This is a genomic window from Blautia sp. MSJ-36 (assembly GCF_018917985.1).
Taxonomy (GTDB): domain Bacteria; phylum Bacillota; class Clostridia; order Lachnospirales; family Lachnospiraceae; genus Blautia_A.
On sequence record NZ_JAHLPQ010000002.1, the window covers coordinates 115,344 to 173,014 of the forward strand.

52 protein-coding genes, 2 pseudogenes and 1 other annotated feature (2 of these 55 cut by a window edge) are annotated in these 57,671 nt (G+C 44.3%); of the genes and pseudogenes, 12 read left to right on the forward strand and 42 right to left on the reverse strand.

Annotation, left to right across the window (positions count from 1 at the left end; translation table 11 throughout):
• The 3 genes in view from KQI39_RS02700 to KQI39_RS02710 are tightly spaced (at most 14 nt apart) and all read right to left on the reverse strand, a layout consistent with a single transcriptional unit that may run on beyond the window.
• Positions 1-85, reverse strand: the 5' end (the start) of a protein-coding gene (locus KQI39_RS02700) for a class I SAM-dependent methyltransferase (protein WP_216416252.1). It extends 479 nt beyond the left edge of the window; the window shows 85 of its 564 coding nt (coding positions 1-85); it begins with the start codon at positions 83-85; its stop codon lies off the left edge, out of view.
• Positions 82-573 (reverse strand): GNAT family N-acetyltransferase, encoded by a 492-nt coding sequence (locus tag KQI39_RS02705; protein WP_216416254.1) that lies wholly within the window; start codon positions 571-573, stop codon positions 82-84. The genes KQI39_RS02700 and KQI39_RS02705 overlap by 4 nt, the downstream gene beginning before the upstream one ends.
• A gap of 14 nt (positions 574-587) precedes the next feature.
• Positions 588-1,226: a Crp/Fnr family transcriptional regulator gene (locus tag KQI39_RS02710; protein WP_216416255.1), complete on the reverse strand. Its 639-nt coding sequence runs from the start codon at positions 1,224-1,226 to the stop codon at positions 588-590.
• Between the two features lie 214 nt (positions 1,227-1,440).
• Between KQI39_RS02710 and KQI39_RS02715 the strand changes: the two genes are divergently transcribed.
• The gene (locus KQI39_RS02715; RefSeq protein ID WP_216416263.1) at positions 1,441-3,234 is read left to right on the forward strand and encodes a flavin reductase; all 1,794 of its coding nucleotides are present in this window, start codon (positions 1,441-1,443) and stop codon (positions 3,232-3,234) included.
• 119 nt (positions 3,235-3,353) lie between these two features.
• Here KQI39_RS02715 and KQI39_RS02720 read toward each other — a convergent pair whose 3' ends face one another.
• Positions 3,354-4,484, reverse strand: a complete 1,131-nt coding sequence (locus tag KQI39_RS02720) for a glycerate kinase family protein (RefSeq protein ID WP_216416265.1) — start codon at positions 4,482-4,484, stop codon at positions 3,354-3,356.
• A 242-nt stretch (positions 4,485-4,726) separates the two neighbouring features.
• Between KQI39_RS02720 and KQI39_RS02725 the strand changes: the two genes are divergently transcribed.
• Positions 4,727-5,854 carry a CdaR family transcriptional regulator gene (locus KQI39_RS02725; RefSeq protein WP_216416273.1) on the forward strand — a complete coding sequence of 376 codons (1,128 nt, stop codon included), beginning with the start codon at positions 4,727-4,729 and terminating at the stop codon, positions 5,852-5,854.
• Positions 5,855-5,866: 12 nt separating this feature from the next.
• Here the strand turns inward: KQI39_RS02725 and KQI39_RS02730 are convergent, their stop codons facing one another.
• Both KQI39_RS02730 and KQI39_RS02735 read right to left on the reverse strand, forming a co-directional pair.
• Positions 5,867-6,562, reverse strand: a complete 696-nt coding sequence (locus KQI39_RS02730; RefSeq protein ID WP_216416275.1) for a YjjG family noncanonical pyrimidine nucleotidase — start codon at positions 6,560-6,562, stop codon at positions 5,867-5,869.
• Positions 6,563-6,566: 4 nt separating this feature from the next.
• Entirely contained in the window at positions 6,567-6,839 is a 273-nt protein-coding gene (locus tag KQI39_RS02735; protein WP_148446101.1) for an acylphosphatase, read from the reverse strand.
• A gap of 249 nt (positions 6,840-7,088) precedes the next feature.
• On the opposite strand from KQI39_RS02735, the gene KQI39_RS02740 reads away from it, so the two are divergent.
• Positions 7,089-7,607, forward strand: coding sequence for a nitroreductase family protein (locus tag KQI39_RS02740; protein WP_195566192.1), 519 nt, complete (start codon positions 7,089-7,091; stop codon positions 7,605-7,607).
• 88 nt (positions 7,608-7,695) lie between these two features.
• Here the strand turns inward: KQI39_RS02740 and KQI39_RS02745 are convergent, their stop codons facing one another.
• The gene (locus tag KQI39_RS02745; protein WP_173762941.1) at positions 7,696-8,607 is read right to left on the reverse strand and encodes a LysR family transcriptional regulator; all 912 of its coding nucleotides are present in this window, start codon (positions 8,605-8,607) and stop codon (positions 7,696-7,698) included.
• Positions 8,608-8,670: 63 nt separating this feature from the next.
• Positions 8,671-9,621: a hypothetical protein gene (locus KQI39_RS02750; RefSeq protein ID WP_253293038.1), complete on the reverse strand. Its 951-nt coding sequence runs from the start codon at positions 9,619-9,621 to the stop codon at positions 8,671-8,673.
• A gap of 300 nt (positions 9,622-9,921) precedes the next feature.
• On the opposite strand from KQI39_RS02750, the gene KQI39_RS02755 reads away from it, so the two are divergent.
• The gene (locus KQI39_RS02755; protein WP_216416277.1) at positions 9,922-10,959 is read left to right on the forward strand and encodes a DnaJ C-terminal domain-containing protein; all 1,038 of its coding nucleotides are present in this window, start codon (positions 9,922-9,924) and stop codon (positions 10,957-10,959) included.
• A gap of 152 nt (positions 10,960-11,111) precedes the next feature.
• Here the strand turns inward: KQI39_RS02755 and KQI39_RS02760 are convergent, their stop codons facing one another.
• From KQI39_RS02760 to KQI39_RS02770, 3 genes are all read right to left on the reverse strand, one after another.
• Positions 11,112-12,203 (reverse strand): PTS transporter subunit IIC, encoded by a 1,092-nt coding sequence (locus tag KQI39_RS02760; RefSeq protein ID WP_173762943.1) that lies wholly within the window; start codon positions 12,201-12,203, stop codon positions 11,112-11,114.
• Between the two features lie 47 nt (positions 12,204-12,250).
• On the reverse strand, positions 12,251-13,375 hold the full coding sequence (locus tag KQI39_RS02765; RefSeq protein WP_173762944.1) for an aldo/keto reductase: 1,125 nt from the start codon (positions 13,373-13,375) through the stop codon (positions 12,251-12,253).
• A gap of 270 nt (positions 13,376-13,645) precedes the next feature.
• The gene (locus tag KQI39_RS02770; protein ID WP_173762945.1) at positions 13,646-14,281 is read right to left on the reverse strand and encodes a YczE/YyaS/YitT family protein; all 636 of its coding nucleotides are present in this window, start codon (positions 14,279-14,281) and stop codon (positions 13,646-13,648) included.
• Positions 14,282-14,359: 78 nt separating this feature from the next.
• Here KQI39_RS02770 and KQI39_RS02775 point away from each other — a divergent pair, with 78 nt between their 5' ends.
• Positions 14,360-15,205, forward strand: coding sequence for an AraC family transcriptional regulator (locus KQI39_RS02775; protein WP_148446113.1), 846 nt, complete (start codon positions 14,360-14,362; stop codon positions 15,203-15,205).
• 15 nt (positions 15,206-15,220) lie between these two features.
• Here KQI39_RS02775 and KQI39_RS02780 read toward each other — a convergent pair whose 3' ends face one another.
• Entirely contained in the window at positions 15,221-16,852 is a 1,632-nt protein-coding gene (locus KQI39_RS02780) for a glycoside hydrolase family 36 protein (RefSeq protein ID WP_216416279.1), read from the reverse strand.
• Positions 16,853-17,528: 676 nt separating this feature from the next.
• Between KQI39_RS02780 and KQI39_RS02785 the strand changes: the two genes are divergently transcribed.
• The gene (locus KQI39_RS02785) at positions 17,529-17,981 is read left to right on the forward strand and encodes an Hsp20/alpha crystallin family protein (protein ID WP_195566184.1); all 453 of its coding nucleotides are present in this window, start codon (positions 17,529-17,531) and stop codon (positions 17,979-17,981) included.
• A gap of 307 nt (positions 17,982-18,288) precedes the next feature.
• The gene (locus KQI39_RS02790) at positions 18,289-18,933 is read left to right on the forward strand and encodes a phosphoribosyltransferase (RefSeq protein WP_148446119.1); all 645 of its coding nucleotides are present in this window, start codon (positions 18,289-18,291) and stop codon (positions 18,931-18,933) included.
• A gap of 166 nt (positions 18,934-19,099) precedes the next feature.
• On the opposite strand, the gene KQI39_RS02795 is transcribed toward KQI39_RS02790, so the two are convergent.
• Positions 19,100-20,101: a hypothetical protein gene (locus KQI39_RS02795; protein ID WP_173762734.1), complete on the reverse strand. Its 1,002-nt coding sequence runs from the start codon at positions 20,099-20,101 to the stop codon at positions 19,100-19,102.
• A gap of 368 nt (positions 20,102-20,469) precedes the next feature.
• On the opposite strand from KQI39_RS02795, the gene KQI39_RS02800 reads away from it, so the two are divergent.
• Both KQI39_RS02800 and KQI39_RS02805 read left to right on the forward strand, forming a co-directional pair.
• Positions 20,470-21,675: a DUF4317 domain-containing protein gene (locus KQI39_RS02800; protein WP_216416281.1), complete on the forward strand. Its 1,206-nt coding sequence runs from the start codon at positions 20,470-20,472 to the stop codon at positions 21,673-21,675.
• A gap of 10 nt (positions 21,676-21,685) precedes the next feature.
• Positions 21,686-22,483 carry an HAD family hydrolase gene (locus KQI39_RS02805; protein ID WP_243278934.1) on the forward strand — a complete coding sequence of 266 codons (798 nt, stop codon included), beginning with the start codon at positions 21,686-21,688 and terminating at the stop codon, positions 22,481-22,483.
• A 75-nt stretch (positions 22,484-22,558) separates the two neighbouring features.
• Here the strand turns inward: KQI39_RS02805 and KQI39_RS02810 are convergent, their stop codons facing one another.
• The 10 genes from KQI39_RS02810 to KQI39_RS02855 form a co-directional block, all read right to left on the reverse strand.
• Entirely contained in the window at positions 22,559-23,740 is a 1,182-nt protein-coding gene (locus tag KQI39_RS02810; protein WP_216416283.1) for an FKBP-type peptidylprolyl isomerase, read from the reverse strand.
• A gap of 149 nt (positions 23,741-23,889) precedes the next feature.
• Positions 23,890-27,216: a transcription-repair coupling factor gene (gene mfd / locus KQI39_RS02815; RefSeq protein ID WP_118062310.1), complete on the reverse strand. Its 3,327-nt coding sequence runs from the start codon at positions 27,214-27,216 to the stop codon at positions 23,890-23,892.
• 7 nt (positions 27,217-27,223) lie between these two features.
• Positions 27,224-27,802 (reverse strand): aminoacyl-tRNA hydrolase, encoded by a 579-nt coding sequence (gene pth, locus KQI39_RS02820; RefSeq protein ID WP_021977127.1) that lies wholly within the window; start codon positions 27,800-27,802, stop codon positions 27,224-27,226.
• A 13-nt stretch (positions 27,803-27,815) separates the two neighbouring features.
• A complete protein-coding gene (locus KQI39_RS02825; protein ID WP_021977126.1) occupies positions 27,816-28,766 on the reverse strand; it encodes a TIGR03943 family putative permease subunit in 951 nt (316 codons plus the stop codon).
• Between the two features lie 94 nt (positions 28,767-28,860).
• Positions 28,861-30,018 carry a CobW family GTP-binding protein gene (locus KQI39_RS02830; RefSeq protein WP_216416284.1) on the reverse strand — a complete coding sequence of 386 codons (1,158 nt, stop codon included), beginning with the start codon at positions 30,016-30,018 and terminating at the stop codon, positions 28,861-28,863.
• Between the two features lie 211 nt (positions 30,019-30,229).
• A complete protein-coding gene (locus KQI39_RS02835; RefSeq protein ID WP_044962326.1) occupies positions 30,230-30,463 on the reverse strand; it encodes a hypothetical protein in 234 nt (77 codons plus the stop codon).
• A gap of 136 nt (positions 30,464-30,599) precedes the next feature.
• Positions 30,600-31,712, reverse strand: coding sequence for a DUF3878 family protein (locus KQI39_RS02840; protein ID WP_216416286.1), 1,113 nt, complete (start codon positions 31,710-31,712; stop codon positions 30,600-30,602).
• A complete protein-coding gene (locus KQI39_RS02845) occupies positions 31,696-32,628 on the reverse strand; it encodes a GTP-binding protein (RefSeq protein ID WP_216416288.1) in 933 nt (310 codons plus the stop codon). Before KQI39_RS02845 ends, KQI39_RS02840 begins: the two co-directional genes overlap by 17 nt.
• A 400-nt stretch (positions 32,629-33,028) precedes the next feature.
• Positions 33,029-34,819 carry a hypothetical protein gene (locus KQI39_RS02850; RefSeq protein WP_216416290.1) on the reverse strand — a complete coding sequence of 597 codons (1,791 nt, stop codon included), beginning with the start codon at positions 34,817-34,819 and terminating at the stop codon, positions 33,029-33,031.
• Positions 34,820-35,120: 301 nt separating this feature from the next.
• A complete protein-coding gene (locus KQI39_RS02855) occupies positions 35,121-35,687 on the reverse strand; it encodes a recombinase family protein (RefSeq protein WP_216416293.1) in 567 nt (188 codons plus the stop codon).
• Positions 35,688-36,112: 425 nt separating this feature from the next.
• Here KQI39_RS02855 and KQI39_RS02860 point away from each other — a divergent pair, with 425 nt between their 5' ends.
• Entirely contained in the window at positions 36,113-37,003 is an 891-nt protein-coding gene (locus tag KQI39_RS02860) for an IS701 family transposase (RefSeq protein ID WP_442860753.1), read from the forward strand.
• Positions 37,004-37,175: 172 nt separating this feature from the next.
• On the opposite strand, the gene KQI39_RS02865 is transcribed toward KQI39_RS02860, so the two are convergent.
• From KQI39_RS02865 to KQI39_RS02925, 13 genes and pseudogenes are all read right to left on the reverse strand, one after another.
• A complete protein-coding gene (locus tag KQI39_RS02865) occupies positions 37,176-40,508 on the reverse strand; it encodes a TRAP transporter large permease subunit (protein WP_216416295.1) in 3,333 nt (1,110 codons plus the stop codon).
• Entirely contained in the window at positions 40,509-41,012 is a 504-nt protein-coding gene (locus tag KQI39_RS02870) for a TRAP transporter small permease (RefSeq protein WP_118062304.1), read from the reverse strand.
• A gap of 77 nt (positions 41,013-41,089) precedes the next feature.
• Positions 41,090-41,336 (reverse strand) — a binding site (T-box leader).
• 86 nt (positions 41,337-41,422) lie between these two features.
• The gene (locus KQI39_RS02875; RefSeq protein WP_216416297.1) at positions 41,423-42,820 is read right to left on the reverse strand and encodes an alanine/glycine:cation symporter family protein; all 1,398 of its coding nucleotides are present in this window, start codon (positions 42,818-42,820) and stop codon (positions 41,423-41,425) included.
• Positions 42,821-43,022: 202 nt separating this feature from the next.
• Positions 43,023-44,045, reverse strand: coding sequence for an alpha/beta fold hydrolase (locus KQI39_RS02880; protein ID WP_216416299.1), 1,023 nt, complete (start codon positions 44,043-44,045; stop codon positions 43,023-43,025).
• Between the two features lie 271 nt (positions 44,046-44,316).
• Positions 44,317-44,853 carry a nitroreductase family protein gene (locus KQI39_RS02885; protein ID WP_021977439.1) on the reverse strand — a complete coding sequence of 179 codons (537 nt, stop codon included), beginning with the start codon at positions 44,851-44,853 and terminating at the stop codon, positions 44,317-44,319.
• 199 nt (positions 44,854-45,052) lie between these two features.
• On the reverse strand, positions 45,053-45,736 hold the full coding sequence (locus tag KQI39_RS02890; protein ID WP_330384916.1) for a pyridoxamine 5'-phosphate oxidase family protein: 684 nt from the start codon (positions 45,734-45,736) through the stop codon (positions 45,053-45,055).
• Between the two features lie 22 nt (positions 45,737-45,758).
• Positions 45,759-46,589, reverse strand: coding sequence for an energy-coupling factor transporter transmembrane component T family protein (locus KQI39_RS02895; protein WP_173762723.1), 831 nt, complete (start codon positions 46,587-46,589; stop codon positions 45,759-45,761).
• On the reverse strand, positions 46,579-48,303 hold the full coding sequence (locus tag KQI39_RS02900; protein ID WP_173762722.1) for an ABC transporter ATP-binding protein: 1,725 nt from the start codon (positions 48,301-48,303) through the stop codon (positions 46,579-46,581). The genes KQI39_RS02895 and KQI39_RS02900 overlap by 11 nt, the downstream gene beginning before the upstream one ends.
• Before the next feature lie 102 nt (positions 48,304-48,405).
• A complete protein-coding gene (locus KQI39_RS02905) occupies positions 48,406-48,957 on the reverse strand; it encodes an ECF-type riboflavin transporter substrate-binding protein (protein ID WP_173762721.1) in 552 nt (183 codons plus the stop codon).
• Positions 48,958-49,088: 131 nt separating this feature from the next.
• Entirely contained in the window at positions 49,089-50,030 is a 942-nt protein-coding gene (locus KQI39_RS02910) for a DMT family transporter (protein WP_216416302.1), read from the reverse strand.
• A 4-nt stretch (positions 50,031-50,034) separates the two neighbouring features.
• A complete protein-coding gene (locus KQI39_RS17230; RefSeq protein ID WP_253293039.1) occupies positions 50,035-51,126 on the reverse strand; it encodes a hypothetical protein in 1,092 nt (363 codons plus the stop codon).
• Positions 51,107-51,841 (reverse strand): class I SAM-dependent methyltransferase, encoded by a 735-nt coding sequence (locus KQI39_RS02920; RefSeq protein ID WP_216416305.1) that lies wholly within the window; start codon positions 51,839-51,841, stop codon positions 51,107-51,109. Before KQI39_RS02920 ends, KQI39_RS17230 begins: the two co-directional genes overlap by 20 nt.
• A 117-nt stretch (positions 51,842-51,958) precedes the next feature.
• Positions 51,959-52,147: pseudogene (locus tag KQI39_RS02925) on the reverse strand (type II toxin-antitoxin system HicB family antitoxin); the annotation flags it as partial.
• Between the two features lie 244 nt (positions 52,148-52,391).
• Here KQI39_RS02925 and KQI39_RS02930 point away from each other — a divergent pair.
• The gene (locus KQI39_RS02930; protein ID WP_021977433.1) at positions 52,392-52,751 is read left to right on the forward strand and encodes a helix-turn-helix domain-containing protein; all 360 of its coding nucleotides are present in this window, start codon (positions 52,392-52,394) and stop codon (positions 52,749-52,751) included.
• An 82-nt stretch (positions 52,752-52,833) separates the two neighbouring features.
• On the opposite strand, the gene KQI39_RS17825 is transcribed toward KQI39_RS02930, so the two are convergent.
• The 5 genes and pseudogenes from KQI39_RS17825 to KQI39_RS02950 all read right to left on the reverse strand — a co-directional run bounded on the left by KQI39_RS17825 (position 52,834) and on the right by KQI39_RS02950 (position 56,724).
• A complete protein-coding gene (locus KQI39_RS17825; RefSeq protein ID WP_173762740.1) occupies positions 52,834-53,538 on the reverse strand; it encodes a vWA domain-containing protein in 705 nt (234 codons plus the stop codon).
• Between the two features lie 57 nt (positions 53,539-53,595).
• Positions 53,596-54,294, reverse strand: a pseudogene (locus KQI39_RS17830) (ADP-ribosylglycohydrolase family protein); the annotation flags it as partial.
• 151 nt (positions 54,295-54,445) lie between these two features.
• Positions 54,446-55,492 (reverse strand): macro domain-containing protein, encoded by a 1,047-nt coding sequence (locus tag KQI39_RS02940; RefSeq protein WP_021977431.1) that lies wholly within the window; start codon positions 55,490-55,492, stop codon positions 54,446-54,448.
• Positions 55,493-55,727: 235 nt separating this feature from the next.
• Positions 55,728-56,519: a DUF3169 family protein gene (locus tag KQI39_RS02945; RefSeq protein WP_216416307.1), complete on the reverse strand. Its 792-nt coding sequence runs from the start codon at positions 56,517-56,519 to the stop codon at positions 55,728-55,730.
• Positions 56,503-56,724 carry a helix-turn-helix transcriptional regulator gene (locus tag KQI39_RS02950; RefSeq protein ID WP_173762716.1) on the reverse strand — a complete coding sequence of 74 codons (222 nt, stop codon included), beginning with the start codon at positions 56,722-56,724 and terminating at the stop codon, positions 56,503-56,505. Before KQI39_RS02950 ends, KQI39_RS02945 begins: the two co-directional genes overlap by 17 nt.
• 129 nt (positions 56,725-56,853) lie before the next feature.
• On the opposite strand from KQI39_RS02950, the gene KQI39_RS17240 reads away from it, so the two are divergent.
• Positions 56,854-56,988, forward strand: a complete 135-nt coding sequence (locus KQI39_RS17240) for a hypothetical protein (RefSeq protein WP_330653922.1) — start codon at positions 56,854-56,856, stop codon at positions 56,986-56,988.
• A gap of 501 nt (positions 56,989-57,489) precedes the next feature.
• Here the strand turns inward: KQI39_RS17240 and KQI39_RS02955 are convergent.
• Positions 57,490-57,671, reverse strand: partial view of an ABC transporter permease gene (locus tag KQI39_RS02955; RefSeq protein WP_216416309.1) — the end only. The gene runs 2,263 nt beyond the window's last position; only the last 182 of its 2,445 coding nucleotides appear in the window; its start codon lies off the right edge, out of view — the gene reads right to left on this strand; its stop codon occupies positions 57,490-57,492.

The window sequence follows — 57,671 nt, forward strand, 5'->3', positions numbered from 1 at the left end:
TGGTTGCATCAATACAGATATCTCCCGGCATGACCTGCTGCCGGATAAAGCTTTGCGTGTATGCGGTGATCTGAAGATTTTTCATAATTCATGATAATACGGGCAGATATCTTCATAATGTCCGTCCTTCATACGGAAACCCTTCGGGATCACCCCAAGCTGTGTAAATCCAAGTCTCTCATAAAGATGTCTTGCGTGGACATTGCAAGCCACAACCGCATTAAACTGAAGTACGCCAAAACCGTGCTCTTTTCCCTGTACCAGGCAGTCTGATACCAGCTTTTCTCCAATATGAAGGCCTCTGGAATCCCGGCTTACCGCATAGCTTGCATTGCAGATGTGGCCACATCTTCCAATGTTGTTGGGATGAAGGATGTAAAGACCGTAAACGTTTCCGCTCTCCTCATTCACGGCTGCAGCTGTATAAGTCTGCTCTGCAAAAAAAGCTTTTCCGGTTTCCTCATTCAGACATTCTTCCTGCGGAAAAGCAACGCCATCTTCCACCACTTCATTCCAGATCCGGATCAGATCCGGAAGATCTTTTTCTTCATATTTTCTTACTGTAATATTCATAATGATTGTCTCCTCTATTTAAGTAATTCCACATTCCGCCCGTCTCTTCTGAGCACGCCCTCATCCGAAAGATTTTTGATCTCACGCATCATGGCACTTCGATCCACACTTAAGTACTGGGCCAGTGCGGTGTAGGACATGGGCAGTTTAAATTTCCCAGTATTTTTCTCCGCAGCCAGAGAATGCAGATAGGCCATCAGTTTCTTCCTGGTGGAAGATCTGGAAAGCATATAGATCCGGTCCGTCTGCTGTCTGGAGCGAAGCGCCGTCATCTGCAGAAGATTGCTGACCATCTGGCTGTGATGATGACAGGCATTTTCGCAGCGCTTGATCACATGCTCATAATCAATAAACATCACCTTCGTCACGGTGGTGGCACACACATAATAATGCTGGGAATCCGACGGAAGCAAAAACGGTTCACCAAATACACTGTCCTTATTCAGTTCATCGATGACATACTCATTTCCATCTTCATCACAGCAGTAAAGCACCGCCCGTCCCTCCTGGATCAGCCCGATCTTTTTCATGGAACTGGAATATTCCATAATGGTTTCTCCATTCTGAAAAACAGCCTCCCGAACTTTGAAACAGACACGCATTCTTTCCTGTTCTTCGGGCAAAATATCCGTAAATAAAGTAATGTGCTCCATGTTTTTCCTCCCTCGCACCAGCCAGATGAACCGTACATGTTTCTGATTTTATACCAGCACAGAAAAAATGTAAAGTCTGTAAAATTCTTCCTGTTTTGTTGTATTTGCAACAGTTTTCTTTCGCAGAATCTGTTATATTTTTATCAAAGTTAAGAAACAAACAAAACACAGTCACATAAATAAATCCACCATAGAAAGAAAAGAGGAATTGCTCATGAAAATCACAGATACCATCAAATATGTAGGCGTTAATGATCATCAGGTTGACCTTTTTGAAGGCCAGTACAAAGTGCCAAACGGCATGTCCTACAACTCCTATGTGATCCTGGACGAAAAAGTTGCGGTTATGGATACTGTAGATGCCAATTTTACCCACGAATGGCTGGATAATATTCAGCAGGTTCTGGGTGACCGGAAACCGGATTATCTGATCGTACAGCATATGGAACCGGACCACGCAGCCAACATCGCCAATTTCATGAAAGTTTATCCGGACACCACCGTTGTTTCCAACAAAAAAGCCTTCGGCATGATGCAGAATTTCTTTGACCTGGATCTGGAAGGCCAGCAGGTTATCGTAGATAATGGTGGAACTCTTTCTCTTGGAAAGCACAACCTGACTTTTGTATTTGCGCCGATGGTTCACTGGCCGGAAGTTATGGTTACTTATGACAGCACAGAAAAGGTTCTTTTCTCCGCAGACGGTTTCGGAAAATTCGGTGCCCTGGATGTGGAAGAGCCATGGGATGATGAGGCAAGAAGATACTTTATCGGCATCGTTGGTAAATATGGCGTACAGGTACAGAACCTTCTGAAAGTAGCCGCAACTCTGGATATCCAGACGATCTGCCCGCTTCACGGGCCGGTCCTCAACGAAGATCTTGGACATTATATCAGCCTCTATGATACCTGGTCTTCCTACACACCGGAAGATGACGGAATCGTAATCGCCTACACTTCCGTATACGGCCACACAAAAATGGCAGTCCAGCAGCTTGCTGACAAATTCCGCAGCAAAGGATGTCCAAACGTTGTTGTCTATGACCTTGCAAGAGATGACATGTCTCAGGCACTGAGCGACGCTTTCCGCTACTCCAAACTGGTTCTGGCAACCACCACATACAACGCAAGCATCTATCCATTTATGAACGACTTTATCACCCGCTTGGTAGAGCACAACTTCCAGAACCGCACCGTAGGGCTGATTGAAAACGGAACCTGGGCACCGCTGGCAGCGAAAGTCATGAAAGAGATGCTTTCCAAGTGCAAAAAGATCAACTGGCTGAATACCACCGTTAAGATCATGTCCGCAGTAAATGAAGAAAACCGCAACCAGATGGAAGCTATGGCTGATGAACTCTGCCAGGAATACATTGCCAAAAGCGATGATCTTGCCAACAAGAGTGATATGACCGCTCTGTTCCGCATCGGTTACGGCCTCTATGTGGTAACTTCCAACGATGGCAAAAAGGACAACGGCCTGATCGTCAACACCGTTACACAGCTTACTGACAATCCATACCGCGTAGCTGTCAACATCAACAAGGCCAACTACTCTCACCACGTGATCCAGCAGACCGGTATCATGAACGTAAACTGTCTGTCTACAGAAGCTCCGTTCTCTGTTTTTGAACAGTTCGGATTCCAGTCCGGCAGAAGCACCGATAAATTTGCAGGCCAGAAAGTGAACCACTCTGACAATGGACTGGTATTCCTGGACAAATATATCAATGCTTTCATGTCCCTGAAAGTGGAAAACTACGTAGATCTTGGCACTCACGGAATGTTCATCTGCAGCGTCACAGAGGCCCGTGTTATGAGCGATCAGGATACCATGACTTACACCTACTACCAGAAACACGTAAAACCGCAGCCACAGACTGAAGGCAAAAAAGGCTGGGTATGCAAAGTCTGCGGATATATCTATGAAGGCGATGAACTTCCGGAAGATATCATCTGCCCTCTGTGCAAACATGGCGCTGTGGATTTTGAACCAATCGAAGGATAAAACGAAAATCCCGATAAACAAATTTTATCCGGTTACAACTCCCTTGTTTTTACAAATTATAAACCATCCAAAAAAGACAGGCTCCTTAGCGGCCTGTCTTTTTTGCATTCACATGATTCTTATTTCATCAGTCTGATAACCTGCTCTGCGGTATCTGCCAGATTCAATTTTGCGTTCTCATTTTTCATGGCCTCTTCCAGAGTTACCACTCCGCGGAGGATCGGGAAGAATGCATCAATTCCCGCATCGTTGCAGGCTCTTGCGTCACGCTGTACGGCACCTGCAAAAGCGATCACTTTTTTGCCATATTTCTTTGCAAGCTTTGCGACACCTACCGGTGCTTTTCCCATGGCTGTCTGGCCATCCATGCGGCCCTCGCCTGTGATCACAAGATCTGCGTCCTTAATGTAATCCTCAAGTTTTGTCTCATCCAGTACGATATTAATTCCGGATTCCAGAACTGCATCGGTAAATGTCAGGAATGCAAATCCCATTCCGCCGGCTGCTCCTGTTCCCGGATACACTGAATCTGCTTTTGGAAAACGCTCTTTTGCAAGCTCTGCATAAGCACCCAGCCACTGGTCCATATCTCTGATCATCTCCGGTGTGGCACCTTTCTGCGGTCCGTAGATGGCACTGCATCCAAGGTCTCCGCAAAGAGGATTTGTTACATCGCAGGCAACACGGAATTTACATTCTGCAAGTTCCGGGATCACATAGGCATCTGTGATCTCCGCGATATCTTTCAGGCCTCTTGCTCCCGGAAGGACCTGTTTTCCATCTTTATCCAGAAATGCATAGCCAAGTGCCTGGAGCATTCCCACACCGCCGTCATTGGTAGCACTTCCGCCGATGCCCACAATAAATCTGCGGCAGCCTTTTTCGATAGCATCCTTGATCACTTCACCGACACCGTAAGTTGTCGTGTAAAGAGGATTTCTTTTTTCGTCCGGAACCTGTGTGATTCCTGCCGCACCGGCCATCTCAATCACTGCGGTCTTTGTGCTTTCGATGATACCGTACTCGCAGATCACCGGCTCCCCAAGAGGGCCTGTAACTTTTACATGCTCTGTTTTTCCGTTCATTCCTGCAACAAGAGCTTCTACCGTTCCCTCTCCGCCATCTGCCAGCGGTCTTACCTGAACCTCCGCGTCTGCGTACACACGATGAATCCCTTCTGCAGCTGCAAAACCTGCCTCCATGGATGTCATGCTGCCTTTAAAAGAATCGATTGCTGTTACTACTTTCATTGTATTTTCCTCCTGTGAAATTTTTTATATAAAGTCAAGCGGATATTCGCAATCCGCATTCGCTGTCTACCATTCTGTTTTTAATCTTAATAAAATCGAGCTTGGATGTATATATTATATATACTATATTTTTCAATAATTTCTGTTTTCTATTGTTATAGGTAACACATCCAATTTGAACCTCTGAAATATATATGATATACTGACCGAAAGAAAGCACATCAACTTTTCCAGGAGGATTCATGATCACACACATCAGCCACACTCTCGCCCAGCAGATCGTCAATACCATCAAGGACGTCTGCAGTTATGATATCAATTTCATCAACTCATCCGGCACCATTATTGCCAGCACCAACTCTGCCCGGATCGGAGCTTTTCATGAAATCGGCCGGAAAGCTGCTGTAACCGGTACTACCATCGAAGTGGCAGAATCCGATAATTTTACAGGAACCCGCCAGGGTATCAACATGCCTCTTTACCATGAAGACCGTCTTTTGGCTGTAATCGGCATCACCGGTTCCCCGGAAAAAGTACGCAAATACGCCTTTCTGGCACAGCGCATCACCAGCCTCCTGATCCGGGAACAGGAACTTGGCCAGTACAGCCGACATCAGGCGGACAAAAAGCAGTTTGTCATCAGTTCCCTGCTCCACGGAGACACCCAGAACCCGGAATATCTTCTGAAATGCCTGAAAGAATTTCAGATCGATCCGGATACACCCAAGCGACTGATCCTGATCCATACATATCCGGCTGCTTCTGGACAAAATTATACCGATTCTGTCAGCGGTTCTGTTCTTTCAGAACACCAGATCCAGAATTTTTTCAAAACTGCCGGGATCACCCTGTACACCTTCCGCTATCCCGGAGATTATCTCGCTGTCGCAGACAATTCCGGTTTTTCTGCGCTTTCCGGAACGCTTCATAATTTCGCAAAGAAACATGCTGACACTCTGGCCATTGCCGTTGGCCGGTCCGTATCGCTGTATCAGCTGGGACTTTCCCTTACTACTGCTGAAACTGCCCTGCGAAGCCTTAGTTTTCACCAGCCTTCTACTGACAACATCTGTGCAGAAAATTACGCAGTTTTCGATGATCTCACTCTGGAAATTGTTCTCTCTTCCGTATCTCCGGAAGACCGTGAAGAATTTTCCGGAAAAACCATTGGTCAACTGTCTCCGGATGAAAAGGAACTTCTGCGAACTTATTTTTCTCTGGAGATGTCTCTGGCCGATACCGCGGAGAAACTTTTTCTCCACAAAAATACTCTCCAATATAAATTAAACCACATTTATAAAAAATGTGGTCTCAATCCCCGGAAATTCCGGGATGCTGTTCTGTTGTATCTGGCGCTGGAAATGGAATAAACAGGCCCATTTTTACAAAAGATTTTTCAGTTCATCCAAATGCTTTATCACATGATCCGCCTTATGTGTCCGTTTCACATTCTCCAGTTCCGCTTCTTCCATCTTCTCCCGGCAGAACCAGCAGGTCTCCATCCCTGCTGCCTGTCCGCCTGCGATATCAGCAGTCAGGGAATCCCCCACGATCATGCATTCTTCTGCTCTGATCCCCGGAAGCTGTTCCAGACAGCGCTCGAAAAAACGTACATCCGGCTTATCCACGCCAATCTTCTCAGACACAAAACAATGGTCAAAATCCTTCAACATATCCGCTTTTTTCAGCCTGCAGATCTGCTGCTCATAAGGACCGTTGCTGGCTGTGCAGAGGATATATTTTCCCTGTAAATAATCAAGGATTTCCTTCGCTCCCTCCACAGGTACTGCACTGTAAAACAGGCACTTCCGAAACAGCATCTCCATGGCCACACCATCTGCCTCAAGCCCCAGTTTCTTAAGGATCGCCTGCCAACGCACATAGGGGAGATCATCCATCGTCAGGATCCCCTGTTCGATCTTTTTCCAGATCTGGTCATTCTCCTCCTTGAAAACTGTAAACATTTCCGGCTTATATGTAAGACCTGCATCCTCAAAACAATGCTCCATACCTTCCTGTGCCGCCGCGTCAAAATCCAGCAGCGTATTATCAATATCCATAAAAACAGCTCTGATCATTTCACTATCCTTTCACATGAAATCCAAACTCATCCTCCAGAGGAATCTCTTTTGCTTCAATTCCCTCAATCTCCACAAAATTCTGCTGAGAAAGGCGTTCTACCATTTCCCGGATTTCTTCTCTGGTTCCCTGCACTTCCATCTCCACACGGTCATCCCAGAGATTTTTTACCCAGCCGGTCAGCCCCATGGACTGTGCAATATAATAAGAGCGGTAACGAAATCCCACTCCCTGTACTCTTCCTGAAAAATAAAAATGTTTTCGAATCTTTTCCATCTGGCACCTCATATTTTCTGTCTCAACTATTCCGTCTCTGTATCTCCACCCAAAATTCTCCTGCATCCGCCGCAGGAATGTCTTATCCAGATTATATAATAATTCTTTACAAGTTGTAAAGTTATAACCGCCTGTCTATTGGAAACTATAAACATCTGCGGTATAATAGTTTTTACCAGAATAAAAAGAAAACTGCTTTCTTTTACAGAAAATATTTTCAACAAAATTCGTCATCAGGAGGTAATCATTATGAACGAAAGCATCAAAAACATGCTGGAGCGCAGAAGCATCCGCGCCTACAAAAAAGACCTTGTTCCACAGGAAACTCTGGATGTGATCCTGGAAGCCGGAGAATATTCACCAAGCGGCATGGGACAGCAGAGTACTCTTATGGTAGTAACACAGAATCCGGAACTGGTTGCAAAACTTTCCAAAATGAACGCAGATGTTATGGGCAGTAAAGCAGATCCGTTCTACGGCGCCCCAACTGTAATCATTGTCTTTTCCGACAGCAAAATGGGCACCTGCGTGGAAAACGGAAGCCTTGTGATGGGAAATCTCATGAACGCCGCTCATGCTCTTGGCGTCGATTCTTGCTGGATCCACCGTGCAAGAGAAGTTTTTGATTCCGAAGAAGGAAAAGAACTGAAGAAACAGTGGGGTGTTCCGGATGAATATATTGGTATCGGCCACTGTGTTCTGGGATACCGTGACTGCGAATATCCGACAGCAAAACCTCGTAAAGAAGGCTTTGTAATCCGCGTTTGATCGTCTGAATATGTACAAAAAATCTGACAGATCTGCATTTTACACATCGCCGTGTATTATGCAGAAATCTGTCAGATTTTATTTTCTCTTATTTCAGTGCCTTATCCTTATATCTGGAAATCTCCTCCAGATATTTTTTTCCAAGGGCACTGATATTGACACCTTTTCTGGCAATATAGCCGATGGTCATGATCTCATCGGAATCCAGCTTCACCGCACAGTAATCAGAACCGTTCAGATCTTCACAGATAATGCCGGAACATAGAGTGTATCCGTTAAGTCCTACCATCAGGTTCAGCATGGTGGCCCTGTCATCGGCTTTGATCAGCCGTTTGTACTCATAGGTGCTCAAAACCTCCTCTGCAAAATAAAAGGAATTATTCCCCCCCTGCTCAAAAGACAGGCACGGGTATTCTTTCAGTTCTTCCAGAGTAATCTTCTCACGTTTCGCCAGGGGATGGCCTTTCCACATGTAAACGTAGATCCTGCAGTTGAGAAGTTCGTGAAACTCCAGGCCATATTCGTGAAACATTTTTGTAAGTACTTTTCGGTTAAAATCATTCACATAGAGGATCCCGATCTCACTTTTAAAATTCCGCACATCCTCGATCACCTGATGTGTTTTGGTCTCATGGACCGCAAATTCGTACTCATCCATGCCGAACTGTTTTACCAGCTCCACAAAGGCATTGACTGCGAAAGTATAATGCTGCATGGAAACACTGAACTTTTTGCGGGACTGCTCTTTGGAAATATATTTGGCTTCCATCAGTTCATACTGTTCTACTACCTGCCTCGCATACCCCAGGAATTCTTCCCCTGCGGGCGTTACGGCGATTCCACGGTTTGTTCTTCTGAAGATCTCAACACCTGTCTCCGCCTCCAGTTCCCGGATCGCCGTGGAAAGACTTGGCTGGGAAATATAAAGGCTTTTGGCTGCCTCGTTCATAGATCCGGCTTTTGCAATTGCTATGGTATATCTGAGCTGTGCCAGAGTCATCTGTCTGTATTACCTCCCTGTATTCTATATCAGGCGGATATCTTTCCACCTGGTGTAAAACATTTATTTAAGATAATTTTTATCTACATATCCTTCTTTTCCAAGTTTCGGAACATATACATACCAGTAAGTGCTGTCTTCTTTTTCAATGATCTCAACCGTATCTCCTGTGTTCAGCTGGGCGATCTCATTGTTTTTATCGTAAGCTTTTGCACTTCTAAGTGCCAGAAATCCTTTTTCTACCTGAACTGTCATGGTCGGATACGTAACTTCTGATCCACCTGTCAGATAATCTTTATCTACATATCCCGTTTTGTCAAGCTGCGGAACATATACATACCAGTAGTTACTGTCACTGGTATCCTTTACCTGCACCATATCTCCGGTATTCAGACGGCCGATTTCATTGCTGTCATTATATGCTGCCTGGTTTCTGAGTGCCAGGTAACCTTTCTCTACCTTTACTGTCCACAGACCACTGTTGTAGATATAGCGGTTATCCACATATCCGGATTTATCCAGCTTCGGGGCATATACATACCAGTAGGTGGAATCGCTGCTGTCTTTTACAAGAACGGTGTCTCCAGTATTCAGACGGCCGATCTCATTGCTGTCATTATATGCTGCTGTATTTCGAAGTGCCAGATAGCCGCTTTTTACTTTTACCGTCCAGGAGTCATTCGTGGCCGTTGTATTTTCCACCACCTGGAGGTAATTTTTGTCCACATATCCGGATTTATTCAGCTTTGGCGAATATGCGTACCAGTAAGTACTGTCTTTTTTGTCCATAACCTCTACCAGATCTCCGGTATTCAGCTGACCGATTTCATTATTTCTGTCAAAAGATTTTTCACTTCTCAATGCCAGATAACCGCTGGTAACCTGCACTTTAAATGTTGTGCCTGCTGCTTTTGCATTCTGTGTTGTAAACAGGAATGCCATTATAAGTGTAAAAATAAAAAGTGCCAGCCATTTCACTGTCTTCTTTTCTGACAGTAAGTTTCTTTTCTCCATAATTCCGCCTCCCTTTCCTTTTGTTAACCGGATATTTGTAATCCGCTTGTTTTATGTTTCATCGATTATCCCTGCACAGGCAGCTGCAGGATTTTATATTAATATTATATCATATTTTTTCCTTTTCTCTGTAAGAACCATGTGTCTGGTCAAGTCCAAATCGGGCTTTCTTTTTTACAGGTCTTGACTTATTAAATTTGTAGTGTTATATTACAGATAGAACAAGAAACCAACGATCCCCGGGGCTGTTTTCCCGGGGCATTTTATAGGTAAATAAGATTATAAGGGAAGGTGAATACCATGGCAGTAAAAAGAGATTATTACGATGTTCTGGGCATTGACCGGAACGCAGATGAAAAAACAATAAAAAAAGCATACCGTAAACTGGCAAAAAAATATCACCCGGATACCAACGCCGGTAATCCGGATGCCGCAGATAAATTCAAGGAAGTAAACGAAGCCTACGATATCTTAAATGACCCGAAGAAGAAAAAAATGTACGATCAGTTTGGCCACGCTGCTTTTGAGGCAGGTGCTGATCCGGGAGCCGGTGCAGGTGCCGGTGGATTCGGCGGATTCCAGAGTAGCGGCAATGGCGGCTATCAGGAATTTCATTTTAACGGTGAAAATATGGACGATATTTTCGGCGATATCTTCGGAAATATGTTCCACGGCAGTCACGACGGCGGGTTCCACAGCGGATTTGGCGGAAGCGGGTTCCATAGTGGCAGCGGTTTCGGCGGATTCCATCAGCAGGATTTTCCACAGAAAGGCTCCGATGTGAAGGCCAGCATCAACGTTACCTTCGATGAAGCAGCTTTTGGCGCAGATAAAAGGATCTCCTTGTCCAGCCCGGACGGAAGCTCCGGTGCACCGCAGACATTACAGGTTCACATTCCGGCAGGTATCGATACCGGCAAGAGTATCCGTCTGAAAGGAAAAGGCATGCCTGGAACCGGTGGCGGAGAACCTGGTGACCTACTTCTGAAAGTTACCGTAGGAACCCGTCCTGGATATGAGCGGAAAGGATCCGATGTTTATACCACCATCTCCATTCCGTACACAACGGCTGTTTTTGGCGGTGAAGCTACGGTTCCTACTCTTTACGGAAACGTGATCTGCAAGATCCGGGAAGGCATGCAGTCCGGTTCTAAGATCCGTCTAAGAGGAAAAGGCATCGTTTCCATGAAGAACCCGTCCATCCGCGGCGACCAGTACGTAACCATCCAGATCCAGGTTCCACAGAATCTGAATTACACCGCCAAAGAGAAACTTCATGAGTATGCAAGGGCATGTGGACTGGAACGGAGTAATGCCAATGGATCGCATGTGGCGTAAATAGTTAGTACCAGGGTCAAGCGGATATTCGCAATCCGCATTCGGTTAAATAAAAAGAGTATCACAGATCTCATCTTTATCCATGAGTTTCTGTGATACTCTTTTTTTGATCGTCAAAGGGATATTTGCCATCCCCATTCAATACTTCTTATTTATGACAATGTCATATCTCCATCTTTCACCCATCCAAGTTTACGTACAAACATATTGATGAGCGGGCAGAGGACTGCCGGGAGGATGAAGGAGATCAGGAAAAGTCCTGCCCAGTCCATGGCTGTGACTGCTGTCTTGGTTCCTTCTGCAATATCATTCATCCATCCTGTATACACACCGATCTGTCCTACAAAACCACAGGTACCCATTCCTGAGGATACAGCTGTTCCATTCATCTGCAATTTAAAGAGACAGGTCGCGATAGGTCCTGTGATGGCGGATGTGAGGATTGGTGCAATCCAGATCCTTGGATTTCTGACGATATTTCCCATCTGGAGCATGGAGGTTCCGATTCCCTGAGAAACCAATCCGCCCCATTTGTTTTCCTTAAAGGACATAACCGCAAAACCTACCATCTGTGCACAGCAACCTGCTACTGCGGCGCCACCTGCCAGTCCGGTAAGTCCCAGAGCCGCACAGATCGCAGCAGAAGAAATCGGCAGTGTCAGTGCGATTCCCACAAATACGGAAACCAGGATTCCCATAAAGAACGGCTGCAGGTCCGTTGCCCACATAATTACGCTTCCCACTTTCATGGCAGCTTTTCCAAGGGCAGGTGCCCACCATGCGGAAAGACCTACGCCCACACCAATGGTTACAAGAGGAGTTACAAGGATATCGATCTTTGTCTCCTTGGAAACTGCCTTACCGATCTCAGCCGCAACAATTGCAACAAACAGTACAGCCAGAGGGCCACCTGCTCCGCCAAGTGCATTGGAGGCAAAACCAACAGTGATCAGTGAAAACAGTACCAACGGCGGGCAATGCAATGCGTAACCGATAGCTACTGCCATGGCAGGTCCGCTCATGGCAGAGGCCAGAGAACCTACCGTGTACTGGGTGTCATTGACTGTGGCAACTGCCATAGTCAGAAACGGAATGTGGAACTGTGTGCCAAGGGTGTTGATGATCGTACCGATCAGCAGGGAACAGAAAAGTCCCTGTGCCATGGCTCCCAGTGCATCGATACCGTATCTCTTCAGGGAGATCTCGATATCCTTCCGTTTCAGAAATGCTTTGAATTTTTCCATTTTAAAACTCTCTCCTTACCCTGATCCTTTTCCCGTCAGATCAGTTCTTATTTGCAAAAGGTCTCGCTTACTTTCTCAAGTTCCTCGCGGATGGAAATATGCTGCGGACATACTTCCTCACACTGTCCGCATTTTACACATTCATCTGCACGCTTTCTGCCGTGACTGACTACCAGCCAGTCTTCCTGATGGGCTGCAGCGGCTTTATTTCCGTACAATGTCAGATAATTCATTGCTGTAAAGGAACCGGAAATTCCAATCTCCATCGGACAGACCTTTGCGCAGTAGTTACAGGTTGTGCATGGGATCAGCGGAATTTTGCTCATAGCCTCTCTTGCCTTATCAAGAGTCTCTTTCTCACTGTCAGTGAGGCCGTTGAAATCCTTCATAAAAGAAAGGTTATCCTCCATCTGTGCAACATTGCTCATTCCGGAAAGTACGGTGATCACGCCTTCCAGATTTGCCGCAAAACGGATCGCCCAGGATGCTGTAGATGCTTCCGGCTCTGCTTCCTTCAGAAGCTTTTCCACTGATTCCGGCGGAGTTGCAAGCATGCCGCCTTTTACAGGTTCCATGATAATGACCGGTTTTCCATGTTTTCTGGCTACCTCGTAGCAGGCTCTTGACTGGATCGCCGGATTTTCCCAGTCTGCGTAATTGATCTGCAGCTGTACAAATTCCATTTCCGGATGTGCAGTGAGAAGTGCATCCAGTTCCTCCGGTGTGGAATGGAACGAAAATCCTGCATGTCTGATCAGACCGGCTTCCTTCTGTTCACGAATCCAGTCCCATAAACCGTACTCATCAAAATATTTTGTTCTGTGCTCTCCAAGATTGTGGAGAAGATAGAAGTCGAAATATCCTGCCTTTGTTCTCTCCAGAGATGTTTTAAACTGTGCAAGAGCTTCATCTCTTGTCTTGCAGTTGATCCAGGCTGCCATCTTGGTGGCAAGCTGATATTTTTCTCTCGGGTAACGCTCTACCAGTGCCTCACGGATAGCGTCTTCACTTCCTGCATAAGCCCACGCTGTATCAAAGTAAGTAAATCCAGCTTCCATAAATTTGTCTACCATGACTTTGGTCTGCTCCACATCGATCACACCTTCGGATTTCTGCGGAAGTCTCATGAGACCAAAACCAAGTTTTTTGATTTCTTCGCCTAAATATGCCATATTTTTTTCTCCCTTCTTATTCCATTCCGGAAAATTTTCCACATCATTATATCATCTGTTATATCGTCTGATAAACAATATTCCAGACACTGATATCTCCCGGACTGTTATATTTTTACTGCAGGAAAAAAACTGCGTTTCTCCTATTATAACGGTATTTACTCCAGCAGTAAACCTTTTTCTTTTACAAGTGTCAAGACAGTGGAAATCTTGTATCTGCAAACAAAAAGCAGCTGTCGCACTTTTACAGCACGACAACTGCCTTTTGTTCTACTTCTTCTGCATCTGTTTATTCTCTTTTCCATAAAGAAATGGCCTTGCCACTGTCCGGTTGAAAAACTCAATCAACGGTCCCATAAAAAATGCGGTGACAAGGGTTCCGGCTCCTACAACCGCGCCCATGAAAAATCCGGCCGCTGTTGTGATCACATCCGTTCCGATCCTGCACATCCGGAAAGGAATCCGGGTTCGTTTATCCAGAATCAGTGCATAGGCATCATAGGCGGAAACTCCCATATCTGCTGTAAAATACAGTGCCGACGCAAAACACATCATTACAACAGCGATACACATCAGAATCACTCTTACTCCAAATGTTCTCTCCGGCAGATACCTGTCAAAAAGCTGCATTCCTTTTTCCACGATAATTCCCATAAAAAACAGGTTCAGCACAGTTCCAAGTCCGATAAAATGTCTGTCCAGAAAGAATACTCCCAGCAGCATCAGTGCATTGATGGCAATATAAACATAACTGTATTTTATTCCTGCAAGATTCCACACACCCATGACAAAACAGGAGTTGGGATCTGTCCCAAAATCAGATGCCTTGAAAATGGCCACACTGACACCAGCCAGAAAGATTCCGGCAAATGTCATGAGGATTCTTTTTACTGTTAATGAATTCATCTTTCTTCTTTACACCTCTGATCAAATATTTTAAACTGATATTATCTATAATCATGCATCGAAAGGCAGGAAATTCCCATGGAAAACAAACAGGTCCTGAACCGCCAGACTTCATCAAAAGAACTTCATCTTATTTCCTGCGGATGGGAAAAATGTACGCCGGAACAATCCTACGGCCCTGGTGTCCGGCGATATTACACCATCCACTTTGTGCTGAACGGACAGGGATATTTCTATATGAATAACCGAAAATATGCTCTGAAAGCCGGCCAGTGCTTTTTCATTCCTCCTGTGACCAGCTCTCTCTACAAAGCAGAGCCTTCTGATCCCTGGACTTATATCTGGATCTGTTTCAATGGAGAAAACGCTCCCATCCTCTGTGAACACTGCCATCTTACTGAGGAAACTCCGGTCCAACAGCTGGATTCGGTTCTTCCCTATCAGGAAACCATTCTTGAAATGATGACTCACCCGCAGCTGACGCCCTCCAATGAAGCCTATATCCAGAGTGGTCTTTACCGGATCATCGCCATGCTGGAGGAAGAATTTCATGCTTCCTACACGACCATGGAATCCAACGAGAATTTTTATATCACACAGGCTGTTGATTACATCAAAAAAAGTCCGCTTCAGGATATTACTGTTACCGATGTTGCCGACTATCTGCATATCAGCCGCAGTCACCTTTACGGACTTTTCAAAAAACATCTTGGAACCACGCCCCAGGCTTTCCTGACTTCCGCCAAGATCATCAATGCCAGGGAACTTCTGACGATCACGGATATCCCTGTATCCAGCGTGGCGATCTCCTGTGGATATCAGAATCCTTTTGCATTCTCCCGTGCCTTCAAAAAAGAAACCGGCATGACGCCCCGGGAATACCGGGAAAAATATCATCATGCCGAGGATCTTCTGGATTGCTGAATCCCTTCTTCGGATTTACGGAACAACTACCTTTGCATTGTAGTATTCCACGGTTGCATCCATGGTCGGACCTTCATTGTCATACCAGTCGTAAGTGATGGTCTCGCCATTTTCTCCCCATACTTCCGGGCAGTCGATCTCTTCCCAGTCAAGTGGAACAAAATGCTCTTTCTGTTCTGATGCCCGCAGCATGATCTGATGCAGCTCCTCAAATTCTTCCGGATTCAAGACTCCGGGTTTTGCGGACACAAACAATGGTGTACCGCTCTTTGCAAGAACATCTGCCCACTGGCGGTTTTTATCCCACGGGATCATTCCGAAAATGCCGACGCAGTCTGCATCAATATGATAAAAAGCATTGTGCTGTGGAAGACGGAATGCCAGTGTATTTACTCCCATTCTTCTGGTACGCTCCCAGATACGTCCACTGGTATCATCACCGGTCCGGTTCAGGTGCATCAGGCCTGCGCCCAGGTGTCCGATGGTGTTGCATCCGATGATCACTGCGTCGTTGCTGCGGGAAGCATCATAAACTTCCTGATAAAGCATTTTTACAATTTCTGCGCTGGTTTTGGTCTGGTCGTAGAAATGCCATTTTTCCATGGAATTGTCTCTTAAATTCGCCTCAAATCCCCATTTCCCAAAGAGATCAAAAGTTGAAAAATCATGTTTGATCAGAGTGTATCCCCAGTCGCAGATACGCTCGATATCTCCTCGGATATATGCCAGTGCGTCCGGATGGGACGGATCGAGACAGTCATTATAGGAAATCCGCCACTCGTCCGGAATGTTCTCATCCTCATTAAGAAGCAGACGTACCCAAATACCCGGGCGGACACCTTTTTCTTTCAGCTTGTCTGCAAGACCTTTCATATCCGGGAACTTGGCATTACCTTTTGTCCATGGGCCACCATTGTATTCATCCAGGCGGTGGTGCTCCTGCCAGCAGTCATCAATAACCATGAACGGAGGATTTTTCGCCCCTTCGGTCAGTTTCAGGATGTAATCGGTATCACTTAAGATCTCCTCTTCGGAACTGTCGCCGTAAGCATAGTACCAGTTGTTGCTTCCATATACCGGAAACTCCGGGAAGATCGGATCTGTACACATTTTTTCACAGAATTTCTGTGCAGTTTCAAAAGTATCTGCTCCCTCTGCTTCCATGCAGACGATCTGTGCGGCACGCAGTTTTCTTCCTTTCAGCTGTACGCCTGTATTACCGCAGCGAACATCCAGAAATAATGTGATTCCCTTGGTATCTGCCTGCCAGCAGCACATAGCGGAAGGGCGGACCTTTACACCAAAGCAGAGGACTTTCTCAGAAAGCTTCGCCAAAAAATACCATGGCAGATAACGGTTGCCGCTCATTCCATGCCATTCCACATCACCATAGGTACGTTCCCAGGCATCTCCCAGGAATCTGGCGGATTTCGGGATCTTGTAATTCCATCTCAGTTTTACACATCTTACTGCATCTTCTGAGGTGACAAATATATCCTCATGTTCATCCGCATCCTGAAATTCTACGGTAGTTGCACCGGCAGTTACGATCGGCTGCCCACCCTGGCATACCAGTCTCTCATCTTCTGTTTCCACCGTTACATAATCCGGTACACCAAGTTTAAAATCTGCATATGTTTTCTGCATTATTCTCTCCTCCTGATATGAGCAAGTCCCTGCCCGCTGCTTATTGTTGATTGCTTTTCACAACCCTGCAGGGGACTTCCTTGCTTCTGTTAGATATAAGCATTTCACACTTTCTGTTCTTGTTATTTAGCGCTTTCCTTCTATTATCTGTACAAACCCAAACAACATATGGGAAGCTTTCTTTCATACTACTTATCTATATGCTTTATTATATTGATTTTTTGTTTTTTTTCTATGCTTTAAAGTTTTTATAACATTGCAGAATGTTCACTTTGTAAAACTCGTCTCTGCTATTTTTCATCCAACCCGTGACTCGTATATTAGACATTTGTAAATATGTCAGGCCTCACTCCTGTTTTTGATACCTTATTGCAGGACTAAGTTCCACCCCTGATTCCAACAAAAGAACATAAAGGGCTAAAGGTGGAAATTAGTTTTTCATTTTACGGAAAATGTGAAGAAATTGTGATTTTAGCACTCACTTATTGACTTTGCTAACAGCAAGTGTTATATTACATATAGAACAAGGGAAGAGATAAAAAAAGAGCTTCCGGATGTTCAGAATAACCAAACAATCACCACTGCGGAATAACCCAAAGTGGTAACGATATACCGACAACAGTTGGATCTCTTGATCCACCGGAACGGCTTTTCAATTTGAAAGGAGAAATGACTTATGATGTTCCCGAGTGTATTTGGAGAAAACTTATTTGATGACTGGATGGATGATTTTGGATTCAGAGACAACTTCTTTAGTGGTAAGAATCCTCTTTATGGCAAACATGCCAAAAATATCATGAAAACCGATGTACGTGAAACAGATAAAGGATATGAACTGGATGTAGATCTTCCTGGATTTAAGAAAGATGAAGTACAGGTACAGCTGAAAGACGGATATCTTACTATTTCCGCTGCCAAAGGCCTTGACAAAGACGAACAGGATAAGAAGGGCAACTACATCCGCCGTGAACGTTACGCCGGCAGTACAAGCAGAAGCTTTTATGTTGGGGATGGTGTAAAGAACGATGAAGTTCATGCCAAATTTGAAAACGGCGTCCTGAAACTTTCTATTCCAAAGAAAGCAGCACAGGAAATCGAAGCTGATAAATACATTTCTATCGAAGGATAACGATGACTCACTTTCACAGGAGGAGGGGAATCCACAGGGATTCCCCTCCTCCTCTTTTTATACCTGACACCAGCCATTCGCATTCCACTTCGCTGCATTCTCATTGTCAAAGGATTCATAATATCGGGTATTTTTTAACAAAGTTATTGGTATTTCAGAATGTTTTTTGTATATTTTGCAGTACATTATTCCATTTTTTTGAAATTAATGGTATAATATGCACATTAAATAAATCTGTTTCGCAATCTTTCAGGACAATACTCCTGAACAGCCACGTAAAACACGATCATGACAGGAGGTTTTTATTATGGATCAGGACAAAATGATTAAAATCTATGCACGTAGTGACAGCCGCATTCAGCTGAAAATGATTCCGGGACATTTCGTAACTTCCCAGTCTCATATCACACATTATCTGGACCTCACCACCATGAAATCCAGATCCTCCGAAGCGCAGCGTATCGCAGCCACTCTCGCAGCAAATTATGAAGCATCTATTCCGGTAGACACCATCGTCTGCATGGATGGACTTGAAGTGATCGGTGCCTATCTCGCCGAAGAACTGACCAAGGCCGGTGTACTTTCCATGAACGCTCATCAGACCATTTACGTCATCACACCGGAATTCAACAGCACCGGACAGATGATCTTCCGCGACAACTATGAGCCGATGATCAATGGTAAAAACATCCTCATCCTCAACGGTTCCATTACCACCGGTTCCACACTGAACCGTGCCATCGAAAGTGTTCTCTATTACGGTGGCAAGATCCGCGGAGTCGCAGCCATCTACAGTAGCGTAGACAGCGTAGCTACCCTCCCTGTCCACTCTATTTTCCAGGCCAGAGACATCCCTGACTATCACTCTTACCGCTCCGACAACTGCCCACTGTGCAAAAACCGCCAGAAGATCGATGCCATTGTCAGCAGCTATGGATATTCTGTATTGTAAATTTTAACCAGATCAATGAAGTCCTCCCTGGGTTGCAAAAAAACAACAACCCGCGGGGGACTTACTCATATCACACTAAATCTGCAAACAAAGAAGAAGCCATATATCAACCAATGCTTCATAAATGACATTGATATCCCTATGACTTCCTCTTTATAATTTCTGCTTATAATTGATATTCTCTATACATGGCTTCACGCATTTCTTTATCCGTAACAACCTTCTGAATCTCATCACCCCGGCCATCAAGGATAAGCCTGTTGATCAGAACGCTAAGACGCTCCTCACCTTGGGCCATTCCCTGCGCCATTCCTTGTGCCATTCCTTGTGCCATTCCTTGCGCCATTCCTTGCGCCATCCCTCGTTCTAGCCCTAATGCTTCAGCCTGTTCTTTAGCTTCCTTAAGCAGTCTTGCCCTTTTCTCAGATTCCAGTTCCAGAACATGTCCGCCCATAACCTCACCTATTCCTTTCCGGACTTTCTCCTCGTTTCTGAAAATATAATCAGATATCCGAGTGATCAGTCCAATCAGATCACTGAACAGTTCAGACCTTCCAACCTCAGTAATCTCCACTTTCAGCTTACTCCGGATCACTTCATATTCATTCAACAATTCCTGAAAAAGTTGTGGATCCTCACTCATCTCATGCCCTCTTTTCTCATATCTCATGATATAAAAAGGAAGCAGCATAAGAAGACTTTTCTCAAATATCTTATCTTTTGTATAATTATCAACTTTAATCGTGGGCACTCTGTACAAATGACATTTTCCATCCGGAAAAACCACATCCACTTCCAGAAAATCCGGCGTATTGCTACCGCTTCTCAGATACAACACACAAGAACGAGGAAACTCCATCCGATACCTCCGTCCCTGCTTCCTGGCAAACTCAACAGCAGTTGCAAAATCATACTCGATCATCCGTACAGCCATCGTCGTGTCATCCGTACTCTGACATTCTATGTGATAAATCTTATTTCCGATCAACAACCGCGAATCCGTAATAATCTCACCATCCACCCGCTGATACTCATTACGCAGCTGCACAATCTCCACATCAGCCGGATACGATGTATGAAAAACATCATTGATCAAAGGCACGACCAGAAATGTCATCTTCTCCATCATAGTACGAAAAACATCATCAAAAATCGTATTATCACTCAAACAATACTCCTTCTGGTATCCATAATTATACCATCAAACAAACACTACAGAAACCTTGTATACAGTTTTTATAAATGTTTTTGAAAAAACGCTTCAGACATTGAAGCCAAAAGAAACCAAATAAATGGCCAGATCTTATAAGATATACAAATCATACCACACATCCCATCACAACACCACAAAAATCCATCCCAAAAATTCGACACTACTCAACTTCTACGCGTCCAGCAACACGCCGACACTCACAACCCTCCCGCCAAACCACAAACAATCTCAGCCTTTCCTCCCGGGCGTCCCTTTCACAACCTTGCCCCCACCAAACACCTGTGCTATAATCAAACTAATCAAAAAACCGAGGTAAACCACACATGAACAAAAAAGAAATCGCAGAAATAAAAAAACAATTCACCCCCGACCGTTGCTCCATCACCCGCATCTGCGGCTGCTACGTAGACGGCGAAAAAAACAAAAAAACCGAACTCAAAGAAGCCTTCTTATCCTTATCCGAAGAAGAAACCTTCAAATACTTTGATATCTTCCGAAAAACCCTCACAGGCACCATCGGAAAAAACCTCATTAACATGGAATTCCCCCTGGAGCAGGAATCCGAAGGCGGAACCCAAAACTTTCTCATGAAACTCCGGGAAAGCAAACTCACCGACGACACCCTCACCGAAGCCTTCTACGACAAAATTATCGAAAACTACGACTACGGCGAAAACTACTACATCATCCTCATCCACGCAGTCTACGACATCCCCGGAAAATCCTCAGACGGAGCCGAAATGTTCGACGCCTCCGATGAGATCTACGACCACATCCTCTGCAGCATCTGCCCCGTCAAACTCTCCAAGGCAGGTCTGCACTACAACGTAGAGACCAACAACATCGAAGACCGCATCCGCGACTGGCTGGTAGAAATGCCCGACTGGGGCTTCCTCTTCCCACAGTTCAATGACCGCAGCACCGATATCCATGACCTCCTCTACTACACAAAAAACGCCGAAAACCTCCGCTCCACCATGATGGAAGAAGTCTTCGGCTGTACCACACCACTGTCCGCAGCAACCCAGCGCGACTCATTCAACGCTCTGGTTGAAGAAACCCTCGGCGATGACTGCGCCTACGATACCGTCCTTGAGATCCACGAAAAACTTAACGACCTCATCGAATCCCAGAAAGACGAACCGGAACCAGTAGTCCTCACCAAATCCGAGGTAAAACGCCTCTTCGAAGAATGCGGCGTAGAAGACGAAAAACTCCAGAACTTTGATGAACAATACGAACTTGCCGCAGGCGAAAAATCTTCCCTGGTAGCATCCAATATCACCAACACCAGAAAATTCGAGATCAAAACTCCGGATGTGGTAATCCACGTAGCACCGGACCGCGCAGACCTGGTAGAAACCCGGATCATCGACGGCCGCAAATGCCTGGTGATCCCCATGGAAAGCGAAGTAGAACTCAACGGCATCCGTGTCAGCGCACTGAATTCTGCCGAAAATATAATCGCAGAATCCATCCCCGCTCATGGCGTTAATAACAGTGACAACGAAGAAGAAATCCCATTTTAAAGGAGACCTTATGAACGATAAAAAAATCTTATTCTTCGACATAGACGGCACACTGCTCACCCCACACCCCTTCAAGGTTCCGGAAAGCACCAGCCTCGCCCTCACAAAAGCCCACGAAAACGGCCATCTTCTCTTCATCAACACCGGCCGCACCAAAGCCATGATGCCCTCTGAACTCTCAGAACTCCATTTCGATGGCTATATATACGGCTGCGGAACCCACATTTACATGGATAACAAACTGCTCTTCTTCCGCACAGTACCCAACCTTCTGTGCAAAGAAACCGTAGACCTGCTCCGCAAATGCAAGATCGAAGCACTCTTTGAATCCAACACCGAAATCCTGTATGACGGCGCATCCCCGGCGCAGTCTGAATTCGGAGCCAGAATGCGAAAAGAAATTCCCATGGTAGACATCACGAAATTCAACCGTGAAGACGCCTGCACCTACTCCTACGACAAATTCCTGGTGCACATGCTGCCGGACTCCAATGTAGAAAAATTCCGCAGCTTCTGCAACGATCATTACACCTATTTTGACCACGGAGACGGAATCTGGGAAGTCACACAGAAGGGCACCAGCAAAGCCACAGGCATGGAATTTCTCCTGGACCGCCTTTCCATCCCGAAGGAAAACAGCTACGCATTCGGAGACAGCCCCAACGACCTCCCCATGCTGAAAGCAGCCGGAATCAGCGTAGCCATGGGCAACTCCTATGGCGATATCGAAAAGGACTGCACCTATCAGACAAGTGCTGTTGATAAAGATGGAATCTACAACGCACTGGAACATTTTAAGTTGATCTGATTTGACAAAAAAATGGACAATGTACGATAAATGGTACATTGTCCGTTTTTTATACTCTTAAAATAACTTTTTTATTTATTTCTCAGCTTCCGGTGTAGCAGTTGCCTCTGCCTCTGTAGAATCTGCTGCAGTAGAATCCTCGGTTGCAGAATCCTCAGCTGCCGGAGTCTCCGTCACATCCGGGTCCGGAGTAGGAGTTGGGGTCTGGATCGTAAAGCTGTGATTATCTGTGATCTTGATCTTCTTGATCAGTTTTGTCTCTTCTTTGATATCCGCTTTCTTTTTCCAGCCATCTGTAGTATCGTTATAGAAATCATCCTTCTTGGTATTTGTCAGAGACTCTTTCTTGCTCTCTGTTGCCGTCTCATCATTCTTGGAATCCAGTCTTACCACATACCATACGGAATCTGTCTTGATGATATCCTCGTTCAGCGCACCCTCATCCAGTTTTCTTAAAGCAGTACGAACCTCATCCGGATAGGTTGTTCCATTGGCTGCACTGTCGTCGCCTTCCTCGTAAGCCGGACATGAACCGGTTGTTGCTGTCATATCTGTGGAAATTTCGTCTCCAAGTGTATTAAAATCTGCAGTTGGATCCTCTTTAACCTTGTCAAAGAATTTCTGGAGATTCTCTTTATTTGTCTTGATATCATCATCGGAAAGATCGTCTCCGCTGACTTTCACGCTTGCATAGCTGAAAGACATCTGCTGATACTCTTTCTCATCCAGCTTCACATCCGCCTTGGCTTCAATGGCATCCTTCATCTTCACATCGTATGTCTCAAGCTCCAGGAAAGTCTTCACCATGTCTTCATCAACTGCAAGCTCCGCAATGGTCTCATCGGAGTTCGCTTCCATAAAGTTCTTGGCTGCTTCCTCAAGTGCCTTCTGCTCATCCTCAGTGATCTCCACATCATACTCGGAAGCGTGCTCTTTCTCCAGGCACATTTTCTCAACAGTCTCAACGGATGTTGTTACCGCATTCTCACCGTAAGTCTCATCGGAATCATCACCCATCTTGGTACTCCAGATAGACATGTCGCTTCCGCCGCCAAGATACATCCTGTACATAGCCTCAGCCTGTGCCTGCTGCATACGTGCCGCAAGACTTACAACACCAAGCGGGATCTCCTGCTTATTCACTGTCACTGCAGTCTTTGTGCCGTCGAGTTTTTTATTTCCGCAGCCTGCCATCATTCCTGCTGCTGTAACGCAGACAAGAGCGGTAACTGCCGCTTTTTTTACTGAATTTTTCATTTCATCCTCCATCTATCCGTCCATAAAAATCACGGTCCGGCTCTTATTCCATAATGCTTAATTATAAACGTTTTCCTCTTTAAGAGCAAGGAATTTCACGAACTTACACGACATTTCACAAATTATCCACATCTCTTCTGGGAAAATGTTTACTCTAACGGCTCTGCCAGTTTTGCCAGCTCTCCCGCGAATTTCATCAGTTCTTCGATCAGTCTTCCCTGTGGAGTCAGGATAAATTTCGGCTCCTGATCCGCCTTAAACTGCAGTCCTCTCCGGTACTGCGCCAGAATCGCAGGAATACCTGCTGGATCCAACTTCGCTTTTTCGTAGAGCGTGATCCGCACATCTTTTCCGAGCTGCTTGATTTCTGTCACATATCCCTGATGAGCAAGGGCCTTCAGTCTTGCAATGGCAAGAAGATTCAGTACTGCTTTCGTCGGCTCACCAAAACGGTCGATCAGCTCTTCCAGCATATCGTCATACTCCTGCTGACTCTCAATACCGGCAATTCGCTTGTAAATATCCAGTTTCTGAAATTCGTTGCTGATGTAGGAATCCGGAATAAATGCATCGATATTAAGATCAATGGTCGTCTCAAAATCATCCATAGTCTGGATTCCCTTAGCCTCCTTGACAGCCTCACTGAGCATTTTGCAGTAAAGGTCATAGCCCACCGCGTTCATATGGCCATGCTGCTGAGCTCCAAGAAGATTTCCTGCTCCACGGAGCTCCAGATCCTTCATGGCGATCTTAAAGCCGCTTCCAAGATCCGAATATTCCCGCATGGCGCTGAGTCGCTTTTCCGCTGTCTCCTGAAGCATCTTATTCTTCGTATACATCAGAAACGCATAGGCAGTACGGTTAGAACGTCCTACACGTCCGCGAAGCTGATACAGCTGAGAAAGACCATATCGGTCGGAATCATGGATGATCATGGTATTTACATTGGAGATATCCAGTCCCGTCTCAATAATGGTAGTGGAAACCAGTACATCCACATCTCCGTTGATAAAATCATACATCACCTGCTCCAGTTCCCTCTGGCTCATCTGACCATGGGCAAAATCCACCCTGGCTTCCGGCACCAGCTTCGATATGCGAAGAGCTACCTCCGCAATATCATTAACCCGATTGTATACATAATAAACCTGGCCGCCACGTCGAAGTTCCCTGCGGATAGCCTCCCGGACAGTCTCCTCATCATATTCCATAACATACGTCTGGATCGGCACACGGTCCATAGGCGGCTCTTCCAGAACACTCATGTCACGGATACCAATGAGACTCATATGAAGAGTTCGGGGAATCGGAGTTGCAGTCAGTGTCAGCACATCCACATCTTTTTTCATCTGCTTGATCTTTTCTTTATGAGTGACACCGAAACGCTGTTCCTCATCAATGATCAGAAGTCCCAGATTCTTAAATTCCACATCTTTGGAAAGAACCCTGTGAGTACCGATCACAATGTCCACCTGGCCTTTTTTGATCCCCTCGATGGTCTTTTTCTGCTGGGCAGAAGTACGGAACCGGCAGAGAAGATCCACTTTCACCGGAAATTCCTTCATACGCTGCACAAAGGTGTTGTAATGCTGTTGGGCAAGAATGGTAGTGGGCACCAGATAAACGACCTGGCGGCTTTCCTGAACTGCCTTAAACGCAGCTCTCAAAGCAACCTCCGTCTTACCGTAACCAACGTCACCACACACAAGACGGTCCATGATCTTGGTACTTTCCATGTCCTTCTTGGTATCCTCGATGGCTGCCAGCTGATCCTCTGTCTCCTCATAAGGAAACATTTCTTCAAATTCCTTCTGCCAGACCGTATCCGGGCCACAGACATAGCCCTCTTTTTCCTGACGGACCGCATAAAGCTCCACCAACTCTTTTGCGATATTTTTAACCGCACCCCGGACACGGCTCTTGGTCTTGTTCCACTCCTGTCCGCCAAGTTTATTCAGCTTGGGTGTTTTTGCATTTTCGGAAGATCCGGAATATTTCTGCAAAGCATCCAACTGAGTTGCCAGGATGTAGAGATTGCTGCCACCACGGTACTCAATCTTGATGTAATCTTTTACAACTCGGTCCACTTCCACTTTTTCGATTCCACGATAAATTCCAAGTCCATGTTTTTCGTGGACAACAAGATCCCCGATGGAAAGCTCCGCAAAATCCTGGATACGGTTTCCACTGTACTTTTTCTTCTTTTTGCGCTTCTTCTGCTCTTTGCCGAAAATGTCTGTTTCCGTCATCACCGCAAATTTGATCAGCGGATACTGGAAACCACGGCGCGCATGGCCATAAACAACCATGATCTCGCCGGGGCTTATGATACGGTCTGTATCCTGGCTGTAAAAAGCATTCAGGCCTTCCTCTGAGAGATCCTTTGCCAGACGCTCTGCCCTTGTCCTGGAACCGGAAAGCAGGGCGATCCGGTACCCCTGGCTTTTATACTGGAGAAGATCTTTTACCAGAAGTTCAAAACTGCTGTTGTAAGAATCCACAGATTTCACCGTGAGATCAAATTCCTCATTGATCTTCCAGCCGGAACGTCTCGGAGAAAGTGCGGACACAGCCACGCAGTTCCGTCTGTTCAGTTTCTTCTGCACTTCCTGAAAACCACAGAGCCACTGTTCCGGAAGATTTGCCTCGCCTTTTTCCTCCCTGTGCATGCGGCTCTGACGGTACTCTTCCTCCACACCTTCGCCGTTTTCTGCCAGATGGTTCAGCTCATCCAGAAACAGCAGTGTTTTTTCTTCCGGAAAATAATCCAGGAAAGATACCATATCCTCGCAGTCCATCTTTTCTGTAGCCGGATAAATGGTGATCTCATCTATATTTTCCAGAGATCTCTGGCTTTCTGCATCAAAACTCCGGATGGAATCGATCTCATCATCCCAGAGTTCAATACGCCATGGATTCTCCTCCGTCAGCGGATAGATATCAATGATCCCTCCCCTCACGGAAAACTGTCCCGGAAGCTCCACCTGGCCAACCCGCTCATATCCCAGATCCACCAGATCTGCTTTCAGCTGATCCAGATCGATCACACTGTCACTTTTAAAATGAAGAAGGCTGCTTTTGATCTTTTCCAGAGGCATCAAAAAATCCATGCATCCGTCTATGCTGGTAACCACCGTCACTTCTTCCTGCTCCAGAAGTGCCCGGATCACACGCATCCGCTGCCGGATCAGAAGATTTCCATGAATGTCTGCCTGAAAAAACAGAAGATCTTTTGCCGGATAAAAATATACATTTTTGTCATAGAAGCGGTAATCCTCATAAATTTCCTTTGCGTTACGTTCATCATCCGCAAGGATCAGATGACATGGAAAAAGCCCGGAAAGTCCATACATCAGATGGACTTTCTGGGACTCCATACATCCGGAAACATTAAGAATTCCGCGGTTTGCGCCACAGCGCTTTTTTATTTCTTCAAACTCTGCAAGGCCCTGCAGAGGCTGCAAAAATGCTTCCATACAAACCTCAATTCTTAGGCTTTTTCCTGTTATACTTATTCATCGCCGCATCCACGCCCTCGGACAGGATCATTTCTACGGCCTCTGCCGCATCATTAATTCCCTCGTCCACAAGCTTGCGGTCGCTGTCCGAAAAATGACCCAGCACAAAATCTGCCAGATCCCAGTCTTTCGGTTTCGCACCAACACCAACACGGATACGGATAAACTTCTCAGTTCCAAGACGACGGATAATATCCTTGATCCCGTTATGTCCGCCTGCACTGCCTTTTTTGCGGATACGAAGCTGTCCCGGTTCCAGATCGATATCATCGTAGATCACGATCAGCTCTGTCTCCGGATCGATCTTGAAATAGCTGGACATCTCCTGAATCGGACCGCCGCTTAAATTCATATAGGAAAGCGGTTTCATCAGAATGGCTTTTTCACCGCCGATGATGCTTTTTCCATACATGGCATTAAATTTTACGCCGCCCTGTGGGATATTATGCTTCTCCACAAGGCAGTCGATGGTGTCAAATCCCATGTTATGGCGGGTAGCCTCATACTGCTTTCCCGGATTTCCCAAACCTGCAATTAAATACATAAAAACTCCTCAGTTAGTTGAAATATACCATCTCATCAGCAAGAGGCTCGCACACTTCCACATGCTCTGCATAAAGTACAATACCCTCTCCCTGATATTCCATTCTCTTCTCAAAAGCAACCTTCGCGGTAACTTCCACCCACTGTCCTTCTGCAATCTTCGGGGCAAAAGCGCTTTTGCAGATATATCCCAGGAATGTGGTATCATCTGCACAACATGTCATGGCTGTTCTTCCTGGAACAAAGAATTTGCTTCCCATTCCACGCGGTTTCAGGGCACGTGCCTTGAAATGGACAGTTTTTCCGACGTAACGGTCCGGATGATCCATGGAATCTACAAACCAGATGCCGTAATCCTCCGGAAGGATATCGATCACCGGTGCATCAATATCAAACGGCATCTCATCTTCAAAAAGATCACCAAGCTCGCCTTCTTCATCCTCAAAGATGATCTCTGCACGCTGGTTTACCACCTTGATGCTTCTTCTGTAGGAAGGAAGCGGATCCTCTTCCTGACAGCGGTTAAAGATAACCATATCTGCATTACGGACCATGTCCATAAAAAGGGACTTCATGTTGGCCATATAAACCTGGAATGTGCTGGCATCCACACAGGTAATGTGCTGTTCCACACCCCAGCCCGCCGGTTTTTCCATCTCTTCAAACTTGCTTACCAGCCACATGCCATTGTACTCAATGATCACACGCTCCGGCTGATGCAGGATATCCATTGCCGCAAGTCTCTCCGGTGTCAGTTCTTCCTCGCTGTCGATAACCTCCACAACGGTGTTGCTCTTTTTCAGGGCTTCCTCATCATACTCCTCTTCTCCTTCTTCGCAGAGGATAAGAAGTGTTTTTCCCTCAACCTGAAAATAATCCTGCTGCAGGGTAAAGCTCAGGAAAGAGGTCTTGCCACTTTCCAGAAAACCTGTGATCAGATAAATGGGAACTTTGATCTCTTCCATAAATTTATCCTGTAAGATACTATCCGTTAATCCGGACAGTATCCATTTCCTTTCTGTAATATAAAATCTGAAAAATTTCTCTTATGTTCTGTTTTTATGCGATTCCAAAAAGCTCTTCCAGAGCATGCTCGTCAAGTTTGGAACCGATCACGCACAGACGGCCTGTATATTCCGGTGCGCCCTCACGGATCTCGGTTTCTTCCGGAACCATATCAAAATAGATCCATGTTCCGTCCTCTGCCGGAAGCATTCCTTTTGCACGGAGGATGATACCATATTTGTCAGACTCGGAAAGTGCCTCAAGGATCTTCTCAAGTCCCTCACGTGTGAATTTTTTAATTGTCTCACGGCCCCAGCTTGTGAAGACCTCATCTGCATGATGGTGATGATGGTCATGTCCACAGCCGCACTCACCGTCGTGGTGATGATGGTGCTCATGGTCATGATCATGGCCGCAGCCACACTCGCCGTCATGGTCGTGATGATGATGCTCGTGCTCGTCATGGTCGTGGTCATGGCCGCAGCCGCACTCCTCGTCATGGTGATGATGGTGCTCATGCTCCTCGTGATCATGGTCATGGCCGCAGCCACACTCGTCATCATGATGATGGTGATGATGCTCATGCTCTTCCTCAAGCATTTCCTGCTCCAGAGATACCGGATGCTCCATAACCTCTACCAGTTTCTTTCCGTCAAGGTTCTCAATCGGAGTTGTGATGATGGCTGCATCTTTATTCAGACTGCGAAGAAGCTCCAGGGACTCCTGAACTTTCTTCTCAGTTGCGATATCTGTACGGCTCATGATGATGGCGCCTGCATACTGGATCTGATTGTCAAAGAACTCACCGAAGTTCTTCATGTACATCTTGCATTTTTTTGCATCAACAACAGTTGTATAGCTGTTCAGTTTGATGTCAACCTCATCCTGAACACCCTGTACAGCTTTGATAACGTCAGAAAGTTTACCAACTCCGGATGGCTCGATGAGGATTCTGTCCGGGTTGTATTTGGTAACAACTTCTTTCAGGGAAGTACCGAAATCTCCAACCAGTGAGCAGCAGATACATCCGGAATTCATCTCACGGATCTGGATTCCGGCCTCTTTCAGGAAACCACCGTCAATACCGATCTCACCAAACTCGTTCTCGATCAGTACGACCTGCTCACCCTGAAATCCGTCTTTCAGAAGTTTTTTGATCAGAGTTGTTTTTCCGGCACCAAGGAAACCGGAGATAATATCAATTTTTACCATTTTGTATACACTCCTTTTAACGTAGTTTGACCAGGAAGTGTTTATACCCCCTGGTTGTATCCTGTTATGATCATGATGGAAGAGAAAAATTCTTGTTTCTCTCTCTGTTATCATTATATCCATTTTGTAAAACAGACATTCGTGTTCTGTTTTGCATCCAGATTAAGACAGGGATGTGAAAAGCTCACATCCCTGAAAATCGTTCCTCTTATCAGCCGTTGATCATAAAGCTCATAAGTTTGTCGATATCCTCTTTCTCTGCTGCAACGATCTCAAGCTCCGGGATCTCACCAGCGGAAAAGATGTTTGCAAGAGATACATACTGGGAAAGCTTGGATTTCAGGTTCAGTCTGTCTCCCTCTCCTGTTACAAGCTCTACTCTGCCCTTGCAGCTGTCAATTACCTCAAAAAATTTATCAATATCTGTAATATGTGTTACTTTCATTTTAAAAATCTCCTTTCTTATTAAAGGGCTGTTCTTAACTCTTTCCGTTAGATTATACCCCAGTGTTTTTAAAAAAGCAATCCCTGCCGGGCAAAAACACTTCACAGATATTCTCTACGGATCTATATATATTTCGTCATATTTCTTCAATTTCAACGGTACAGTCTTTTCTTCCTTTGTTCCATTTCATGAGATAAACCTTAAATCCCAGAGAATCTCTGGCAATGGTAAACGGTTCTTCCCTGAGTACTTCCGACTCTGTTCCCTGTTTTTTCAGTTCTGCCTGTTTTCCCCGGGCTTTTTCCACCAGAACTTTCAACTGTTCATCCGCTTCTTTTCCAAAAGAACGATCTCCGTATCCGGCAGAAGCTTCCTGCAGTTTCCCGGAAAGGCACATTGTCACCTGGATGTGTTTCGTGCGGTGAAGCATTCCTGCCAGCTTCCGTGCTATCCATTTAAACGGAAATCTCCGATAGATCCCCAGCCATCTGACAAAAGTGCGGTCTCCCGCCTCACGTGCAATCTCTTTCATTACCGAAACAGCTCTTTCTGAAGGGATCCACGGCTCTTCCCTGGGCACAATATATTTCTCCGGAACAGCCGGATAACAGCAGTAGTTCAGAGGTGGGAACTCCACCAGTGCGGAAAGCTTCTCCTCCAGAGCATTGCAGCTGTCCCCGCCAATATAATCATATTTGTCACGCAGGATCGCCAGACGGTACTCCAGCTGCCGCAGATATTCATATCCTTCCACCCAGAAATGTCCGATCTGACTGTAATCGTAGAGATGTTTTTCCAGAGACAAAGTTTCAAAAAACAAAGTCACCACCGAATCATCCTGGTGGACCACAAGGATATATTCTCTCCCCTGCCGGCTTAAATCTGCCAGGATCTCGCCCTCGTAATCCGGTTTGTATACACCTGTCATACGGGCATTTCCAAAAACAAGAAAGCTTTCTACCGCATCATTCATAAGATACACAAGACGGATTTCGCCGTTTTTTACATAAGAATCCACTCTGTACATATTGTCATCGGACTTTTCCGCAATTGCTTCCGAAAAAGCACTTTCTGATCCTGCTTTCTGATCCTGCGGATCTTTCTCATCATTCACTGCCACCAGTTCAAACTGATCTTCTCCAAGCAGCTCTGCAAGCTTCTGAAAGGTATCTGGCAGCTCTTCAAAGGCCTTCTCTGAGACATATCTCTCCGGTGCTGTTTTTCCTGCAGTATTATTTCCAGTATCCATCAATTACCTCTTTATTCAGTTTCTCCCCAATAACGATCATGATCTCCTGTCCCAGCTTTGCCGGCCGGATGCAGATCTCATGGCGGGTAGCATTCAGCTCCAGCCACTGTCCATCTTCTTTTCTGAGAAAACCTTTTACGCGAAAAACATCTCCGCAGGATGGATCATTCAGAATCCTTTCTGCAGTTTCATGAAGTTCCTCCTCGCTTTTATGAACGTTCATAAAAAACAGAGAATCAAATCCACCGCCTTCCGCATAGGATTCCTTCACATAAGCTTCTGACACATATCCACAATTCAGGATCTTTTCCAGGTCTGCGTCCGTAAGATCATTCCAGTTTCCGGTGAGGATCTCACTGTCCAGACAGCGCCTGCACTGGATCTGGCCAAGTGCACGGTTGAGATGCTCTTTTGTGCTGCTGATCTCTTCCACCGTGGCTTCCTGGCTCCTGCTCAGTAATACATAGCCTGCATCTGCCACCTCGGAAGCCAGCAGATAATCTGCTTCCGCAGAAAGATCCTCTGACAGCTTCGCATCCACAATGGCGATCACATTTCCGATCTCATACCATTTATCCAGCGGTTCCTCATGGAGGGCGTCAAAGAACTCATCCACATCAAAGATTCCGGATGGTTCTACGATGACACGGTCGTAACCGCACATTCCCATAGCGATCAGCTTTGTCTTAAATCGCCGTCTGTGACAGTCCGCATCACAACCGCCGGAAACCATCTCCAACTCACAGTTGTCACCCATTAGATCCTGAAGCAGCATCATATCCACATTCACTGCCCCGAAATCATTTTCCAGGATACCAATGTTCATGCCTTTTTTCAGAAGATAGGAGGCATATTTTTTTATAAATGTTGTCTTCCCGGATCCGAGAAATCCGGTTATCAGATCAATTTTTATCATATTTCTTCCTTTACACCAGTTTACAACTTTATAAACGATAGACTTGCCAACGAATCCGCTGTTTTAAAGCCTTTGTCATAGCATTTGTAGCAGAATCAATCCTTGCATAGGAACATGCATAATAAAATACAGTCAGTGATTTCTCTGTTATTCCGGATAAAAAATACTGATACAGAAACCGGATGAAATGTGCAGATTTATCATGTTAAATGCCTTTAAATATAGAAAAACAGCGAATAAACGAATTGTTTACTCGCTGTAAAAGAACCCCTTAACATAATATCATCCTTATCTAAATGACATTAAAGCCTTTGGGCCTTCTTTTTTCATATTGCATCCATTCTTATCAGGCGCTTATTTTACCATCCAAATGGAAAAAAATGAAAACTTCTTGCGCATGCTACTTCAATAGAATAGTTGGCAAATTGCTGTATGTTGGAGCCTTCCACTGCTTGCCATCCCAAGTCATCTGATAAGTAATCTTTGGCTTAATAGCAGCATGTACCTTACCGAATTCCTTTGAATAAGCTTTTGCATATGATTTAGTAGATACAGAAATTTTACAAACGTAGTTGTTACCTTTCTTTTCTACCTTACCAATAGTAACTGTTTTTGGAAGTTGATGCATAAATCTAGCTTTATGGAAAAAACTTCTCTTCGTACATTTAACCATATAGCCCATTGGAAGTTTGTTAGCTTTTGGTGCTGCCGGAACTACTTCTTTTTTACATTTCACTTTAATTTCCGGAAGTTGTGTCATTTCTGGTGCTTTCCACTGCTTGCCATCCCAAGTCATCTGATAAGTAATCTTTGGCTTAATAGCAGCATGTACCTTACCGAATTCCTTTGAATAAGCTTTTGCATATGATTTAGTAGATACAGAAATTTTACAAACGTAGTTGTTACCTTTCTTTTCTACCTTACCAATAGTAACTGTTTTTGGAAGTTGATGCATAAATCTAGCTTTATGGTAAAAACTTCTCTTCATACATTTAACCATATAGCCCATTGGAAGTTTGTTAGCTTCTGGTGCTGCCGGAACTACTTCTTTTTCACATTTCACTTTAATTTCCGGAAGTTGTGTCATTTCTGGTGCTTTCCATTCTGTGCCTGTCCAGGTCATATTGTATGTGATGTTTTTTTCAACTGCTGTATGTGTTTTATTAGTAGCTTTTGAATATTTTTCTGCATACGCATTTGTTGCAATTGTAATCGGGCATACATAACTGCCGTCGCTGTCTTTCACTTTTCCGATTGTGAATGTATCATTTATAAGATCCATCTGTACTGAATCATGATTTTCACAGGATACAATATAACTTGTTGGAATCTGAGTTGCTTCTGGTGCTGCCGGAACTACTTCTTTTTCACATTTCACTTTAATTTCCGGAAGTTGTGTCATTTCTGGTGCTTTCCATTCTGTGCCTGTCCAGGTCATATTGTATGTGATGTTTTCTTCAACTGCTGTATGTGTTTTATTAGTAGCTGTTGAATATTTTTCTGCATACGCATTTGTTGCAATTGTAATCGGGCATACATAACTGCCGTCGCTGTCTTCCACTTTTCCGATTGTGAATGTATCATTTATAAGATCCATCTGTACTGGACCATGATCTTCACAGTATACCATATAACTTGTTGGAATCTGAGTTGCTTCTGGTGCTGCCGGAACTACTTCTTTTTCACATTTCACGTTAATTACCGGAAGTTGTGTCATTTCTGGTGCTTTCCATTCTGTGCCTGTCCAGGTCATATTGTATGTGATGTTTTCTTCAACTGCTGTATGTGTTTTATTAGTAGCTGTTGAATATTTTTCTGCATACGCATTTGTTGCAATTGTAATCGGGCATACATAACTGCCGTCGCTGTCTTCCACTTTTCCGATTGTGAATGTATCATTTATAAGATCCATCTGTACTGGACCATGATCTTCACAGTATACCATATAACTTGTTGGAATCTGAGTTGCTCCTGGCTGCTCTGGTGTAATGACTTGTTGATTCTCGATCTCCGTGCCATCTTCAGTAGCATAAGCCGTTGTTGGAATCTGAGTTGCTTCTGGCTGCTCTGGTGTAATGACTTGTTGATTCTCGATCTCCGTGCCATCTTCAGTAGCATAAGCCGTTGTTGGAAGCATTCCTACTGTAATTGTCATACAGATTAAAGTACTCAGTAACTTCTTTTTCTTCATTTTCTTCCTCCTTATAAAGTTTCAAAATCTTGAATCCCTATTCTATCTCTCTCTATTTTTATACCATACTTAAACATAGAAATAGGTTCTGTTTAGTGCAGATTTATCTTTTGTTACCCTTTAATTTTAGCACCGCAAATTATTTTTGTCTACCCTAACGGTAAAAATTCTACAAGCGTTACTGATTGTTTGTTACTGTTCACTCCGTTCTCGGTAACGATTGTTTTTAGAGGTAATTACTTTGATGATACATACTGTATTCTTTCTCCAGTTCTTTATAAAGCTGCATACAGTTCAAGTATTACTTTTTATATTTTTTTGTTCTAATCAATGTGCTCTTACTAATACCTGTCATTTGGCAAACTTGCCTGTAAGAATGATTCTCCAATAAATCAAGTGCATGATTAATCTGTTGCCTTGAATATTTCTTCGGTCTACCTTCTGTAAATTCCGGATTCTGCTTTGCAATAGCCTTTCCTTCCTGCGTACGCTCTACGATCATATCACGCTCAAACTCTGCAAATGAAAATAATATATTTCTAATCAGCTTTCCGGTAGGTGTACTATCCATAATTCCGATATTCAGAATATGCACTATAATGTCCTTCTTCAGAAGCGCTTCAATTAGCTCTGTACCCTGGGATGCACTTCTGGCAATTCGATCTAACTTAGTTACAATCAATGTATCACCTGGTTGAATCACTTCCAGCAGTTTATCAAGTTCCGGACGATGTGATTTTGTACCTGTAAAAGCATCGGAATATATCTTTTGTGCACCAGCAGCCTTTAAAGCAGCTTCCTGTGCTTCCAGACTGTTTCCATCTTTCGCTTGACTCTTCGTAGGCACTCTACTGTATCCATAAATCATAGATTTTCTCCCTTTCTTAGTGGTCCTAAGTTATGACACCGATCTATGCCTTGATTTTACGTCATCCTTAAAATGGTGTCAATACTTTTAGGTTATGATTCCACACTATGTTTAATCATACATAATAACTCATCTTTTCTTGTGAAAAACTTTATCCATTATAAATAAAGGCATATACGGAAACTATCATAATCGAAATTCATCTGAAAATATCGAGAAAAAAATTTTTTTCATCCCACGTTATGACAAAATTTTTATTTTAAATAGTGTATACACCACTTTACAACTTTTTCATAAAAAAATATCGTACAGGGCTTTCTGATGTATAATGAGTTTGACCAAAACATTACAAAGGAAAGTGACCCTGTACGATAAAATTATTATACAACGAAAATACACTGATTAGTAGATTTCATCAATATTTTTTGATTTATTTTGAAACTTTTTCTGTTCCGCTCGGTTATCGCATGTGGCAGAAAAAAGAATCTAAACTGGAACTGGCAGCATCTATGATCCGACAGGTTATGCCTGAATTTCAAAGCAAAGATCATGTCATCATCCTTTGTGACAGCTGGTATACAAAACAGAACCTGGTATCCATCGTTGATAAATATTCAAATCTGGATCTAATTGGTAATGCAAGGATTGATTCTGTCATGTATGATCTTGCACCTGTACGTACCGGTCGCCGGGGACGTCCAGCCAAACATGGAAAACATCTTTCTGTTGAGACAGATTTTATGTTGTCTAATGAAAAGATCGGTGATTATTATACTGGTGTCCACAGAGTTCTCACTAAGATTTTCGGCAACAGGGAAGTCCTTGTCTATGTCACTACTGCTGAAAAAGAGCATGGTACAAAACGTCTATTCTTTAGCACTGTTTTTCCAGAAAATCTGCAGATTTTCTGTGCCTGGCAGGAAAAAGCACCATTGAACCAGACTAGAAGTGACCGTATGAAATACATTCCACTGTTATTATACTCGTTTCGCTGGAATATTGAAACGAGCTACTATGAACAGAAAACATTCTGGTCTTTTTGTAGTTATATGGTGCGAAACTGCAAAGGAATTGAAATGCTGGTCAATCTGATCAACATTAGTTATTGTGCCATGAAGATTCTGCCCTATCAAAACGAACATTTTTCTGAGTACCGCACAAAAAGCGTGCAGGAGTTTCGTTTTGAATTGAGTCAGGGCATTCGCAATCAGATATTTTTTGCCACTTTCGTGAAAAATATCGAAACACATATAAAATCAAATGCTATGACAAAGGCTTTAAAACAGCTGGTTTGTCAGCAAGTCTATCATTTATAAAGTTGTAAACTGGTGTTCCTTTACTTTATCTCAATAATACTCCTGTCCGGCAGACACCGGACTGTTACCAGTATATAATCTTTTGCCCACAAAGAAAAGAGGCGGCCCTGAAAAATCTTCTCAGAACTGCCTCTTTCCGGCTATTTTACCCTTTTATGATTATGTATGAAGATTACTTTGTAAACAGATCTACCAGATCCTGGCCATCGTCATAGCCCTGATCTTTCAGCTCCTGAACAAACCACTCATCTACGCCGTCTACCGCTTCTTTGAAGGAATCGATATCCATGTCATCTTTCTCTGTGAAAGTCACACCGTTTTTGTCTGCCCAGCGTGCTTTGATCTCATCATCGCTGGAACGGTTGATATAACGCTCATACTCTACGGCTTTCTGGCCGCACTCATCAACAACAGCCTGCTGCTCCGGTGTCAGTGCATCGTAAACATCCTGGTTGATACAGAAGAACAGACAGTCATAGATGGCATCCCACATGGAGCAGTATGGCTGTACCTCCTGTACACTGGCTGCATCGATGGCAGGCAACGGATTCTCCTCGCCCTCTACCGTATTCTGCTGAAGTGCTGTGTAAGTCTCGGACCAGTTCATATTTGTGGCATCTGCGCCCCATCTTTTATAGCACTCCATAAGAAGATTAGAGCCGGCTACACGAACCTTCAGATTCTTCATATCATCTACAGATTTTACCTCATGCTTGCTGTTTGTCAGCTCACGGAAACCGTTCTCTGCAATACCCATGCAGTGGAGTCCGTAGCCGTTAAGGATCTCCTTCAGCTTATCTCCGGCCTCGCCGTCAAACTTCGCATCTGCATCATCATAGGAATCATAAATGAACGGCAGGGATACCACATTAAATCTCGGGTCAAATGCAGAGTAGATCAGATTGGAATGCATGGAGATCTGTACCGGATCTCCGTTCATCAGTGCCTGGATTCCCTCGGACTGGTTTCCGTTTGTCAGCTGATCCGCTGCGTAAATGTTAACCTTGACCTTTCCTCCTGTAGCTTTTTCCATAAGCTCACCGAACTTACGTCCTCCGTCAGCCCAGGTGCTTGTCTCTGTTGTGGAGCATGCAAAGTTCCAGGTTGTCTCAGGCCAGTTCAGATCACTGTAATCCTCCACGGTATCTACAGAATCCTCTGTAAAAAGATCTACCAGATCCTGTGCATCGTCATAGCCTGCACTCTTAAGCTCGTTTACAAACCAGTCGTCGATTCCGTCTACTGCTTTCTTGAAGGAATCGATATCCATATCCTCTTTCTTTGTAAAGGTCACACCGTTGCTCTTCTCCCAGCGGCTCATGATCTCTTCGTCGCCGGAACGGTTGATATAACGCTCATACTCAACAGCCTTCTGGCCTGCCTCATCAACAACCTGCTGCTGTTCCGGTGTCAGGCTTTCATAAATATCCTGGTTGATGCAGAAGAACAGACAGTCATAGATTGCATCCCACATGGAGCAGTACGGCTGTACCTCCTGTACGCTGGCTGCGTCGATAGCCGGCAACGGGTTCTCCTCGCCCTCTACCGTGTTCTGCTGAAGTGCTGTGTAGGTCTCGGACCAGTTCATATTTGTAGCATCTGCGCCCCATCTCTTATAGCATTCCATGAGAAGATTGGAACCGGCCACACGAACCTTCAGGTTCTTCATGTCGTCTACAGTTTTTACTTCATGCTTGCTGTTTGTCAGCTCACGGAAACCGTTCTCTGCGATTCCCATACAGTGAAGTCCGTACTCACCAAGGATTTCTTTCAGCTTTTCTCCGGCCTCACCATCAAATTTTGCATCTGCGTCATCGTAAGAATCATAGATAAACGGCAGGGATACTACATTGAATCTCGGGTCAAATGCAGAGTAGATCAGATTGGAATGCATGGAGATCTGTACCGGGTCTCCGTTCATCAGTGCCTGGATTCCCTCGGACTGATTTCCGTTTGTCAGCTGGTCTGCTGCATAAATATTAACCTTGACTTTTCCGCCGGTTGCTTTTTCCATAAGCTCACCGAATTTACGTCCGCCGTCAGCCCAGGTACTTGTCTCCGTTGTAGAGCATGCGAAGTTCCATGTCATCTCCGGCCAGTCAAGATCACTGTAATCTGCGATGGTATTAAAGGAATCACTTCCGTCTCCGGCATCCTTGGAGCTCTGGCTTCCTGTGTCAGAAGACTGGTCTCCTGTATAGGAGCCCTCTTTTGCAAGCGCCTTCGGAAGAGCTGTGGAAACAGCCGGAATATAAGTGATGATCAGAAGAACTGCAACGGATGCAGCGATCATCGGCATAACTGCTCTGGAGATCTGCTGAAGAGTAACCTCCAGACCTTTTTTGATCTTGATACTGATGGCAACGAAAAGGTTTACACCTACAGGAGGTGTTACCTGTCCGATCGCAAGGTTAACTGTTGCCATAACACCGAATGCTACCACATCATAGCCCAGAGCCTTACATACCGGAAGCATGATCGGTATAAAAATATACATCGCAGAGTTTGCATCGATGAAGCATCCTGCGATCAGGAAAATGATGTTTACGATCAGAAGGAAGGTAAACTGATTATGTGCAATGCTGGCAAGAAGCTCAGATGCCGCATTTGCAATACCAAACTTGGTACATACAAAAGAGAACAGGGAAGCACTTGCTACGATCAGCATGATTCCGCCGGTTGTCTTTGCAGAATCCACAAGAATGTCAAACAGATCTTTGAGCTTAACCTCACGGTAGATCACCATACCAACAAACAGACCGTAAACAACAGATACGGCTGCAGCCTCAGTTGGTGTAAAAATACCACCGTAAATTCCTCCGAGGATGATAACCGGCATCAGGAATCCCCAGAATGCATCTTTAAATGTAGCCCAGCGCTCTTTTGCAGAAGCTTTTTCACGGGATGGCTGAATGTTATGTTTCTTTGCCTCGATCATAACGATGATCACAAGAGCAACACCCATCAGAAGTCCCGGAACGATACCAGCCATGAACATATCTGCAATAGATACACCTGTGATGGAAGCGTATACAACGAATGCGATACTCGGCGGTATGACAATGGCGATGGAACTGGAGGTTGCCATCAATGCCGTGGAAAACGGTGCGGAGAAACCGCCCTGCTCAACCATAGCCGGGATCAGAACTGCTCCAAGTGCCGCAACCGTTGCAGGACCGGAACCGGAGATCGCTCCGAAGAAGCAGGCTACGATAACACATACAATGGCGATACCGCCCTTTTTATGTCCTACGCAGGTATCTACGAAGTTGATCAGTCGTTTGGAAATACCGGCTTTTGCCATGATGTTTCCGGACAGAACGAAGAACGGGATGGCAAGAAGCAGGAATTTACTGATTCCGGAGTACATATTTGTAGCTACGATCGTCAGAGATGTGCCGGAATAAAGGATGGCACATACAGATGACAGACCTAAGCAGATCGCAATGGGAAGTCCCAGGATCAGGAAAATAAAGAAGGAGATAAATAAGATTGCACTGATCATTTATTTGTCCTCCTTTTCATCATCTTTTTTCAGGCAGAAGTCCAGACAGTACTCAATAAAATGAAGGATCATACAGACTGCTCCGATCGGTACGAAGGACCAGAAAATCCACTCCGGCCAGTTCAGTACGAAAGTTCTCTTGCCGTTTGCCAGCTGTGTAAGAACTTTGTCCATTCCGTATTTAAACAGGATTGCGGAAAAAACAATGCTGAGAACCGTGATCAGGATCACAGATGGTTTTTCCAGTTTTTTCGGAAGACGGTCTGTAAACAATGTCAGACTTACCAGTCCTCCTTTTTCGCGGCAGGCAAGTGCTGCTGCCAGAAGTGTGATGAGAACAAACACCGCTACAACAAGCTCTTCTGTAAAAGACCATGAGCGGTGGATGACCTTACGGGAAAATACATTTCCCACAGTCAGCACAAGGATCAGCAGTGTGGAAATGACCAGTACGATTTTTTCTACTGCTGCAAGTGCGTTCATGAGTTTTTTGTACACTTTCATACTCTTTCCCCTTTTGTGTATTTTTTCCGGTTTCAGACCATTACCCCAGGATTTTGGATAAAAAAAATCCGTCCCCTCTCAGGGACGGATATAAAATTCCGCAACCACCCTGTTTCTCCATTGAAACAAGCACGATTCTGCAACGTACCGGCATACGCGACTTCTGTAACGGGAAGTACCCGTGAAAACCTACTTACTTGTCTGAAACTTTCGGCTTTCCTTCTCAGGGATGATATTCAAGGCAGTTCCGACGCTGCATCACACCAGTCACAGCTCTCTGAAGACGGTTCCTCTGTCTTTACTGATTCCCTTCATGGAATTTACTTCTGTTATGTGTTAACTCTTTAATGAGTTAAACCAATTCTAACTCTGTTTGTTTTGATAGTCAAGTTTTTTTTTCAAAAACTCCTTCAGGCGTTCTTTCCTTCTCCGGCGAAGTACTCCTTCACAAGCTTTACAACCACACCGGAAAGCAGGAATACTGCGATAAGGTTAGGGATCGCCATCAGACCGTTGAAGGTCTCTGCGATACTCCAGAGAAGTCCAAGGTCAACAGTTGCGCCGATGATTGCTACCAGAGAGTACAGTACCATAAAAGGTCTGATAGCTTTTTCCTTAAAAAGGAACTCCGCACATCTGGCTCCGTAAAGTCCCCATCCAATGATAGTGGAAAATGCGAAGCAGCACATGGCAACTGCTGTAAAGATGGAAACCCAGTTTCCGTATGTACTGGTAAAACCGCTGATGGTAAGCTCCGCTCCTGCTGCTGCGCCATAACCAACCGGCACCCCGCTGCAGAGGATGACAAGCGCTGTCAGCGTACAGATCACGATCGTGTCCGTGAATACCTCAAAGATCCCGAAAAATCCCTGTTTTACAGGTTTTCTGGTGTCTGCACAGGCATGTGCGATGGAACCGGTACCAAGACCTGCCTCATTGGAAAAAATACCTCTGGAAACACCTTTTTTCATACTCATGAAAAAGCTTCCTACTACGCCGCCTGTCACAGATGCCGGATTAAATGCCCCTCTGATGATAGCGCTGAAAACCCCCGGAACATTTTTCCAGTTGATGATAACTACACCGACGGCAAGAATAATATAAAACAATGCCATAAACGGTACCAGCTTTTCTGTAACCTGGCCGATCCTTTTGATTCCGCCAAGCAGGATCATTGCCACAAGAATCGCAAGGATGATCCCCATAACAAGGTTTACCGTAGAAGTATTGTCTGCAGTGATCACATTGTAATTGATCAGTGCAGAATCAATGGCTGTTGTAATGGTATTAACCTGAGTTGCATTTCCGGTTCCGAAAACAGTGAGCACACCGAAGGCGGAAAACAGATAGGCCAGCCAGTGCCAGTGTTTTTTAAGACCATTCTTAATGTAATACATTGGTCCTCCAACCAGATCTCCGTTGGCATTGGTTTCGCGGAAATGTACTGCAAGTGTTACCTCGGAAAACTTTGTACACATTCCCAGAATTGCGGAAATCCACATCCAGAATACGGCTCCCGGTCCTCCGATGGCGATGGCACCTGCAACACCTGCAATATTTCCGGTTCCCACGGTAGCCGCCAATGCGGTGCAAACAGCCTGAAACGGTGTCAGACTTCCATCGGAAGCTTCTCTTTTCCGAAGCATACGTCCGATAGTGACCTTGATGGCATAGGGGAATTTCCGGATCTGGAGAAAATTCGTGCGGATACTTAAATAAAGACCTACACCAATAATACAGATCATCGCAGGAACGCCCCAGATAAAATTGTTTATGGCAGCATTCACTGATTCAATAACAGATAACATTCTATAATCCTTCCCTTATTTAATTTTGTCTTTTCGGTCAGTACGTTTGTTTGTACAAAAAAGACGATTCTTCAAATTATAGCACATTTTCTGTCGAATGTATAAGAGAAAAGCTTTATAATTTTACTGCGATAAACAAAGAAAGTGAATAAAAGCTGCCAATCCTGTTGTCAAATATGTGATACACCTGTAGTAAAAATACTTATCTGTGGTCAGTATCATTTTCCGTATCGTCCAGGAATGTAAATATATATCCCCAGTATTTCTCTAGGATCTTGCCTCTGCTTCCATAGATCTCATGCTTTGTTCCGATCATATGGATATAATCGCAGGTGGTTTTTCCCTGACGGTTGATCTTTCCGGCAAAATTCTTCAGGGCACGGACAGACACCAGATCTTCGGTCTGGGCCTGGATGAGCAGCATTGGTGCCGTATACTTTTTCCAGCCGTAAAGACGCAGATACCAGCTCATCTCTGCGGAAGCCCAGAGCCAGCCGTAGGACGGAGACCAGGTCTGGAGTTCTTTGTGCTCTGCGCGGAGATTTTTGTAACGCTCATATCTTGGTTTTGATGTTGCGGAACTTGTCTCAAAAGAACCGCCGCCATCGTATGGTTTTTTGCCTGCTACGTATTCTTCATCTTTTCCCAGAATGCACTTCTCCAGAGCGATTCCGGTGGCTGCAGGCCACGGAACATTTCCGGTAAGAGGCCGGATCATCGGGGAGGAAAGAATTACTTTGTGAAACCAGTCCGGCTCCCAGACTGCCGCAATACCGCCAATAGCGCCTCCCATGGAATGTGCAAAAAGATCCAGTGGCAGATCCGGGTGAGCTTTTTTTATGTAGCGGCATGCTTTCAGAAAATCGCGGACATAACGTCTCCAGGTATCGATGTGTACCAGGGACGGATCTGCAGTAAGGCGGTAACTCCGGCCGTGACCACAGTGCTCCGGAATATACACGTGGTAGCCTTCTTTCAGAAAATAGTAGGCCACTTCATCGTATTTCGCTGCGGATTCTGTAAAACCGTGACTGATGACCACCACACCTTTTGGCGCATCAGACAGATACTGCAGCATGTGGATCTTACCTGTGATCCGTTTGTTTTCATTGCGAAATGGATAGTCTGCTCCCGGTACATATAGTTCCCTTTTCCGGGCTGACAGATATGGCTCTACGGTATTTTTCATGGTTTCTTCGTATTCGTTCTCATGTATGATCTGCATATTGATTAAAAACCTCCCTTACTTTTGGTGTATTGCTTTTTTCTCTGCGATTTATGTTTATCCTTTGTAAGATTTTTGAATGATCGTTGATTTCTGTCTTCTTACAGGATAACAGAATTCACTTCTTCCGGCAATGTTTTTTAGTCCATTTTGCTCTTTAATTTCTGTTAAAAAATACCCGGACATTTTCGCATGTACCGGGCATTTCTGTTATGATTTCTGTTGTGTCAAGCGGATATTCGCAATCCCGAAAAGGACTTCCCTGATTCGGTTAAAAGAATTTCACAATGTCTTCCACATCTTTACGTTTCGGGCGTGCAGGCTCCTCTGCTGCTTTTCCGATTGCAATCACTGCAACTACGGTCTCTGTTTCCGGAATGGAAAGGATCTCACGGAGCTTATCTCCTGTACGGAGTCCCATGATCACAGTTCCATAACCAAGCTCCCATGCTTTAAGAACCAGGTTCTCATTCTGAAGTCCCAGATCATAGCAGCCCCAGCCATTTCCAAGTTCATTATCCGGTGTACCGTCTTTCTGGAAACCGGAACGGTTCTGTACAAAAGTAGTAATGATCAGAGCCGCATTCTCTGCCTTGGGCTGGTTCATTTCCGGAAGGCATTCTTTGCTGATCTTCTCTACCATATCTTCAGATGTCACACAGTAATATCTTCCTGTCTGGGAGTTCTTCCAGCTTGGTGCTTCCTGTGCCGCCCTGATTATGGTAAGCAGCTCATCTTTTGTGATCTTTCCCTCCGGGCTGTATTTACGGATGGTTCTTCTCTCTTCGATCAGTTTCTGAAATTCCATATTGATCCTCCTCGTCTGGTGATGCAGAATTTGTGTAATCATTATTAAGTTCTGCGGTTATTGGTATGCTGATTTATATGTTCATATTTTTCATGAAATAATTTTAGCACAATACTGTGTTGAAATCAATTTGTACTGCGAACAACATATGTACTGTAAACATTGAACACTGCTGTTCGCAAAATCACAAGCTTTCTTCTCAGAATTCCAGCATCTGTCTGGAATCTGCACCATCTTTCTTAAAATCAGAATTCAGAAACTCTATCTTCTTCGGCTGCACCTTGATCAGGTTCATGGTATGCGGCATTTTTTTCAGCGCATCCAGCGGGATCTTCCGAAACTCTGCCGCTGCATTATACTCATCAGAAAACGGTGCCACAAGCTCTGCCTCTCCTGTCACCTGCATTCCCTTCAGTTTGCCAAAGCCCTCATATTTATCAAAAATGGCCAGACACACATTCTTATTCTTTTCCAGTGCGGCAAACTTCTCGCCGCCTTCGGAAAACATCCAGAATGCACCATGATGATACGTATACTCGATAGGTGTGCAGCGCACAAACTCTCCCGCACCCGTTGCCAGTGCACAGGTTTTATTTGCCAGAATATACTCTTCCACTGCTTTCTTCAGCTTCGCTTCATCCAGCTTTACACTTTCTGCGTCTTTTTTCTTCCAGTAGGATGCAGCCTCTTCATATTCTTCATGGGAAAGATCTGTTTTTTCCAGAATCTCCTCACATTCATCTTTATCCAGGCACAACGGAATTCCAGTTACACTGTTTACGTTAAACCCGCCGTACCAGGTTCCTGTTACCTCCAGGATATCTCCTACTTTATAGTCAGAAGAATACTCGTCATTTTTTTTGATTACTTTGATCTTTGCCATTTTTTTGCGCCTCCTGATCTTTCTATACAAACGGATTATAAAATCTTCCAAAACGGATGGTCACTGTAAGGCTGATAATAAGCAGCACAACACCCAGCCCCAAAGTAATGAAATCTCTTTTTACAAAAGGTCTCTTCATATACCAGCTTCGCTTCTTATTCTTTCCGAATCCGCGAAGCTCCATGGCGTTGGAGATCACATCGATCCGGTTCAGGCTGGTAAGAATCAGCGGCAGAAGAATATTTACAGAATTTTTCAGCCGGGCAAAAAAGTGCTCATTTTTTCCAAGCTCCACTCCTCTGGCCTGCTGCGCCTGACTGATGCTGTGATAATCCCTCTGGATATCCGGAATGTAGCGCAATGCGATCGCAACAGAATATCCAACTTTATAGGAAATGCCAATGCTGTTCAGACTGGCCGCAAATTCACTTGGATTGGTAGCAGAAATGAAAAGGATCGCTACCGGCAGCGCCACAAAATATTTCAGGGAAATATTCAGCATATAAAACAGCTGCTCCTGTGTCACATCATATCTCCAGAACAGATGACAGATGATATGTTTTGTCCCATACAAAGTCGTACCCTGATTCGGGTCAAACAGAAAAATAAACAGATTGTTCAGAAGCAGAAATACCAGCATAAAAATCATCATAAAGCGGACTTCTTTAAATTTGATCCTGCTGAGTTTAAATGCGGCAATACTCACCGCAAACAGCCCCAAAAGTACCCAGGTATTGTAGGTGATCATGCTGGCAAAGGTAAACAGCAGGAAAAAAGCAAGCTTGGTTGTACCGGTCAGCTTATGCACCACACTCTCCCGCGGCAGATAATTCAGTACTGTTTTAGCAGCCATGGCTACGCACCTCCCTGTCTTCCTTTATGAAACGTTCCACAAACGCTTCCGCCGGTGTGATATCCATATGGTTGGCCAGTGTGAACAGACTGGTCTCCTTCAAGGCCGCCTTCTGTATCAGCTCCGGATCACAGAGAACGGCTGCCGCACTTCTATCTGCAATCAGCTGTCCGTCTGCAAATACCAGTGCACGTGGTGTATATTCCAGCATCAGGTGCATGTCATGAGTGATCATTACAACCGTAACTCCCTGCTCATTTAAACCACGGAGAAATTCCATGATCTCTGTATAATGGTGGAAATCCTGGCCCGCGGTGGGCTCATCCAAAATGATCAGTTCCGGATTCTGCACAAGAACACTTGCAATTGTCACACGTTTTTTCTGCCCGAAACTTAAAGCAGATACCGGCCAGTTACGGAAGGGGTAAAGGCCGCAGATCTTTAAGGTTTCCTCCACTTTTTCCCGAATCTCTGCATCACTTTTTCCCATATTTTTAAGGCTTAATGCAACCTCATCGAAGATCATGGTCTTGGAGATCATCTGGTTGGGGTTCTGCATAACATACCCGATATACTTTGCTCTGTGACGAATATTTTCCTGAAGAAGATCTCTGCCGTCAAAAAGAATCTCACCGGAATCCGGCGTTTCAAAGCCGCACACAAGCTTGGAAAATGTGGATTTTCCGGCACCGTTTTTTCCGACGATGCTGACCATCTCGCCTTTCCCGATAGAAAGACTTACATTGCGAAGTGTCTGATGATCTTTTGTGTAACCAAAACTTAAATTCTTTACTTCCAGAAGAGGTGTTTTTTCTGCTTCTTTTTCTGCTGTCGGCTGAGCATGGAACCAGTTGTGGATCTTTGTTCTGTCTGATTCATTTATGATCACGGAATCCACATGGGAAGGTTTTTTCTCTGGAAGGATATCCACTCCTGCGTAGCGCATAGCTGTCAGATACAATGGCTCGCGGATTCCGTTTTCTCCCAGAAGCCCTGTGGAAAGCAGTTCATCCGGATGAAGATCTGCAAGGATTCCTCCGTCTTTCATAAGAATGATGCGGTCTACATTTCGCCACAGAACATCCTCGAGACGATGCTCGATGATCACTACAGTAGTATCCGTTTTTTCCTGGATCTCATCGATCAGCTCAATGGTCTGCTTGCCAGTGGCAGGATCAAGGTTCGCCAGCGGCTCATCAAAGAGAAGGATCTTTACCTGATCCACCATAACACCTGCAAGACTTACCCTCTGCTTCTGACCACCGGAAAGCTCATGGGGTGCATAGTCCATGTGGTTCTCAATCCCTACCAGTTCTGCCGCATGGCGGGTGATCTCATGCATCTCATTCTGGGGCGTGCAGCTGTTTTCCAGGGCAAAAGCAATGTCTTCCCCCACTGTCAGGCCGATAAACTGTCCGTCCGGGTCCTGTAATACAGTACCAACATGGGCAGACAGCTCGAAAATGCTGCTTTTTGGCGCATCGACGCCGTCTACAGTCAGCTCTCCGGTACATTCACCCGGATTGGAAAATGGATTCAGTCCGTTGATGCAGCCGGCAAGAGTGCTTTTTCCACAACCGGAAGGTCCGGCAATGAGAACTCTCTCACCTGGATAAATGTCCAGATTGATCCCCATCAGTGTGGGACGTTTCTGGGCACGGTACTGAAACGTAAAATTTTTAAAAGAAATAACAGGAGATTTTTTCTCAGTCATGTATTATTACCTCAATGAATCAATAAAACGTTCATATATTAAGAGAAGAAAAGCCTTTTCATCTGCCTTATAAGCACAATGAAAAGGCTTTTTGTCAAAGTTTTACTCCTGGTCCAGAGAACCTTTCTTTGCAATAGTTTTCGTATAAGCCAGGATCAGAAGTCCACCTACTACAGCTCCGGTAATTGTGTTGGAAACTGCTGCAAACGCACCCTGTGCAAATACTTTATTTGCAGGTTCTGCATAGATCAGAATGTCAAGTACAGGAGCCACAACGACCCATCCGATCACATGTGCAACCACATTTGCGATTACAAAAATCGTTACTTTTCCTTTACCGAACTCACCTTCCTGAACATTCAGTTTCTTCGCAAAAACACCGATTACCACACCTACAAACGCAGAAGTGATAACCCAGCTCCACCACGGGCTTCCGCCCCAGGACAGATCTACCAGTGTGTGACCGATGAATCCGATCAGTCCACCTGCAACCGGTCCGTACATTGCTGCCAGCAGAGCCAGTACTGCATACTGAAGGCTGATGTTCGTATTCGGTACCGGACTTGGGATTGCCACAAAACGTCCGAGCACGAAAAACAGAGCCGCACCAATACCGATGGCTACAACATTTTTAATGCCGTTATTGTTGTTCATAGTCTCTTCCTCCCTCAGTTTCCCACACTGTCTTCACCACAAGCCACAGCGCGGACTCGCCGTTCAGACACATGAGAATTTCTTCTTCATTTATGAAACACGCATAGTATACGACTTTTCTGAAGAAGTTGTCAATGGACAGACGCTTTGTCTTTACGATTTACCACATAAATTCCCACACAGACAAGGAACAGTGCGATCAGGCTTCCCATATTAAATGCCTGGCGTACTTCTCCCAGAACCAGTGCAGACAAAATTACGCTGAACAGGGGATTTACAAATCCAAAGATGGCAACTCTGGATACATCATTCCATGCAAGCAGCACTGACCACAGCGTATAAGCCACAGCGGAAACCATTGCAAGATAAAAAATAATTCCGATTCCGGCAGCATTTACCACTCCCAGATGTCCGCCCATTATTTTTCCGATAAGGAACAGAACGATCCCTCCCATGGTAAACTGTGTTCCGCTGAGTATTACCGGTGACACTTTTCTGGAAAAAATGTTGATCAGTACTGTAGACATTCCATAAGAAAACTGCGCGATCAGGATAAATCCTTCTCCCGTGAGCTTAAATCCTGCATCCAGGGAATTTCCCATCAGATTGATCACAACGACGCCTGCAAAACCCAGGATACATCCGATCATCTTTCTTCCTGTCATACGTTCCTTACGGAAAATAAAACAGGATAACAGAATCGCGATAAAGTTTCCAAGGCCTGTGATGATCGCACCTTTTACTCCGGAAGTATGCGCCACTCCGATATAAAAGAAGAAATACTGACACACCGTCTGCGCCAGGCAGACCGGTACTGCATATTTTAGGATCGTCCGGTCCGGGATCATGACTTTCCGTTCACTGATGGACGCAAAGATCAGTACCAGAATCCCTGCCAGTGCAAAACGCACTCCCGCAAAAACGATCTGGCTTGCAGTATCTGCAGAATCCACCTGCATCAGACGATATCCTGTCTTGATCAGCGGGATCGCACTTCCCCAGAGAAGACAGCAGACACAGGCAAGCGCCGCCACCACCCAGGTTTTTGTCAACGTTGTTTTTGTTTGTTTCATTTGTTTATTCTCTCTTTCCCAAAACTTCTTCCATCTGACTTAAGATGGATTTTATTTCATTTATTGCGCTGATACTGACGTCACGGAAATCAATCTTTTTCTCTTTTCCACGAAATTCCGCTTCATAAGTTCTGGCTTTCTCTTCATCTTTATCCTTATATCTGGCTTTTCCGATCAGCCAGGCACTGGAATCCGCATGGTCCGGATATTCCGTATTTCCCTGGATCAGAAAATCCTTCGAAGTTTCTGTCAGTGCTGTTTTCAGTTTTTCTGCTTTATTCAGAAATTCTTCGGTTACCTGTGGATAATGTTCTTTTATATAGAAGAGATTTTTGTGAATACAGGTGGCACTTTTTTCCATCAGTTTCCGTTCTTCCGGATTCTTAAAATTATCATATTCCCCTGGCTTCACTTCCCAGCCACGGATAGACTTACTCAGTTCCATCAGCCAGTACACATGTCGTGAAACATCTTCCGGGAACATGAAATAGGTAGAAAATTCATGATCGATCATCGGCGCAAGGCTGATAATCTCTCCCTCTTTATCACAGAGAAAAGCTACATTCTCATAATGATAATTCTGGTCTCCCTTCAGAACAGAGATCAGTACCTGCATAGCAAGCTGTTCTGCCAGATCTTCGTGTTTCTGGAAAAATTCCGATTCAAAGATGTCCCGATAATCGTAAAACATCTGGCAGTAGTTTACATAATTATCTATGTCAACTTTTTTATCCGGATATTTCCGGAAAAACTCCAGAAGATTCAGAAGGGACTCTCCCTCCTTATATGCCACAGGAACTGCGGTTCCATAATCGAGATATTTCTCATTTACCGCCTCATAACCCTCACAGATCGCCAGCTCATACTGTGGCGCAGGCATGAAATATTCATTAATGACCGTTGACCAGAATACCTCTGCATAAGCATATAGTGGTGTGGAAAATGGCTTGGATTTCGTCAGTGGTTTAAAGATCATATTCCCTGGAAATATGGGGAAATGCTTTTCCCCGCTTACCACACCTACGGCTTCCGCTTTAAGGTTTCCGATGCGGTCTTTATACCGATAATGTGTGACTTTATAACACATAGCAGTCATACCGTATTGCCTTTCCTTTCAGCGTATAGGACGGTTCCCGGCCGGCAAGATATTCACTTTTCAGCGGACGTTTGACGATGATCTTATCCGGATTCGCCTTGATAGCTGCATCAAAAAGATCCGTTTCCTCAGAACACGGTGGTTCCAGTTTCTGGATCAGCTGAAGTTTCTTATTGATCAGGCTGGATTTCTGCCTTGCCGGGAACATAGGATCCAGATAGATCACGTCCACCGGATCAAGAAGTTTTGACATACATTCCACACTGTTTCCTTCGATCACTTTCATACGACTGGCAATGTCTTTCAGATCTATATTTTTCTTCGCACGGCGAATGGCATCTTTCAGAAGAGCTGCAATCACCGGATTCTGCTCATACAAAGTCACCTCATATCCCTGAGCTGCCAGAAGAAAAGCATCTTCTCCCATTCCGGCTGTGGCATCAATGGCCTTCCTGCCCTCTTTATCAGACTTGGCAGCTTTCACCAGCATCTCATGCTGCAGCCGTCCATTGGTCACTCTGTGCAGCATAGACTCTACGAAATTACCCTGATAGGTCAAACCAAATCCCGACAGAGATACCCCTTTAGAATCAAACCGGACAGTAAGATAATCCCCCGGCTTATCCTGAATCGGCGCATCCGTCCTCCTGGCAAAAGACTCTGCCTGATCCCTTTGTCCACCCTTTCCAAGGCAGACTACGATTTTATTGTTCATTTTTGTTGTTCTCACTTCCATGGTTGTTTGTGGTAATCCTGAAGATATAAGTATAACATAGTATTACCAAAACATCGTATCATTTTTTTGAGAATGTCACATCATTTCTTAATGTTCCTCTTCCATCATTGCTTCAATCCATGCCTTTTTTGCATCCAATGCATTTGCTACCGCAATTTCAACAGTTTCACCGCAGGTAATGCACCCTGGCAAATCAGGATAAAAAGCCACAAATCCTCCCTCTTCCTTATCTTCTATAATTTCCATACGATAGGGCATTTCCATATAATCATTCAGCGTTTTCATTTTTATTCTCGGTCTCACTTTCGACTATTTGTCTTACCAGCTGGTAGATCGCTATTCCGTCTTTTCGGCCATTTCAACTCACAGCCTCTCAAGGAAGCTGACATAAAAAGAAAGTAAAAATCCTATATACAACGTTTTCTTTTTTCACTCTTGTAATATCTGATCTTTTTGTTTATAATAACCATTGGTTAGTGTTGTTCTATATGTTATCATAACCGTTGGTTAATATCAAGAGGTGAATTTTATGAATTTTTGTCCGGAAAGGCTGATCCAGCTTCGAACGTCCCTGAATATCAATAAAGCAGAAGCCGCACGCCAGCTTAATATTTCAGCTATGGCATACGGCCGTTACGAACGTGGAGAGCGTGAGCCCTCCTACCAATCTGCATGTTTTATCGCACAGACTTTTCATTGTAATGTAGATTTTTTATATGGAATATCTGACCAGATGGAAGCCGATCAGATCATCATCTCCCGTTCCGAATCACCGGAACTGTATGAACTGGTACAGACGATGCAGACAGACCAGGAACTGAGAAGCAGGATTTTTACTTATGTCAGGGAACTTTCATACAAAAAAACTGAGGAACTGTCCTGTAAATAGAACGGTTCCTCTGATATATTTTTCTTATATAGGGAAAATATCCATTATAAATATAGAAAATAACTCCCTTCTTCTGCCTGATTTATTCCCAGTCACTTCTCCGTTTTTTGTAGTCCTCATCAATCTGCCTTTTCCAGCTTTCATCAATACGCGCATCATTTCTGAATACAGAAATCGCTTCTCCGATCACCTGGTAATTCAGCATAGTTCCTCTGCTGTCACAATTATAATTTACCGCTCTGTCTTCACTGATGCCAAATCTTCCTGCCGTTTGTACCGCATCTATGTTTGCTCCCAGAAAAAGGAACTCCCAGCCATATCTGGATTTCTGACGCTCGATCATTCCTTTCACCTTTTTGGCACTGTAATAACGACTGGCATTTTCTTCCCCGTCTGTTATGATAACAAATAATGTACGCTCCGGCACATCCTCCATTCTGGCATATTTATGTACATTTCCAATATGATGGATTGCCCCTCCGACAGCATCCAGAAGTGCAGTACATCCTCCCACAAAATACTCTTTTTCTGTTAAGGGCCTGATCTTCTCTAAATCTACCCTGTCATGAAGAACTTCTGCCGTATTATCAAAAAGCACCGTAGAAACCAACACAGAACCTTTTTCTTTTTTCTGCTTTTCGATCATGGAATTAAATCCCCCAACCGTATCTCTCTCAAGTCCTGCCATAGAACCGCTTCTGTCAAGGATAAATACAATTTCTGTCGTCTCTTCCCTCTCGCACTCCCTGCCAAGTTCCCTGTCAAACTGGTTAAGGACTTTTCTCATATTGCCCGGAATTCTCTTCCTGCATTCTTCCCGCAGCTCCTCCGGCACTCCATAAAAAGCTTCCGCAATACTACCCGCAATAGCCGCCAGAGTATCTGTATCACCACCAATAGAAACTGCATTTCTTACAGTATCCTCGAAATCCTCTGCTTCCAGAAAAGCAATGATTGCTTCCGGTACTGTTTTCTGACAGCTCTCCACATGACGATAAAATGGCCGGATCTCATCCAATGTTCTGTTCAGATTATAATGAAATTCTCCTGTTACATATTCACGGATCTCTTCCTTTGACTTTCCATTTCGGGCAAGAAAAATACAGCTGGCCGTTGCCTCAGCACCTTTAATTCCTTCCGGATGATTATGTGTCACCTTTGCTGTTGCCCTTGCTGCTGCCCGGGTCTGTTCCAGATCCGGATATAACCATCCTGCTGCCGACACACGCATCGCAGAACCATTTCCATAGCTTCCATAAGGTTCCGGATGATCCGCCATAAGCCACTGACGAAATCTTCCGCCATACCCTGCTCTTGGATATCGTCTTCCCCATTTACGCATCTGATTCTGAACAGCATTTTCAATTGTTTCTTCATCCGCATTTATTCCGGTTTCCATTAAAGCTTCTGCCACCGCGATTGTCATTACAGAATCATCTGTAAAACGACATCCCCATGAAAACAGTTCAAAATCTTTTGTCTTATCGCCTCTGTCAAATTCAAATGGACTTCCAATAATATCTCCTAAAATCGCACCGTACATATATGCCTCCTGTCCCCGGAACCAATCCGGTAATCTTGTTTTTTTATTGTGATTTTATAATACACGGGTTTTATACCAGTATGGTCGCTGAACCGGCGACATTTTTATAAGATAGGAATAAAATATCCATTTGCACTCCACTTTGCTGCATTCAGACTCCCAGTATTTCATTTGTGTATTTAAACAAAACCGTATTCAACTGCATGATATCATACTGTCTGTCTATAAGCGCTTTCTGCACGATCAGATCCACCTTACTGCTTGGGCTGAATGCCCAGTCTGCTCTCGCCAGAAGATCTTTTGCCTGTTCCAGATTTAATTTCAGCGCAATACACAATGCCATAACTGTTTTTTTCTTCGGATGATAATGGCTGTCACACTGGATTTTTGAAAAATGCTTCCTGTCAAGATTGGCCGCTTTCCACACATCCTTATTATCCATTCCCGATCTTTCTATCAGCTCGAACAGTTTTTCATGAAAACTCGGTCCGATCTGATTCAACTGCTCCTCCAGGGACATCGCTCCCCATCCCAATGCTTCATTGGAAAAAGATGCCTCATAAAAATTTTCTTCTGGAAATCGATCCGCAGGATAACCGTTTCGATTCTCATACTCTGATCTTCTGTCCCGGCGAAATGGTTGAGAATATTCTGCCGCATAATTTTGATTCACATAATTTTCATCAATGTAAGAATCTACAACATCTACAATCTGACTGGAAAGCTGAAATGATTCTTTGTCAAATACCGCAAGAATGATATTCATCTCATGCTCAGCAAGAAATTTACTGAATGTAGAAACTGCGATCTCAAGAGCCATATCTTTCGGAAATCCATACACACCCGTTGCGATCAGCGGAAACGCGATACTTTCACAATTCAGCTCTGCTGCTTTTTTCAGAGATTTCCAGTAACAACTTTCCAGTATTTCAAATTCATGAGATTTTCCCCCCTTCCATACAGGCCCAACGGTATGGATGATATACTTTGCGGAAAGATTATACGCATCCGTTACCGCAATCTCTCCCCGACGGATTTTTCCGATCTTCCACCTTGCCCGAAGTAACTGTGATTTTCCTGCCGCCTTATAAATCGCATAATCCGTGCCACTGCCGTAAACTGGATTGGGATTCGCCGTATTTACAATGATATCCGCTGTAATTTTTGTGATGTCATTCTGTATGATCTTAAATGGCATAGCATACCTTCTTTCTGTTATTCACGTTTATGAATATAATATTTCCTGGACTAATTATCTCTTTTCTTATCATACCATAAACCGATATTTCAGCGATATCTATTTTTCTTCCGTAGTGTGCTCCTGCCACAAGAGCTTTTTTATGCCACTGGAATATTATGAAGAAATTTCCCATAACCAAAAAGCTGAACCAGATTTTTCATCTGGTTCAGCCATAACGATTCTATATATTTCATTATCTTAAAATCCGATCTTTCCTCAGACTCACACAGGAAAAGCTGTACTTCACAACCAGGATCAGGTACATCACACCAACCACCAGGATGGCCATGATACCTGTTTTGAAAAACAGATGGGATACCATTGTAACGATCAGCAACAGCCCGATGGCTTTGCTCATAAAAATATAGGTCTTGTAAGAACTCTGATAGATAACTTCCTTCTCCGCCTCATCGCAGCTCTCCAGCCACTGCTGCTGAAATTTCCTGGAGGAAATATCTCCTCTTTTTTCCGGATGCACTGTCTGAAGCAGCTTGATATATCTGGCCTGCATGATTCCATTATAAAAGAAACAAGCTACAAACAGCACACAGGCAATGAGAAAATTAATCGCATTTTTATTACTGGATTCGATATATCCCATCTGATAGCCATTTGCAAGAAGAAAAATGCAAAATACTTGTGAGATTACATTAACACATTGCAGGATCGCTCCATATTTTTCTTCCTGATAGCTGACAAGATCCGCCTCCTCATCTTCCGCAGTCTCGATTCTTTCGCAGACTTTACCCAACTTTCTCAGGCAAATCTCTCCTGCCAGAACAGAAATAATATTTATCACCAGCATCCCCGGAACCAATATGCTCTGGATCAACTTTGGCCATGTTGTCAGAAATGCTTCCAGATTTCCATGAAAGTAATACATAAAAACACCGAAAAAGCCTCCAAGCACACCTCCAAACACCATTGCCAGAAGCATTTTCACACTGAATTTTTTAACACTTTTTGTCTTATTCTCCTGTTTCATCTTCATCCTCCTCATACATGAAAATGTCCTCTACACTTACCTGAAAGATCCTGGCGATCTTAAGCGCCAGTGTTACAGACGGTGAATAATCGCCTCTCTCAATCAGGCTGATCGTCTGCCTGGACACCCCGGCCAACTTCCCCAGCTCAGTCTGATTAATCCCCTTGCTGGAACGATATTCTTTTAGACGATTTAACAGTGGCAATTCAGGCCCTCCTTCTGCTGTTTATTTTGACAAGTTTTCTTGTCATTTCATGGTTTTATCTTAGCATTGACAACTTTACTTGTCAATATGTTTTTGACAAATATTGTTGTCATTTATTCAGGAATGAAAATGAGCAAGGAAGAATATGATGAATGGAGATATAAGTACCCGGAACTGGATACCTACCAGAGACATGCCAAAGTGCCTTCTCAGAAATTGAGCGATCACCTTATGCAGGCTCTATTTGATGAGAAAAAGAACTAAAAGAAAAACCTTACCGATATTCTTTTTACTTTTGAAAATCAGTAAGGTTTCTTTATATACGTTATGAAATAAGATTTATATCTCTTGAATAATCACAAAATGTTGCCATTTTGTTGCCAACTCCTAAGCAAATTTGCTTGCAGCCCGCATAAATACTGGTATCTTGTGATTGTGTGGATTATTCGAATTCGACAATTACTAATCAATTTTGTTTAGAGATTATTTGTTGTCGTGTTCGCTTTTCTTTCAATTACTTGATTTATCCATATTATCCTGCCTATATGGGCTAATGTTATCAGTTTGTTATCGCTGTTGATAACGCTCGCTCCGTAACTGTGGATAATAGCAATATGTTGCGATTCAAATTATAAGCGAGTTTGTTTAGGAAAACAACACCATATTGCAAAATACAATAAACAAATATTTTTTCCACTATCCCAACAAACTGGAAGTTATCTATTTCTCCTCTTCGTTAAGACCTAGTTCATTACATATTACTTGCTATCCATCATACCTTATTCTTTCTACCAGCGTTTCCTTTTTCAGATTACTGCTTAAAACGCAGGAAAGTACAATCTGCAACAGACCGACCAAAAAAATCATAATAAAAATTGGTACGATTGGAACATGATAGATATTCATTCCAAATATTCCATTATGTTTTGCATAGGAAAAAAGTGCAT

Bases quoted from the DNA above. Each gene is read 5' to 3' on its own strand.
- KQI39_RS02940 (WP_021977431.1), bottom strand. From the start codon at position 55,492: ATGCCATTTAAGATCATACAGAATGACATCACAAAAATTACAGCGGAT.
- KQI39_RS02735 (WP_148446101.1), bottom strand. From the start codon at position 6,839: ATGGAAAAGATTCGAAAACATTTTTATTTTTCAGGAAGAGTACAGGGA.
- KQI39_RS02705 (WP_216416254.1), bottom strand. From the start codon at position 573: ATGAATATTACAGTAAGAAAATATGAAGAAAAAGATCTTCCGGATCTG.
- KQI39_RS02760 (WP_173762943.1), bottom strand. From the start codon at position 12,203: ATGGAAAAATTCAAAGCATTTCTGAAACGGAAGGATATCGAGATCTCC.
- KQI39_RS02870 (WP_118062304.1), bottom strand. From the start codon at position 41,012: ATGAAAGTGTACAAAAAACTCATGAACGCACTTGCAGCAGTAGAAAAA.
- KQI39_RS02855 (WP_216416293.1), bottom strand. From the start codon at position 35,687: ATGATTTATGGATACAGTAGAGTGCCTACGAAGAGTCAAGCGAAAGAT.
- KQI39_RS02875 (WP_216416297.1), bottom strand. From the start codon at position 42,820: ATGTTATCTGTTATTGAATCAGTGAATGCTGCCATAAACAATTTTATC.
- KQI39_RS02920 (WP_216416305.1), bottom strand. From the start codon at position 51,841: ATGAACAATAAAATCGTAGTCTGCCTTGGAAAGGGTGGACAAAGGGAT.
- mfd (WP_118062310.1), bottom strand. From the start codon at position 27,216: ATGGAAGCATTTTTGCAGCCTCTGCAGGGCCTTGCAGAGTTTGAAGAA.
- KQI39_RS02720 (WP_216416265.1), bottom strand. From the start codon at position 4,484: ATGAAAGTAGTAACAGCAATCGATTCTTTTAAAGGCAGCATGACATCC.
- KQI39_RS02805 (WP_243278934.1), top strand. From the start codon at position 21,686: ATGAACGATAAAAAAATCTTATTCTTCGACATAGACGGCACACTGCTC.
- KQI39_RS02730 (WP_216416275.1), bottom strand. From the start codon at position 6,562: ATGATCAGAGCTGTTTTTATGGATATTGATAATACGCTGCTGGATTTT.
- KQI39_RS02945 (WP_216416307.1), bottom strand. From the start codon at position 56,519: ATGAAACAGGAGAATAAGACAAAAAGTGTTAAAAAATTCAGTGTGAAA.
- KQI39_RS02900 (WP_173762722.1), bottom strand. From the start codon at position 48,303: ATGACTGAGAAAAAATCTCCTGTTATTTCTTTTAAAAATTTTACGTTT.
- KQI39_RS02755 (WP_216416277.1), top strand. From the start codon at position 9,922: ATGGCAGTAAAAAGAGATTATTACGATGTTCTGGGCATTGACCGGAAC.
- KQI39_RS02780 (WP_216416279.1), bottom strand. From the start codon at position 16,852: ATGCAGAAAACATATGCAGATTTTAAACTTGGTGTACCGGATTATGTA.
- pth (WP_021977127.1), bottom strand. From the start codon at position 27,802: ATGTATTTAATTGCAGGTTTGGGAAATCCGGGAAAGCAGTATGAGGCT.
- KQI39_RS02930 (WP_021977433.1), top strand. From the start codon at position 52,392: ATGAATTTTTGTCCGGAAAGGCTGATCCAGCTTCGAACGTCCCTGAAT.
- KQI39_RS02800 (WP_216416281.1), top strand. From the start codon at position 20,470: ATGAACAAAAAAGAAATCGCAGAAATAAAAAAACAATTCACCCCCGAC.
- KQI39_RS02835 (WP_044962326.1), bottom strand. From the start codon at position 30,463: ATGAAAGTAACACATATTACAGATATTGATAAATTTTTTGAGGTAATT.
- KQI39_RS02775 (WP_148446113.1), top strand. From the start codon at position 14,360: ATGGAAAACAAACAGGTCCTGAACCGCCAGACTTCATCAAAAGAACTT.
- KQI39_RS02910 (WP_216416302.1), bottom strand. From the start codon at position 50,030: ATGAAACAAACAAAAACAACGTTGACAAAAACCTGGGTGGTGGCGGCG.
- KQI39_RS02715 (WP_216416263.1), top strand. From the start codon at position 1,441: ATGAAAATCACAGATACCATCAAATATGTAGGCGTTAATGATCATCAG.
- KQI39_RS02750 (WP_253293038.1), bottom strand. From the start codon at position 9,621: ATGGAGAAAAGAAACTTACTGTCAGAAAAGAAGACAGTGAAATGGCTG.
- KQI39_RS17230 (WP_253293039.1), bottom strand. From the start codon at position 51,126: ATGACTGCTATGTGTTATAAAGTCACACATTATCGGTATAAAGACCGC.
- KQI39_RS02845 (WP_216416288.1), bottom strand. From the start codon at position 32,628: ATGATAAAAATTGATCTGATAACCGGATTTCTCGGATCCGGGAAGACA.
- KQI39_RS17240 (WP_330653922.1), top strand. From the start codon at position 56,854: ATGAGCAAGGAAGAATATGATGAATGGAGATATAAGTACCCGGAACTG.
- KQI39_RS02905 (WP_173762721.1), bottom strand. From the start codon at position 48,957: ATGAACAACAATAACGGCATTAAAAATGTTGTAGCCATCGGTATTGGT.
- KQI39_RS02770 (WP_173762945.1), bottom strand. From the start codon at position 14,281: ATGAATTCATTAACAGTAAAAAGAATCCTCATGACATTTGCCGGAATC.
- KQI39_RS02765 (WP_173762944.1), bottom strand. From the start codon at position 13,375: ATGGCATATTTAGGCGAAGAAATCAAAAAACTTGGTTTTGGTCTCATG.
- KQI39_RS02890 (WP_330384916.1), bottom strand. From the start codon at position 45,736: ATGGCAAAGATCAAAGTAATCAAAAAAAATGACGAGTATTCTTCTGAC.
- KQI39_RS02725 (WP_216416273.1), top strand. From the start codon at position 4,727: ATGATCACACACATCAGCCACACTCTCGCCCAGCAGATCGTCAATACC.
- KQI39_RS02745 (WP_173762941.1), bottom strand. From the start codon at position 8,607: ATGACTCTGGCACAGCTCAGATATACCATAGCAATTGCAAAAGCCGGA.
- KQI39_RS17825 (WP_173762740.1), bottom strand. From the start codon at position 53,538: ATGAGAAAAGTCCTTAACCAGTTTGACAGGGAACTTGGCAGGGAGTGC.
- KQI39_RS02790 (WP_148446119.1), top strand. From the start codon at position 18,289: ATGGATCAGGACAAAATGATTAAAATCTATGCACGTAGTGACAGCCGC.
- KQI39_RS02840 (WP_216416286.1), bottom strand. From the start codon at position 31,712: ATGGATACTGGAAATAATACTGCAGGAAAAACAGCACCGGAGAGATAT.
- KQI39_RS02865 (WP_216416295.1), bottom strand. From the start codon at position 40,508: ATGATCAGTGCAATCTTATTTATCTCCTTCTTTATTTTCCTGATCCTG.
- KQI39_RS02880 (WP_216416299.1), bottom strand. From the start codon at position 44,045: ATGCAGATCATACATGAGAACGAATACGAAGAAACCATGAAAAATACC.
- KQI39_RS02850 (WP_216416290.1), bottom strand. From the start codon at position 34,819: ATGAAGAAAAAGAAGTTACTGAGTACTTTAATCTGTATGACAATTACA.
- KQI39_RS02710 (WP_216416255.1), bottom strand. From the start codon at position 1,226: ATGGAGCACATTACTTTATTTACGGATATTTTGCCCGAAGAACAGGAA.
- KQI39_RS02810 (WP_216416283.1), bottom strand. From the start codon at position 23,740: ATGAAAAATTCAGTAAAAAAAGCGGCAGTTACCGCTCTTGTCTGCGTT.
- KQI39_RS02885 (WP_021977439.1), bottom strand. From the start codon at position 44,853: ATGGAATTTCAGAAACTGATCGAAGAGAGAAGAACCATCCGTAAATAC.
- KQI39_RS02895 (WP_173762723.1), bottom strand. From the start codon at position 46,589: ATGGCTGCTAAAACAGTACTGAATTATCTGCCGCGGGAGAGTGTGGTG.
- KQI39_RS02825 (WP_021977126.1), bottom strand. From the start codon at position 28,766: ATGGAAGAGATCAAAGTTCCCATTTATCTGATCACAGGTTTTCTGGAA.
- KQI39_RS02740 (WP_195566192.1), top strand. From the start codon at position 7,089: ATGAACGAAAGCATCAAAAACATGCTGGAGCGCAGAAGCATCCGCGCC.
- KQI39_RS02785 (WP_195566184.1), top strand. From the start codon at position 17,529: ATGATGTTCCCGAGTGTATTTGGAGAAAACTTATTTGATGACTGGATG.
- KQI39_RS02830 (WP_216416284.1), bottom strand. From the start codon at position 30,018: ATGGTAAAAATTGATATTATCTCCGGTTTCCTTGGTGCCGGAAAAACA.